The sequence below is a fragment of the Oceanotoga teriensis genome (genome assembly GCF_003148465.1).
GTDB lineage: Bacteria > Thermotogota > Thermotogae > Petrotogales > Petrotogaceae > Oceanotoga > Oceanotoga teriensis.
Map to the genome: position 1 here is coordinate 1 of NZ_QGGI01000017.1, position 57,671 is coordinate 57,671.

The window sequence follows — 57,671 nt, forward strand, 5'->3', positions numbered from 1 at the left end:
ACAATTTAATTATAACCTATGGAGGTAAATATCCCTTTTAACATCGTTTAAAATTACTTTAAATAAACGTTTTTAGAATTTAGAAAGATACTATAAATTTAATATATTGGAGGTTATTATGAAAGAAATTATTTTAGGTTTAGTTCAAGGATTGACTGAGTTTTTACCGGTATCAAGTTCTGGTCATTTAACAATATTTTCTGAATTTATGAATCTTGGTCAAAATGTTTCTTATTTTGCAATTTTACATTTAGCAACTTTCTTTGCGGTTTTACTTTTTGTTTGGAGAGAAGTTTTTGATATTATAAAAGGTATTTTCACTTTAAATAAAAATATGTTAAATTTAGCAGGAAAATTAATAGTATCGACTATACCAGCAATTTTTGCAGCTTTTTTATTAGACGATTTTTTTGAAAATATTTTTTCTTCTATATTTGCAGTCGCAACTTTTTTATTTATAACTGGTATTATGATGTTTTTATCTGATAATTTTGATAAAGATAAAAAAGATATGCAGAATATCTCTTATAAAGATGCTTTAATTATAGGATTAGTACAAGCATTAGCAATTTTACCAGGTATTTCAAGAAGCGGTTCAACTTTATTTGCAGCTTTACTTTTAGGTATGAAAAGAAAAGAAGCAGTCAAATATTCTTTTTTGATGAGTTTACCAGTTACTTTTGGTGCTGGAATTTTGAAACTGGAAGGTTTTAATTTTAATATTTATTATTTCTTAGGAACTATAGTTGCTTTTTTAAGCGGTATTTTAGGTCTCTATATTCTCAAGAAGACTGTTTTAAATGGCAAATTAAAGTTTTTTGCCTATTATTGTTTTTCTATATCCATTTTTACATTTATTTATTTTGGTTTGGTGATCTAATTGATAAAAAATTTTATTTTAGGGTTTTTAATTGGAATTTCTAATTTAGTGCCAGGTGTTAGTGGTGGTACTATTGCTGTTATATCTGGTAAATATGATGAAATAATTTCTTCCGTATCAAATTATTTTTCTTTTAAATTTGATAAAAAATCGAATTCTATATTGATTCCTTTAGCAATAGGGCTTATTTTGGCCGTATTTGGTTTTTCGAAAGTTATAATTATTTTATTCGATAAATTTCAATTTTATATGTTAGCTTTATTTGTTGGTATGATTTTTGGAGGCCTTTTTTTCTTATTAAAAAAAATTAATTATAAAAATATTAAAAATATTTCTTTTATTCTTTTATTTACTTTTATTTTTATTTTATTGTTTAATCTACCAAAATCTTCAACAAATAATATGAACTTTTTTTATTTATTATTTGGAGGTATAATAGGTTCAGCAACAATGGTTTTACCTGGTATAAGTGGTTCTTCTATGTTGTTGATAATGGGTATTTATAAACCCGTTATAGAAGCAATTGGAGATTTTAATTTTAATATTCTTATTCCTGTTGCTTTAGGAATTATAATTGGTATTATCTTTATAATTAAAATATTAGAAATTTTATTGAAAAAATGTCCAGAATTAATGTATTGTTTACTTATTTCATTAACTTTTGCTGGTGGGATTAAAATATTTCCTTTAACTAATAATTTATTTGTATATTTATTTGTTTTTGTAGGTGTTTACTTAGGTTATTTAATGGATAAATATTTTAATAAATAATTTCAAAAAATGCATAACCTTTAATTATAAAAGGTTATGCATTTTTTATTTTTTATTTTCTTTCATTTTTTATATAAATAAACATATCTTTTTGTGTAAATTTATCAAATTTATTATATTTTTTAATATTTAAATTTAATAGTTTGTTTATTACACTTTCTTGCTCAAATTCATTTAAAATAGTATATTTAGTCAAATAGTAATGTATTATTTCATGCGTCAGTGTTATTTCATATATGTTTTTTTCTTTTAAAATTCTAAAAGGTTGAGTTATTATTATATTTTTTTCAGGAATAAAAAAAGCTGAATAATATGAATAAGGTTTATCAGTTATTTTTGTAAATTCATCTAAATTATATGCTTCAACTATCAATATTTTTTCTAAATCATAATTTAATTCTTTTAAAAATAAATTTAATTTATCATATTTAATATTTATATCTTCTCCTAAGACATACGTTTTAGCAGAAAAAATATTTATGTTTAAAATTATAATCATAATTATAGTTATAATCTTTTTTTTATTCATATATATTTAACTCTAAATCCAAAGTAGCCCCATAAGTACCTTGCCAATACATATTATATGAATATGATCCAGGAATTGTTATTTTTCCAGGGTGTGTAAATTTTAAATAATAACTGAAAGTTCCAGAATTATAATAATCTGAAAAAAAGGCTATTTTATCTTTTCTGTATTCAATAGCTGTATACCAATAATTCCACGGCATATACCAATATGAATAAAATTTACTGTTTCCCATATCATTTTTTTCTTGGTAATTTTTTAATATTTGTATATTTCCCGGCAAATAATCTTCTGTAATTAAATAATTTGATATATCACTTTGAATATTTATTTTAATTTTTATTATATCATTTAAATTTATTTTTTTGTCATTTTTATCATATTCGATATAATATTCTCCACGTCCACCTGTATATGTTTCATTTCCTTCAAACTTTATATTTCCAAATAATTCTAATTTAACATTTTTATCATTTTTCAATATTTTTTCTGCACTTATATTTTGTATCAGTACAAGATTAGAATCTTTTAATTGATATAATTTGTTTTTTGTGAATATATAAATATTATTATTTAAAGAATCTATATGAATAGCCTCTTCTTCTGTATTTATTTTTAAATATTTTTCATCAATAATAATAAATTGATCTTTTTCTTTATTTAATAGATAAACTGGTTTTTTATTATTTATTGTAAAATCTAATATATCTTTTTTATAACTTTTTAATGAATCGAAATCCAAATTTACTTCATATATTTTTTCATATGTTTGAATTATTAAAAGTTTATTTTTAATCATAAATTTAATTGGATTTTTAAATTCTAAATTTTTTATTTTTAATTTATTATTATTATAATCATAATATATACTATAATTATCATATTTTATTTCTTCTGATAAATTTGATGGTTCCCAATAAGTATAATCTCCTTTTTCTATTTTATTTTTATAATTATTATATTTAATTATAAAAGGTTTATAATTATCATTTATATTATAAAATGCATCTATAATATTTTTTTTATTATCATATTCTGTAAAAATTTCATTTCTTTTATATATTTGTTTGTTTAAAATAATTCCTTTATTAGAAGTATTTTTATTTATTTTTATTTCTTTTTTTATTTCATAAATACCGTCTTTTAAATATGTTTCTGTATTTGCTTTTTTGAATTCTTCATATTCATTATTAAAATCATATACGTCGATTAGAATTTCTAATAATTTTGCATTTTCTTTTGTAGAAAACCATACTTTACCATATCTATTCATTAATAAATATTTTAAAAGTTTTGTATTATATTTTTCTATTCCATTTTTATTTAAAGTTTTATATAAAATTGCATTATAATCTATATCTGAATAATAAAAATCTTTATCTTCTATTTTTATATAAGCAAGTTCTTCAGTTTCTTTGATTTCATTTAATATATCTTCTATATAACTACCATCATATAATGAAAGATATAATTTATCAAATGTATTTTTAGGATTATAGTTATTATCTATTCCATACAATTTTAAAACATAAGATATATATCCATTTTCTATATTATTTTTTAAATAATTTAATCCATCATTTATCATAGTGTCAGATATATAATAATTATTTTCTTTCATAACTTTTAAACCTTCTAATACATATGCAGAAAGATTTGGATAGGAATTTTGAGATGTCCCCCACCATCCCCAACCGCCATCATCTCTTTGATATTTATAAAGGCGTTGAATTGCTTTTGTAACTTTATTATCTAATTCATTGATTTTTATTCCTTTATTCGAAGCAATTATTAAAGGATATGTTGTCGATATAGTTTGTTCTGAACATGTATATTCATAATTTTCAACATATTTTATTAGATCTTCTATAGTATTATTAATATTTAATTTTCTATAACTTTCGCCATTTTTAACATTATATCCATTTTTAGTGTCTACTATATCTATTACATCATTTTTTAACTCTGTATTTAATATTTCTACAGGTAATTTTACTATATCTCCATCTTTATCATTATACATATATTTAAATACTATGTTTGATTTTCCAATCTTTATAGCTTTAACGTTTAATTCTACATCTAATTGAGAATTTGGCTGTATATTTATTTCACCATCTTTTTTATCTATTATAAAATATTTTTCATCAAATAAATTTTCATATTTTATATTTTTTTCTTCTTTAGTATTATTATATACAATAATATTAATTTTTATATTATCATCATTTATAAAATATTTAGGTAATAAAGGTCTTATATAAAAATCAAGATTAGTTTTATAAGTAGTTTCTAATTTATTAAATTTATTTTCTGAGAATAAATAAGCGTTTATTATCCACTGAGTCAAATTATCAGGATTTTTAAATTCAATTATATTTTCTCCACTATTTAATTTTATAGATGGTATCCATAATGCAGTATCTGGGAAATATTCTCTTGTATTATTTTTCATTTCTGAGCTACCCTTATAAGAAGCAAATTTATGTGTTTGTTCAAGTTTTAATTCGGAATAATAAGGAATATATATATATTCTGTTCTTGAACTTATATTATACGGTGTTGAATATACACTTTTATATATTTGATCAAATATATTTGTATCATTTTTATATATATCTAATAAAGCTTTATCAATTGTATTTAAAGTTAAATAACTTTCCGTTTCACTATTAATATATATTTTTATATTTTCTTTTGGTTTATATTCTGATTTTTCTAATTTTATACTTGATTTTAATTTATAGTCATCAAAATTTTTTATTTGTATCGTATCATTCATTCTATATATTTTTCCATTATAAAAAATATATCCATTAATATATATATTTTTATCTATAATATTTTCATCTATTTTCACTTTTAATTTATTATTTTTTATGTTTATTTCTTCTAATTTTATCAATTTTTGACCAGCTATACTTATTAATCCTTCAGCACCATCTTTTATATTGATATCAAAACTTAAAATATTATTTTTATATGATTTGTTAATTATTTCAAATGGTGAATTATATTTTGAATCGTAAATATAATAATCATATTTTTTTATTTCATTATTTATTTTATATTGCAATTGATAATATCCTTCATCATTAAAAATTAAATTATATGAAAATAGTCCTTCTGATGTATTTATTTCTTTTTCTTCAAGAATTTTTTTATCTTTTATAATTTTTATTTTAATTTTTTCGTCTATAAGATTATTATTTTTATCTTTTAATATACCATTTATTTGATATTCTGTATTTGGTATAAATGTTCTATTATTACTTTTAAATTCTAATCTATATATACCATTAAATACTGTCACTTCATATTCTTTTTCCATTTGTCTTTGATTTTGATCCATAGTTATTATTTGTATTCTGTAATATGAATCTTGTTCATCGTCTTTAATTTTAACTGGGATTTTTAATATTCCTTTTTCATTTGTATAATTTACTCCATTATATACAAGTCTTTCAGAATAATTATATTTATTTGTAGCATATATATAATAAGCAATTTGAGTATTTTTTACAGGTGTTCCATTATAATATTTCATTCTAACTAAATAATTTATCATATCACCAGAGTAATACTCATTCTTTTCACTTTCTAAATTTATTTCAAATTCTGGTTTTATATATTCTTGTACATAAAAGCCTTTATATTGTTTTAATTTAGATTTTTTATCTGTTATTTCAATGGTATAATATCCTATTGGTGCAGATTCTGATATATAATATGTGTCATTTATTCCATTATAATCATCTATATTTAAATCTTTATCATAAATTTTATTATTCGCCGGATCTATTATTTTTATATTAAATTCAGAATTATTATTTAAATGATAACTTCCATCAATCGATTGAAATGAATATATATTAAAATTAATATAATTATCTGGTTTATATAAATTTTTATCTAAAATTAAAATAAAAGGATCATTTATTATTTTTTCTTCATAAGTATAAACATTATTATAAGAGTATTGATTTCCTTTTTTTATGATAATTTTTTTTAAATTTTTATAATTTATATTTAATTTTTCATTATTTTTATATTCTCTGCTAATCCCATTTTTATCGATAAGTATTATATCTGTAATTTCTTTGCTTGAAGTTTTTTGATTATAATTATATATTATAAGATTATTTTTTACATATGTGTATAAAAAATTTATATCCGATACTTGTATTATTGAATTGGATATTGTTTTATTATTTGAATTTTTAAATTCAATTACAAATAATCCATAATCATTAAATTTTTCTTTATCTTCTATATTTCCACTTTGATCTAATTTTATATATCTTGAATATTTAAATTCTTTTTTCAATTCAATTAATGATTTATTTTCCACATAAAATTCTTCAGGATTTGTTATTTGATATACATTCATCATTACATTTTTTTCATCATATCCATAAATACTTATAGAATCTCCTTTGGAAATAACATTATTTCCAGAAGTATAAACATAAGAAAATGATATCAATGATAATAATATTAATAATATTGATAATATCTTTTTTTTCATAAGCCACCTACCTAATATAAATTTTATTTTTAAAATTACATAAAAATAAATAATGTTGTATTTTTTTTATCATTTCTTCTTTATCTTTTTTATCATATGTTTTTTCATTTTTTTCATTTATATACGGATAATATATTATATCTGAATCTGAAAATTTTCTGATTTTTTTTAAAAAATCTTTTGGCATTCTAAATACTCCTAAACTTATATCAGATATTTTATTCAAGTCTAAATTTTCAGAAACTTGTTTTATAAAATTTTTATATATTTCTTCGAAATTATCGACTTTTAAAATAGGATCTATTGATATTCTTATATCATATCCTTTTGTTTGAAGTGTTTTTATAGCATTTAATCTATTTTGTAAATTAGGAGTCTTTTTTTCATATTTTTTTATAATTTCTTCTGGTGAAAGTGTCCAGCCTATTATTATTCTATTATTTGGAATTATATTTATTAAATTTTTTATATTTATGCTTTTAGTTCTTATTTCTATTTTGATTTTATCATTATCTTGTACATATTTTATCCATTTATCTACAAATGGATAAATGTTTTCAAAACTCATTAAATCTGTATCATAAGAAATTGATAAATATATTTTTTTATCTTTTGTTATTTCATCTAATTTTTTAAAATAATCTTCTAAATTAACAAACATAACTATATTTGCTGAATCATACATTCCTTGAAGATAACAGTATTTACAATCAAATAAGCAATTATATATTGAATTCGTATAATAAAAATTTTCATTATCAAAATTTTGACAATAATCAGAGCCTTTATATATTAAATTTTCATTTTTAACTGCTAAAATTAAATTTTGAGATAGTTTTTGTTTGTTAAAACTTTGATTTTTTAAAGAAAATATTTCTTTATAATTATTTATTCTTATTATTTTAGATTGTTTGAATTTTTTTAATATTTCATTTGTTGATTTATAATTAAAAGCCTTTTCTTCAATATATATATGTGAAAATGTATTTTTATATAATTTCTTTTTTGATTTCATAAAAAAGTTTATTCCTTTCTCTTTTTTCAGATATTTCTGAAGATTTCAATTGTGGTATATTTTTATATTTTAAATAATGATATGTTAAAAGATTTTTTAATTCTAATTTTTGATATTTTGTAAATGATGTTTTTTCTACTATTTGTTTTATTTTATCTTTTATATTCTCTATATCTTCTATTTTTTCATCATTTTTTATAAGAATTTCTATAATTTTTATTATTTTTTCAAAATTATTTATATAATTTTTTTTGATTACTTCATAATCAATTGTTTCTTCAAGTATGTCAGATATATATTTTATAATAAAAATATTTTCACTTTTATAAAACTTTTTCGCCGATTGATAAAATCCTGAACTTTCCATATCTATCATAATAGGATATTTTATTTTTTCTTTCTGAATTCTAGATTTTGTAACTATTTTTCCTTCTAATTCATTTATTTCATAAAATATTTCTGGATAATAATTTTTTTGAATTTCTTCATCGTATATTTCATTTATTAAATATATTTCATCTTTTTTATATATTTTTGAATTTGAAGTAGCCGCAATTCCAATATTTAATATTTTGTCATTTTTATTGTTCTTTAAATAAGCTACTGAAATAGCAGAGTTGATTTTACCAATTCCAGATATTATTAGAGTTATATTTTCATTTTTATATATTTTCATTTTATCTTCTGTTTTTTTTAAATTATATTTTTTTATTATCGGTAAAGCTTCAAATTTTAAAGCTGTAACTATATATAACATTTATTTTCCCTACTTAAAATAATGAATTTTTTATATCTTCTTCACTTTTTTCTATTTTATTTAAATATTGTATATCAATTTCTAAATTATTTTTTGTTATAGAACTAATATTTATTTTTAAATCTTGTAAATATTTTTTTATAAATTGATATTCTAAATTTTGTGTCTCATTAAATTTAAATATTATTTTATTATTTTGTATTATTTTTTCAGAATTTTTTATACTATAATATAAAGCCAAATTAGTTTTCTTATTGTTTTCCGTATAAAAATCCATAATATTTTTTATTATGTCTTCTTCGTCTGTTTCCGATTGACCATAAAAATCTTTCTCAAGATTTTCTAAAATTTTTTTATCTTGTGTATCTTTTGAATTTATATAAGATAGTATCGTTGTTTTGATATTAAATACCATTTTTTTATCTTCATTATTTTTTAGTTCTTTTAATATTTCATTCAATTCATTTAATGTAAATATGTATTTATTTTGAAATCCTTCTTTTTTTATTTTATCAAATAAACTTTCTATTCCTTCTTCTATAAGAATTTCAGGTTCTTTTCCCATATCATATATTTCTTTATTATATTTTAATATTTTTTCTGTATTCCCATTTATTAAATCATAAATATAAGTCTCTATATATTTTTCATCATATATTCCAAGTACATCATATAATTCTTCTTTTTTTAATATATTATCTGATGAAAACTTTATAACTTGTTCTAAAAGAGATATAGCATCTCTCATTCCACCTTTAGCTTTTTTTGCAATTATTTGTAAAACTGAATCTTCTGTTTCTATATTTTCCATTTTACATATATATTTTAATCTTTCTTCTATATCTATATTTGAAATATTTTTAAAATTTATGACTTGTGATCTGGATATTATTGTTTCAGGGACTTTTTCCATATTAGTAGTCGCAAGTATAAATATAACATGTTTTGGTGGTTCTTCTAAAGTTTTTAAAAGTGCATTAAATGCTTCTCTCGTTAACATATGAAATTCATCTATTATATATATTTTATATTTGCCAGCTACAGGTCTATAATTTGCAGAATCTCTTATCTGTCTTATTTCATCAATTCCTCTATTTGATGCAGCATCTAATTCCATAACATCCATAAAAGCATTTTGATTTATAGATTTACAATTTTCACAAGTATTACAAGGATTATTATTTATTGGATTTTTACAATTCATTAGTTTAGATATTATTCTTGCTATAGTTGTTTTTCCAGTACCTCTCGGTCCATTAAATATATATGCATGAGATATATTATTTTTCTTAGATGCATTTTTAAAATATTTTTTTATATGATTTTGACCTGCAATATCTTCAAAAGTCATAGGCCTATATTTTCTATACAAACTCTCATTCATTTTTATCCCCCATTTTTAAAGCTATTTCAACAAATCCATTTTCATGAATTTTATTTGTTTTTTCTTTTAATATATTAATTATTTCTTCTGATTTATTTTCTATTATATTTATTTGAAATTCTACTTTATCTGTAAAATTTTTTTCTGTTATTTTCCATCCTTTTTCTCTTTTTAAGAGTTTTTCTATTTCATTAAATTTTGAATAGTCAGTTTCACAAATTAGCTTAATAGAATTATTCATTTCAACTATATCACAATTTTTTATTGAATTTTCCGCAGAATTTGAATAAGCATCTATTAATCCTCTTACTCCTAATTTTATTCCACCATAATATCTAGTAACAACTATTGCAACATTTTTTAGATTATATTTTTCTATTTGACCAAATATTGGTTTTCCAGCAGTACCAGAAGGTTCTCCATTATCTGAATAATTATACTTTTCTATTTCTTCTATAACATAATATGCCCAACAATTATGAGTCGCATTTTTATATTTTTCAGAAATTTTTTTTATATAATTTTTTGCCGCTTCTTCATTTTTTACTTTTTTTATATTAGTTATAAATTCAGATCTTTTTATATTTAATTTTGTTTCTTTTTCATTTATTATCGAATAATATGACACATTTCACACCTCTTACTTTTTTTGATTTATAGTTGTCAATATAATACTTCCAACTGAAAATATTATTATAAATGAAATTAGAATTAGTAAATTCCAAGGTATTTGATTTAAATGATATCCTAATATCGAAATTTTTCTCCACGATTCAACGGCATATTTAACCGGAAATATATAAGATATGAATTTTATTTTTGAATCTGAAGGTATTGGAATTATGATATCTCCAAATAATATCATAGTACCCGTTATAGCTGTAAGCATGAATGATGCTGATTTTGTAGTTTTAGTAAATGATGATATAAATATCCCCATAGTTGTAAAAGATAAAACACTTAATATTATTATTATAATTACTTCTAATTCATTTCCAATAGATTTTGTACCAAACAATCTATATAAATACCAAGTCATTAGACTTGATATTAAACCTATAAAAAAATAGGCTATAAATTTAAAAGAAATAAATTGTTTTATTTCTAATCCATTAGCTCTATATATATCTAATAGACCACTTTCTTTAGTGTGAGCTATAGAATTTCCTACTCCAATCATAGAAAATAATATTATCATTATTACAGCTATACTTGGTGTAAATATATCTTTAAATCCAAGATTATTTTGATTTGTTGTTTTTATATTCCCAGTATTCAAATCCGGAACCATTAATTCTAAATTAGGAGCTTTTCTATTTTCATCTACTCCAATTCCACCTTTTAATAAAAATTCAGTTGTAGAACCATTTTTTATATCAGGTATACCCGATAATTCTTTAAAAAGAGTTTTTAAAAGTGTATATACTGTCATTGATTCTTGTATTCTATCTGGATTTGGTATTAAAAATAATTTAGTTTCTTCATAATCCTTTAAATTTTGTAAAAATCCTTTTGGAATTATTAATACAGAATCAAAATCTTTTGATTTTAAATAGTCTTGAAGTTCTTCTTGACTTTTTAATTCTACTGCATTATCCCATTTTAAAAATTGTCTTAAAAAAACAAATCCAAATCTTCCAAGAAATGAATTGTCTTCATTATAAACCCCTATTTTATAATTGCCTAATAAATTTTCTGGATAAAATGATGTTCCTAAATAGGCTATTATAACAGGTAAAATTATCATCAAAAGAAATAAACCTGGGTTTCTAAATATTTTTTTTAATTCAAAAAAACTTATTTTAAATGATTTCAAGGTAATCCCTCCAGCTATCTATGTATACACCTTTATTTTTTATATGATTTATTAAATTATTATATATTTCATCATTTTTTAATGTACTTGTATCTCCGATTATTATTAATTTCTTTCTCGATCTTGTTAATGATACATTTAATCTTCTATGATCTTTTAAAAATCCTATTTGATTATCTTTATTACTTCTAACCATAGATATTATTATTATATTTTTTTCTCTACCTTGAAAACCATCTACCGTATTTATTTCTAAATTTGAATTTTCATATTTTTCACTTAAAATATCAACTTGATCATAATAAGGAGTTATTATTCCTATTTCTTTTTCATCATGATATTTTAATAATTCATTTATTATTTCATTTATAATATTTATTTCATAAATATTATATTTTGAATTAGATCCAAATTTTTGTTTTTCTGTTTCTTCATTTTCTGAATTTATAAAAATTAAAACATTTTCAGGCATCGATATTATATTGTTAGAATTATTTTTCACCTTTATATTTTTTATAAGTTCAGAAGTTTTTAATTTTCCATTATAAAAATTTTCATTTGAAAATTCTATTATTTTTTTATTCATTCTATACTGTATTCTTAATATAGATGAATAATCTGGATACTTTTTTATAAGTCTTTCAAAAAGTGTCTTTTCAAGTATATCTTTTGCCTCTTTTGATATTATTGTAGGTGGAAGTTGTTTATGATCACCAGTAAGTATTACTTTTTCTGATTTTATAAGAGGTATTAAACATGAAGGTTCTTTTGCTTGAGAAGCTTCATCTATTACATTAACATCAAATTTTATTTTTTCAAGATATTCACTTCCAGCTCCAGAATTTGTTGTTACAATTATATCTGCTTCTTCTATAATATTTTTCATAGCAAATTCTTCCATATATTTAATATTTTTATATAAATCTTCAATTAACTCATTTTCTTTTATCCAATTTGACATAGATTTTAAAACTTTAGAAGATATTCCCCTAAAATTTTTATTATTTTTTGCATGTTTTATTATATCCTCATCATGCATTCCTCTTCTTAAAGAAGGAGTTGGTTTTTTATATTTATTTCTTATTTGTATATAATATTCCATTTCTTCTCTCATTTTTTTTGCATTTTTATAAGTTTCCGACATTTCTAATTGATTATATATTGTTTTTTCTTTAATTTTTTTACTGGTTCTGGCTGGATGTCCTAATCTTGTTATTTTAAATTGATCATTCAATCTTTCAGCTATATTATCAGCAGCAATATTTGATTCAGCTGTTGCTAATACTTTTTTACCTTTTTTTGCTTCTTGTTTTATTATTTCTATAATAGTTCTTGTTTTACCAGTACCAGGTGGTCCATGTAATATATATAAGGTTTCATGAGATAAAGCTTTTTCCACACATAATTTTTGATATTCATTCAATTGTTTATCAAAAAAATCTATTTGATTTATGTTTATTTTTTGTTCAATTTTTTCGTTTAACATTTTTGTAATTTTTTTATCAGAAAGTTTTTTTAATTTTTCAAGAGCCTTATTCATTCTCTTATATATCACATCATTAAAATATAAATCTATTCTAACTTTTCTAAAAATCCAATCTGGTACGTTTGTTCCAAATGCTATTGTTATATATTTTTTCCCTATTTCTACAACAGTTCCTTGATGATTTTTTTTCAATGGGTTATTTGTACTCACAATTATTTCATCACCTACAGAAATATTTGTTTTTATTTCTTTTTTTCTACCATATTTTATTAATGTAAATCCACCTACTTCATAACCATCTATTTTCCCATCTAAATTTAAAATAGTCTTACCAATTAATTCTCTTTTTTCTGGGCTTAATTGTTTTATTTCTTCTAGTGTTCTTTCTATTTCGGCTTTTCTTTCGAGTTCTATAGATTTTTTATAAATTTTTATATAATCTTCTAAATTCAATTTTTATCATCCAATTCCTTCGTTATTTTATATAATATTTTTGGCTCTTCATAAAAAGTTATTCTTTCGTCTTTTAATTGTATAGCTAATATAAATGTCTCTAAATAAGGTTTATGTAATGTTCTAAGTCTTGGAGAAGGCCATACCATTTCCCAAAGTTTTGGATAATAGGGTTCTTGAGATTTTTTTACCCTTATTAAACCATAATCTTCTATTTCTTTTTTTGATATGATTCTACTATATTCTCCAGTTATTAATTTAACATTATAAGCAATTTTGTCTTTATTATAAGCCAATACAGCTTGAGAAAGATTTTTCATATTTTCAAGATTGTCTATTTCTCCCATTCCAAAAAAACATAAATCATATTTAAATTTTTTTGGATCTTCAGAATTTTCTTTTAAATATTTTTTTAAAATATCTACTTTCTTTTCATCTGATGCAGCAACAAAAAATATTAAAGCCGATATTATTATAAAAATAAATTCTAATAAACTCGAAGTTTTTAATATATACATTATCACTTGATTTATAAGTATAAGAGCAGAAAACAAAGTAAAATATATGGAACCTTTTTTCTTATTTAAATTATAAAATATTATCATAGATAAAATACTTATGCCTATAAAAGGCCATCCACGTATTAAAAATTGTAAGTATATGATTAAAGAAAATATTATACTTATTAAATAATTTTTCATTATGTCCTCCTTATTTTCCAACACAAAAATTTGAAAACATTTTTTCTAAAAGTTCATCCGTATAATTCTCACCAGTTAATTTATATATGTTTTCTAATGAATTTCTTAAATCATACATTATAAAGTCATTAGTTAAATTATTTTTTGAAGCTTCTAAAGCTGATTTTACATCTTTTAAAACTTTTTCAAGTATATTTTTATGAGATTCATTCGTCAAGGTTGGTTCTTTTATATATAATTTTTCAGAATATCTTTCATATATTTCTTTTTCAAGATCTTCTATTTGTTTGTTTTTTGCTGATATTTTTATAATTTTTTCTTTTTCTATTTTAATATCTTTATATTCTTTATCTATTTTGTTTAATGCTATAATTTTTTCTTTTTTCTTTTCATTTAAAAATTGCAATATATCTGTATCTTCTGAATCAAATTTTTTATTTCCATCTATTATAAATATTACTAAATCTGATTCTTCAATTGCTTTTTTTGATCTTTCTATACCAATTTTTTCTATTTGATCTTCTGTATTTCTTATTCCAGCTGTATCTATCAATTTTATTAATATTCCTTTTATATTTAACATTTCTTCTATAGTATCTCTCGTTGTTCCAGGCACATCTGTAACTATAGCTCTTTCTTTTCTTAAAAGTGCATTTAATAGAGTACTTTTACCAGAATTAGGTTTCCCAACTATAGTTGTTTTTATTCCATTAAATGCAATTATCCCATTTTCAGAGTTTTTTAATATATTTTCTATTTTACTTTTTATATTTTCTATTTCTTTTCTTATTTCAAATGTGTCTTCCTCTATATCTTCTGGATAATCCATTTCTACTTCAAGTCTTGCTGAAATATTTAATATATCTTCTTTTATTTCAATTATTTTTTTTGATATACCACCTGTAAACATTTTTTGTGAAGCATTTAAAGAGTATTCTGTTTTAGAGTTTATTATATCATTTATAGCTTGAGCCTTTATAAGATTCATTTTTTTATTCAATACTGCTCTTTTAGAAAATTCTCCTGGTAATGCTTCTCTTATATTTTCTTTTAGAATTCTTCTAAATACACTTTTAGTTATTAAATCTCCACCATGTCCAAATATTTCTATCATATCTTCTCCAGTATATGAATTGGGATTTTCATGATATACAAAAGTTATTTCATCTATTTTTTCTTGTTCTTCATATATCCATCCATAATACATATATTTTGGTTTTATCTTTTCTTTTTTTGTCAATTTTTTTAATATTTCTAATAAATTATAACCACTTATTCTTATAACAGATATAGCTCCAATTCCTCTTGGAGAAGATATTGCTGCTATATTATCATATATCATATCTTTCACTCTCCAATTTCTAATATTTTATATAAATATTTTATAGGATCTTTTATTCCATAACTTATTAATTCATTTACATTATTTTCATATATAACTTTTTTTGAATATTTTTTATATATATTTAAATTTGGAGTAATTTCTTCTGAAAACTTAAATCTTATATATTTTTCATCTATTTCAATTTCTTTTATATTTTGATTACTTGCTTTTACTCTTATCTTAGCATATTCAAATAGTTCTTTTACTTCTATTGGGATTTTACCATATCTATCATTTATTTCGTTTTTTAATTCTTCAACTTCATCAATATTCTTACTAACAGAAATTCTCCTATATATTCTCATTCTATCTATAGAATTTGATATATATTTTTCTGGTATCAATAAATTTCCCCTTATTCCTATAATTTCTGTATATTCAATATTTTTTATAATTTCTTTTTCTTTTTCATTTAATAATTCATTCGTAACTTTTTCAAGTATATTTTTATATAAATGTAGCCCTACTGAATTAATATGACCTTTTTGATCTAACCCTAATAAATCTCCATAGCCTCTTATTTCTAAGTCTCTAAGCGCTAATTTTAATCCTGAACCAGGTTCATTAAATTTTTTAATGGCTTCAAGTCTTTTTTGACTTTCTTCTTTTAATTTTTCATCTTTGTATAAAAAATATGCGAATGCTCTTTTATTAGATCTACCAACTCTACCTTTTATTTGATATAATTGAGAAATTCCATATCTTTGAGAATCGTCTATTATTAAAGTGTTAACATTAGGAATATCTATTCCATTTTCAACTATTGATGTTGATATCAATAAATCTATTTCACCTTCATAATATTGTTTTATTTTTTTGTTTATTTCACTTTTATTCATTCTTCCATGTATATATTCTATTTTTAATTCTGGAATTACATCTTTTAATTTTTTATATACTTTTTCTATAGTATTTATTCTATTGTGCACATAAAGTATTTGACCACCTCTTCCTTTTTCTCTAAGAGCAGCAGTTCTAACAATTCTTTCAGAGTATTTACCTATAAATGATTGTATAGGTATTCTTCCAATGGGTGGAGTTGATATAGTTGATATTTCTCTTAATCCACTTATTGACATATATAATGTTCTTGGAATTGGAGTTGCACTCATCATTAAAAAATTTACACCTTTTGAAAGATTTTTAAATTTTTCTTTTTGTAATACTCCAAACCTTTGTTCTTCATCTATTATTACAAGTCCTAACTTTTTCGGATTTATTTTTTCACTTAAAAGAGAATGTGTTCCTATTAATATATCTATAATTCCATTTTTTAAATTATTTATTATTTTTTCTCTATTTTTAGGTGTTGTATTTCTATTTAAAAGCTCTATATTTATTCCAAAAGGTTCATACCTTTCTTTTAAAGTTTCATAATGTTGAGAAGATAATATTGTAGTAGGAGCTAAAAATAACACTTGATAATTCGAAATTATTGTTTTGAAAGCTGCTCTTATAGCGACTTCAGTTTTGCCAAATCCAGCATCTCCTACCAATAATCTATCCATAGGTTTTAAATTTTCTAAATCTGAATTTATTTCTTCAATACATTTAATTTGATCTAATGTTTCTATATATGGAAATGTCTTTTTTAACTGATCTTCAAGTTCTTCATCACCTTTTATTATTATTCCTTTTTGATTTTCTCTTAAAGCATATATTTTTATTAATTGTTTTACTTTTTGCTTTATTTTTTCTTCTACCTTTTTTTTGGTATTTTTCCATTTCTTTCCATTTAAATTAGATATATTTATAGTATCTTTATCTCCAAGGTACTTTGAAAGTTTATCTAATCTTTCTACTGGCACAAAAACTCTTGATTTAGAAGCATATTCTAATGTTATATATTCTCTTTCGCCTAAAGCATTTTTCATTTTTCTTATGCCTTTATATAAAGCTATTCCATAATCTTCATGCACAACTAAATCATCTTCTTTTAGATCTTCCCAATCTATCAATGGCAATGATTCTAAAGTATTATTTTCTTTTTTTAATTTATAAGTATTATTTTTTAAGTTTAAGGTATATTCTTTATATTTTATAGTATTTATTATTTCTAAAGGTAATCCAGAAAATTCTTTGTATATAAGTTTTTTATTTTCATCATCACACATCTCAAAATTTTCTTTTTCTTTTTCTGAAAATGTTTTTATTATTTCATCTTTATTTATAAAAATTATTTCATAATCATTTTTTATATAACTAAACAATGTTTTTTTATTTTTATAAAACAGTGCCGGAAAAGTATTTAATTGATTTATATCAATGGTATCTCTTATTCTTTCTTTCATTTTATTTATATTTTCTTTAAATTTTAATATTTCAGATCCAGGGATTATTTCTATACTCTCAATATTTTTTATAGATTTCTGATTATTATAATCAAAATAAGTTATTCTATCTATTTCTTTATCAAATAATTCTATTCTATTTGGTAAAACCTCTCCTGGTATATATAAATCTCTTATGAATCCTCTTTTGGAATATTCAGAGTTATTTCGTACTTCTGAAACATTTTGATATCCCATTTCAAATAAATTTTCATCATAATTTTCATTTATTTTATATTTTATATTTTTAAAGTCTTCTGGAGGTATTGTATATCTCGTTAAAGAATGAAATGTAGTTATAATATTTATATTCTGATTTTTTTTGATTTTATTTAATACATTTATTCTTTGATTTTTTATATTTGAGGAAACATCTATATTTTCAAATGGAAATATATCAAAGTCAGGATAATAATAAGTATTCTTTATATCTATATTTATATTAAAGTATTCAGGTAATACATATATTTTTATTTTGTCTTCTTTGTTTTCTTCTATAAATTTTTTTAAACTCATCGGTTCATCCTCCGATTAATTTTAAATATTTTTCATTATTTTTAGAGTCGTAAAATCCAATTGCTTCTGAATAATATTTAACTTTAGAATCTATTAAAACAGCTAATTGATTTTTTATCCAATAGTATTTTATATTTGTTCCTACGGGCACATCTATATAAAATCCTATAAATTTTAAATTTTTTGGATTTAAATTTTCTTCTTTTATTAATTCTAATAATGTTTTTTTTATTATTTCTTTATTAAATTTATTTTCTATATTTTTTAAAGGATTTTTTATTATTTGATTATTTATTTTTCCAGTTTTTATTTTAACGTTTATATTCATATTTATGGTTTTAGAATGTTTTTTTATGGTTTCCATTTTTTTTATATTTAGTTTTTCTTTTAATTTTATTTTTTTCATTTCAAAATTTAAAATTAAATTTGTTTTTATTAATTTTGCTTCTTTTATTGCATCATCAAAAAGTTTAGTATTTTTGTAATTTTCCATGCTTTTTAAATTTAAATCAATATTTTCATCAATTTTTTTAATATTATAGTAATTTTTTATATCTATATTATTAAAAATAATTTGCGGACTTTTATTTTGTATGTCCGCAAATTTTATTTTATTTTTATTTATATTTTTTATTTTTATATCATATTCCAAATCTCTTTCTATTATGTCTAATCTTCTGAATAACATATATGATTTAATGCCTCACTTAATCTTTGAAATGGTTCATATATATCAAAAATTTCCGAAATTTTTATAATTTCCTGAAATAAATCGGAACCTATTTCTTTTATGAATTGTAGTTTTAAAGATTTATTATCTGAAATCGATACATAGGCTTCTTTTTGATTTAATTTTGTTTCATTATTTGAAAAAACTTCATTAATAAAACATATATTTTTTTCAGTATCAATCATATCTTTTATTTCAGGATCATTTATAAATATTATTTCTAAATTTTCAACATTTTCTAATACTTTTTGTCCTATAATCTCATTTGCAAGATAAGATTTTAAGTTTTTACCATATATTATTTTTTGTATTTTTCCGGGTTTTATAGGTTCTGTATATTTAAAAGATACTGGTAATCCTTTATTATTCAATATCAATATTCCACCCGTAAATTTCTCATCTTCGGATTTGTATATCTTAAAATATCCAATCATAAATATTCCACCTTTATAATCTTATATCTAAATTTTTTCCTCTATATTCATCAAAAAGATATTTTTTGTTTTTTATTTTGTTTTTTATGTTTTTATTTTCTTTTTCTATATTTTGTTCTTTTTCATCTATATTTATATTCTTTTTTTCAATATTTTCATTTTTCTTTATTTTTTGTTTTTCTCTTTGATATTCTTGTATTTGATTTATTAAATTAATATTTTTTGATGCACTAAAACTCGTATCTATTGCAGATACATTTTTTGCAACATCTGTATTATTATTCATTATTATTTGTAAATTATGAAGTTCATTCATATTAATCACCCTCTTTTTATTGAGGTTTTTAATTTAATTATTATAGATGAATGTATTTGTGATATTCTTGATTCGCTAACTCCAATTATTTCACCAATTTCTTTAAAAGTAAGCCCTTTTTCGTAGTATAATGACAAAATTAATTGTTCTTTTTCTTTTAATTTTTTTATATTTTCTTCTAATTCATCTTTAAGTATTTCTTTATAAGCTATTATTTCCGGATCATTTTCATCATTCTTTTCTAAGTCTATAGATTCTTCTCCATGATTTAATATATACATATCAAGATCTAATATTTGGCTTTTTTTTATTGAAAATTTTATTTTATTCAATTCTTCTTTGCTTATATTAAGTTTTTCTTGTATTTCTTCATCACTATAAAAAGAATCAGAATTATTAACTAAAAATTCTTCATATTTTTTTACTAAATGCCTTACTTCTTTTGGTAGCCAATCTATTTTTCTCAGATAATCCAACATAGCCCCTCTAATTCTTGTCATAGCATAAGTATAAAAAGTTGCACCATGTTTAGGGTCATATCTTTCATATGATTGCAATAAACCAATTACTCCTTCTTGAATTAAATCATCTAATTCAACACTTTTTGGAAGATTTGTCATTAAATTTAAGGCTATAACTTTTATTTTCGGTAAGAAATTTTTTACAACTTGGTCTTTATCCAATCTATAATTCATAATATCACCCTTTAAATTGTAAATATTTCAACCTTTTCTCCTCCACCAACTTTCTTAATTTGTAAATCACCATTTTCAATATTATATTCTATACTTCTTGCTCTACTACCACCTGTATCTTCTGCAATTATTTTAATACCATTATTTTTTAGAATTTTTTTTATCGCCTCTACATTTCTATTTCCTATATCCATTGCTTTTGAAGAATTTCCAAACATAGCAGCTCCTCCAGCAATTTTTGCTTCCATCGAAGTAGAACTGCTACCATTTTTTTTCATTTCATTTATTATTATATCTAATCCAGTATCGGCATACTTACCTGGTTTTTTAATATCTTTACCATTACTCTCTGGTAACATTATATGTATCATAGAACCAATTTTTTTTCTTTTATCTCTTATACATACACCAACACAAGAACCAAGACCTAATGTTACTAAGAGATCTTCATTTTGAGAAGTTACATATTCTCCTATACCGATTATCTTCTTACCCATCAATCCCCAACCCCATTGTTTTTAAGATTTTTGCAAGGCTTTCTTGATCAGGTATATATATTATGTATCCTGATATCTTTTTATTATAATTTTCTACTTTCATATTCGTCTCTATTTGAATTATATAATCATCACCATCTGTTGTTATCAGAGATACTTCAGAAACAATGGCTGCAAGCATATCAACTACGACTTTTGGAGGCAATGAATGTATATTTAATCCCGTAAAATTAGATAATGACACAACATAAGAACTACACATTATATTTCCGAGTTCTCCTATAGCCGAAGTTGTTATTTCATCCATATTAGTTAAATCTTCAGGTTTAGGTAACATCATCATTTCCAATAAATTTTTTATATCTTCAGTTCCCATCAAAAATAATATTGCACCATCAAGATCTCCACCAACACCTATCATTGCACCAGCAGTTATTTCTTCTGGATTATCGAATATTTTCCATAAATCAGATAAAGATATTATTTTTACATCGGGAACATTTATGTCTACTTTTCTATCTAACATCATAGAAACTGATGTTGCAGAATTTCCAGCACCTATATTACCAAGTTCTTTCAATGCATCAAGTCTTATCTTATCTATATGATCATATAAAGACATTTAAACTCCTCCATTCATATTCTTTTATTTTTTTTCATAGAATTGATTTGATATCTGAATACAAATTTTACATATTCCGATTCTGTTTTATTGTCTAAATTCATAAACTCAACGCCATATATATATTCATTTAAGTCCGTTTTACCTATTAATCTTATTACTTGAGATAATTGATTTTCTATCTTTAAATCGTCTTTTAAATCAATATTTATATATAATCTATCTTTTTCATTTAAGGTTTGTGAGCTTATCATAGATATTCCACCTGCGGAAAAATCTTTTGTGAGAAATCTATTTTTTTTAGGTTTTTTTTCTTTTTCATATTCTTCGAATAAATAATAATAACCAGATTCTACCAATGGAACTCTAACATATTTTCTTCTTTGAATTTTAAATATTATATCTGGAACAAATATCGTTAAGTATCTAATATTACCTTCTTTTCCCATTTTAAAAATTTTACTTTTAAATAGAAAAACAGATGTATTTGAGTAAACTCTAACTTTTATATTAATACCTATTGGTAATTTTATTAAACCGCCTTTATATATTGGAATTCCTATATTTGCAAGATTTTTTTCTGTTGAATAATCATGTAATATACTTTTATAAGTACCTTTATAATACTCTTCATCTACTTCTATTTCAATTGCAAGATTGGGTTCTAAGGATTTTTTGGCAAAGACTTTTTCAATAAATTCAGACATTTTGTCCTCCTCTTTAAATATAATTACTTATAATTTTATTGAAAAAATTAATAGCATCTGTATTTTCAGAATCTTCAAATTTTATTATATATCTTTTAAAATTAAAAATTTCGTCTCTTATTTTTTCAATTTTCCCTTTTATAATTATATCATTAACAGATATAAGTTTTATTTTAATTTCATCTTCTATATTAAAATTATTTTCCGTAGATGTAATTGCTATATAATTATTTTTGTTGAAATCTAATATTATTCCTTTATATTCATCATTTATTATAATAGGATAAAATAGAGGAAGCCTAAAACTCTGTCTTTTTGTTATATATTGAAAATCTTTTTTTAATTCTATTGTTATATTAGTTTCTTTTATTTCTGTAACTTTTCCCAACATTTTAAATGTTCCATTATATTCTATCTCTATGTTTATTATATCATTAATTTGCATATCAGATTCTGGATTTATTATAAGTATTTTATTGTTTATATACTTTATTATTTTTGTAGAATATCTTTTCATTTTATGTTGTATACTTAAAGAATTCCCTTTACTTAAAGCTAATTTTAATATTATATATATGAATTCTTTTTTCATATCATACACCCAAACCAAATAATTTTTTAAATTTATTTATAAAAGGTTCTTTTTGTTGATAATCTTCTTCCATTATATCCATAGATATTTCTTTTATAATCTTCGAAAATCTTATATTTTCTTTAAATTCTACAATAGGAATTTGTCTTTTTATTGAGTCATGTACTAATTTTTCATAGTATACATCATAAAATTTTTCGATTTTTTTATTTAGAAATTTGCTAACAGTTCTATTCAACACTTCTTTGACAGGTTCTATTTCATTTTTATCTCTTATCATATTTAAAATTATATTTAATTCTGCATTAACTCCTATCATTGATAATGCCTTTATAAGAGTATATGCATTAACAATAGCAGTAGGTTCGGGTATTGTTACCAAAAGTATTTTATCAGCTGATATATAAAATGAGTTTAACTTTTCAGAATATCCAGCGCCTATATCTACTATTAGATAATCATGTTTTGAAGCCACTTTTAAAAATTCATCTGCCATTTTATTTGTAAAATTATTTTGAAATATTTTCCAATCTTTAAAATCAAAGCCTGTACTTATTACATTTACACCATATTTTGTTTTTTGAACACATTTTTCTATATTAGCTTTTCCATCTATATAGTCACTAAGTGTAAAATTCACATTCTTTCCTAATAATATTGAAGCATTTGCAAATCCTGCATCAGAATCAAACAAAAGAACTGATTTTCCAGTTTTAGCAATTTCTGTACCAAGATTAACTGAAAATACAGATTTACCTACTCCACCTTTTCCACCAGAAATACATATTATTTTAGTTTCAACATTGTTGAATTGTTCTCTTAAACTCTGAGCCTGATCTTGATATTGGGGGGTCATTTTTTTACCTCCTCTAAAACTTCTTGAATTAATTCACTTATATTAGGTTTTTTTATATCATCTGGAACTTTTTGTCCATTTGTTATATACAATAAAGGTAATTTAGAATAATTTATCAATGAAAAATATTGGCCAATAGTTGATGTTTCATCTTTTTTAGTAAAAATTAATGCATTTGGAGATGCTATACTAAATTTTTCATATATATTTATTGCATCTATAGTTTTTATATTAGATGAAATAGCCAAAATTTTAAAATCTGGTTTTACTGTATCTATAAATACTTTTAATTCTCCTAATTGAATATCATTTTTATGAGATCTTCCAGCTGTATCTATTAAAATTGTATCATAGTCTACTAAACTTTCTAAAGTAGTTTTTAAATCCATTGGTGTATAACATACATGAGCCGGTATACCCATTATATCAGCATAAATTTTTAATTGATCTGCTGCAGCTATTCTATATGTATCAATAGTAACTATTGCAACTTTTTTATTATTTTTTTTAGCAATAGCAGCTAATTTAGCCAATGTTGTAGTTTTTCCTATACCTGTAGGACCTATAAGCATTACTTTTCCTTCTAAATCTTTTTCAGATATTATTATATTTTTCATAAGAATATTTTTAATTTTTAAAATAAAATTATTATCTTCACGCCAATTTTCATTTATTTCTAAATCTTGTATTTCATCATATATCATTTCTACAATTTTATCAGAAAAATCATTTTTTATAAGTATATCTCTTACTTCTTGAAAAAAATTATTATTTTTATTCATATTTTTATTTAATTGTGATATCATTTTTTTTATTTCTTCTAAATCATTATCTTTTGAATTTATATGTAAATCATTATTTGGATTATTATTTTCTGATTTTAATATTTTTTCTTGTTTTTTTAGTTGATCATCAAAATTATTGTTTTGTTTATTTTTGTAAAATAATTCAGCATCTTTATCTATTGTTCTTGATACTTCTCTCTGTGAATCTATTAATTCAAGTAATTCTTGAGCTAATGTTGGTTCTTCAGTATCTTGAACTTGTTTATTTTTTTCTTTTTCTATTCTTTGATTTAATCTTTTATTTCTTTCAACCATATTATTTAAAGAATAAATTTCATTTGCATTATTTGTAATATATTCATTTTGAAAGTTTTTATTTTTTTCTTCTGCTTTTTCGCTTAATACGGTAACTTCAACATATTTTTTGCTTCCTATACCTAAAAAACCACCTTTTTTTATTTTTTTAGTATCCAATATATATGCATCATCACCAAAATCTCCTCTTATTTGCTCCATAGCTTCAGATATATTTTTTACCATATATTTTTTTACTTTCATAAATGAGCCCCCTTAAATAGCTATTACCTGATCAACATTAAGTGAGGTGTCAGCAGGTACTTCTTCATAAGCTATTATATTTATATTTTGTACAAAATTTAATAATACAGTTGATAATGGATATCTTATACTTTTAGAACATATTAATACTGGATTAAAACCTTTCATCATTAAATTTTCTAAATTTTTTGATAGTCTTTCTATTAGTATGTTTGTATATTCAGGTTCTATAGCTAAATATCTTCCTTCTTCTCCTTCAGCAATAGAATCTAATATCTTTTTTTCTACCATTGAATCTAAAGCAACTACATGTAATTGACCATCTGAAGATTTTAGTTGTTCACAAATTTGTCTACCAAGACCTATTCTTACATGTTCTAATAATTTTTCATGATCATTTCCATATTTATCAGATGATTCTATTAAATATTCAAAAATTAAAGGTAAATTTCTTATAGATAATTTTTCATATAATAGTCCCTGTATTATATTTTTTAGCTCATGCATTTTTAGCATCGAAGGGATTAATGTATCTACTAATGTAGAATTTTTTACTCTTAACCCTTCTACAAGAATTTCTAATTCTTTTATACCAACAATTTCATGAGAATATTTTTTTATTAATTCTGATAAATGTGTAGCAAAAACACTTGGAGCATCAACCACAGTATATCCATTACTTATAGCATTATCTTTTTCACTTTCATCTATCCAATAAGCAGATAATCCAAAAGATGGTTCTTGAGATTGAATTCCAGCTAATTCTTCAGATGCCATTCCAGAATTTATTGCTAAAAGTCTGTCAGGTAATAGTTCATATCTTCCTATTTCTACACCTTTTAATTTTATTATATATTCATTTGAACTCAATAAAACAGAATCTCTTATTCTCACAGGCGATATAACTATTCCAAGTTCATATGCAATTTGTTTTCTTACTATTGTTATTCTATCTAAAAGATCTCCCCCTTGGCTTGGGTCTGCAAGAGGTATTAAACCATAACCTATGTCTACTTCAATAGTATCATTTTGTATTACTTCAGATACTTCATCCGGACTTGTTAATGGAGGAGAAATATTTCTTGGCATTTGATTTTCTGATTGATTTAAAGAATTTTGTGGTGTAAAAGAGTCTACTTTTCCAGCACTCTCTAATAAATACTCTTCTGAATTTTTATTATTCATAATTGCAATTAATATTAGGAAAAAACCTAAAATTATTGCTGGTAATGCCGGTAATGGAGAAAATAAACCTATACTTATTATCATTATCCCTGTTATATATAACACTTTTTTTTCTGATGCTAATTCTTTTATAACATCTGTACCAAAATTTTCTTTTGAAGCGGCTCTTGAAACTATCATACCAGAAGCTGTTGATATTAATAATGCTGGAATTTGTGCAACCAATCCATCTCCAACAGTGAATAAAGTATATAATTCTGCTGCTTCTCCTATACTCAAACCCTGCTGTAAAACTCCTATTAATAATCCTCCAAGAATATTTATAAGAGTTATTATTAATCCAGCAATTGCATCTCCCCTCACAAATTTACTGGCTCCATCCATGGCGCCATAAAAATCTGCTTCTCTTCTTATTTCTTCTCTTCTGTTTCTTGCTTGTTCCTCAGTTATCAATCCAGAAGATAAATCAGCATCTATTGACATTTGTTTTCCCGGCATAGCATCAAGTGTAAATCTTGCAGTAACTTCAGATATACGTTCAGAACCTTTTGTTATTACTAAAAATTGAATTATTATTAAAATTAAAAATATTACTATACCTACTATAAAATTACCTCCAACTACAAAATCTCCAAACGCTCTTATTACTTTTCCTTCAAAAGCTTGACCTTGAAGTAATATTAATCTTGTAGATGAAACATTTAATGATAATCTTAATAGAGTTGTTATAAGTAATAATGAAGGAAAAGAAGATATATCCAACGCTTTTTTTACATATAATGAAGATAATAATATTATTATAGATAATCCTATATTAAATAACTGTAAAAAGTCTAGTAAGAATGGCGGTATTGGCAAAACCATCAATAGTACCATTCCAACTATTAAAACAGCTACTATTACATCCATACCCTTAAATTTCATTCTACACCCCTCATTTTTTATTAGATAATTTATAAATATAAGCTAAAACTTCTGCAACAGGTTTATAAAGTTCTTCTGTAACTTCTTCATTTATATCAACTTCTTTATATAAAGCTCTTGCCAAAGGTGGTTTTTCTATTATGGGAACATTATTTTTTCTTGCTACTTCTTTTATCTTATTTGCAATTTCATTTGCACCTTTAGCAATAACTTTTGGAGCATTCATCGTATTTGATTCATACTTTATTGCAACAGCATAATGTGTTGGGTTAGTAACAATTACATCTGCTGTTGGAACCTGTTGTATCATTCGGCTAAAAACAATTTTTTGCATAAATTCTCTCTGTTTTCTTTTTATTTGCGGATTTCCTTCTGTATCTTTCATTTCTTCTTTAATTTCATGTTTACTCATTCTTAAATTCTTTTTATATTCATATCTTTGATACCAATAATCTATTAAACTGAGAACTAAAAGTGCTAATCCAAGTTTAAACATTATTTCAACTGATATTGAACCTATAAAGTATAATGAATAAATTAACTCTTCAGAAGATAATTTTTGAACTTCTGATATTCTTTTTGCAATTATAGAATATGAAATATAACCTATAACAGCTAATTTTACTATATTCTTAATGAGTTCAACTAATTTTTTTAAAGAAAATAAGTTTTTTAATCCTTTTACTGGATTGATTTTACTGAAATCAAGTTTTATGGCATTTTTTGCAACTAAAAACCTTGTTTGTAATAATCCAAAAAGTAAAGACATTAAAGCACCAGCAATAAATAATATCATTATTTTAATATAAATTCCAGAATGATATTTATATCCATATTGAAAAACATTTACTCCAACTATATCAGTATCAAGTAAAAAATAATCTTGAAAAATTTTATTTAAGTCCTCAATTATTCCTCCAGCAAAAAAATACAATAATCCTGAAAGAGTTAAAAAAGACATTGCCATGTTAAATTCTTTTGATTGAGCTACATTACCTTCTTCTCTTGCTTTTTCGATTCTTCTTTGTGTTGGTTCTTCAGTTTTATCTGGATCGGCAAAAAGTAGTATATCTATTTCGATAATAGAATCATCGTATTTTCTATCCAATGATATATTTCGAAAAAAAGTTTTGTGAATTGTTCGTTCCATGAAACTATCACCACCATATAAATTATAAATCCTACAAGCACATTTAAAGGTAATCCAACCATAAAAACATTCATCTGAGGCATTAATCTTGATATTATACCTAAAGCTATTTTAATAAATATCATAAATGCTATTATTGGCATAGAAAATTGTAACCCTATTAAAAGTATATCTGATATTTTACTTGCTATTATCAAATAATTTTCTCCATTTAATTTAAATAAAACTGGAACTTTATTAAAACTTTCTATAAACAAATTATAAATCAATATGTGACCTTTAAATATGAAAAAAGAAAAGGTTACAAAAATATAAGAAAATTGAGATAATATAGAGACTTCTTCATTAAGTGTTGGATCAAGAACATTTGCCATTGCAAAACCCAATTGAACTCCTATAAATTCTCCAGCAAATTGAACCGCATAAAATATAAGATTTGTAACTATTCCTATAGTTATTCCAATAATAAAGTTTACTATTAGATAATAGACTATCAACATCGCACTTGAATCAATTGGAAAGTTTGAATTGTCATTTAATAATATTAAATAAGATAAAAAAATAGCTATAAAAATTTTTACATTCCTTGGTACCATATTAGAGTTTATAAATGGAATATAAAAAAAAGTTCCTATTAATCTTGTTAATATAAAAAAATAAATCCAAAGTTTATAGCTTAAAAGCTCCAATTTAAATCATTCCCATATAAGTTGTTAATATTATATTTGTATAATCTGCTATTTCTTGTATCATCCAACCAAATAAAAAAGCTAATGCTAAAAAAGTTATTATTATTTTTGGAGCAAATGTAAGTGTTTGTTCTTGAATTTGAGTTACCGCTTGAAATATACTAATTATTAAACCAACAGCTATACTTATCAATAATATAGGAGTTATAGTAGTCAAAAAAACATTTATACCATTAACAAAAACTTCTATCATGACTTCTTCTGTCATATGATCAGCCCCCTCCGAAACTTCTTACTAAACTTCCTATTACTAAATCCCAACCATTTACTATAATAAATAGCATTATTTTAAAAGGTAGAGAAATCAGTACAGGAGGAATCATTATCATTCCCATAGATAATAATATACTTGCTACAACCATATCTACCAGAATAAATGGAATATATAATAACAAACCCATTTTAAATGATATTTCTAATTCACTTAAAGCAAATGCAGGTATTAATATTTGAAAAGGGGTGTCTTCAATATTTTGTATTTGTGTATTTGTAGAATTAGCAAGAAGTATTATATTATCTTGATTTTTATGATCTATTATTTCTCTAAGCATAAAATCTTTAAAAGGATTATAAGCTTTTTCAATAACTTCTTCATATCCAATTTCTTGATTATTATAAGGTATAATAGCTTCATTATAAACCCTATCAAAGGTTGGATACATTATCATTATAGTTAAAAAGAGTGCCAATGCAACAAGAACTTGATTTGGTGGTGCTTGTCTTGTTCCTAATGCTTGCCTTAAGAAACCCATAGTAACTACCAATCTGGTAAACGAAGTTAATAGCATCAATAAACCAGGAGCAATCGAAATTACTGTTATTATTAATACTATTTCTAAAACTGGATTTAAAGTATTAGGTTGTGTTTGTTGTATATCGATACTTATATCTGGTAAACCTATATTTTCTGAAAAACTCAAAATATTAATAAAAATAATAAACAATATAATAAAAATTTTTTTGTTTAAAATAGATTTCATTTATAGAACCCCTCTAATTTCATTTTTCATTTTTTTTCATGAAGCCTCTTAAAGTATCTTTAAAATTTATGTTATTTATTTGAATATTTTCAATTTCTGATTGAGTTAATTTTCTTATAATTTCTGTTGAATTATTTCCTATTAAAGTATAATAATAATCTTCATTTAATTTTAAAACTCCTATATATATATTTTTTTCTATATAGTACTTTTTTAAAATTTTTATTTCGGAATTTATTACACCATTTTTACTATATTTTATAATTATTCTATATAGTATATACATTATTATTATTAATGCAATCATACTTAAAAACCATAAAAATATAGAAAGTCCTCCACTGCTTTTTAGCAATGTGGAGGAAGCATTTATTGTTTCATATTCTAAGTTCATCAACCTTGCTCCAATTTTTGTATAGCCTCAATTACTCTATTTGATTGGAAAGGTTTAACTATAAAGTCTTTTGCACCAGCCTGTATAGCTTCAATTACCATTGCCTGTTGTCCCATAGCCGAACATACAATTATTTTAGCCTCACTATCTCCAGCTTTTATTTCTTTTATGGCTTGAATACCATCCATTACCGGCATAGTTATATCCATAGTTACAAAATCTGGTTGAAGTTCCTTATATTTGTCTACAGCTTCTTGACCGTTAGCAGCTTCTCCAACTACTTCATAACCGGCTTTTGTAACTATATCTTTTAATATCATTCTCATAAAAGCGGCATCATCAGTTATCAATATTTTTTTGCCCATTAAGAAGTGCACCTCCCAAATATTCCTTAATTATTTTTATTAAAATTTAAGACTTCTTTTATATCAAGGTATACTATAAGACGATTATTAACCTTTATAATCCCCTTAACTTTTCCTGCATAAATTTCATTGTTTGATTGAAAATTTTCCAATTTTTCTGGATCAATATTCAATACATTTTTAACTTCATCTACAAAAACCCCTATTTCTTCTTCATCAATCTTTAAAATTAATATATTTTCGAATTTATAATCTTCTGGAAGACTCAAATTTAAAATTGCTGTTAAGTCTATTACTGGAACTATTCTACCCCTTAAATTAATAACACCATTGATGAATTTTTTAGAGTTAGGTACAGGAGTTATTTCTTGCATATCTACAACACTTTCAATGTTATCAACTTCTAAAGCAAATTCTTGATTATATATTTGAAATGATAAGACATCTCTCATTTATTTTATCCCTCCTTTTTAAATTAAGGAACCTACATCTAATATCAATGCTATGCTACCATCTCCAAGAATAGCTCCACCAGAAAACTCTTTAACATCATTTAATAAGGATCCAAGAGATTTTATTACTATATCATCTTGACCTAATAATTTGTCTACTATTATACCATATTTTTTATTACCTATCTTTATTATAACTATGTTTTCTTGTGTATTTTTCTTTTCCTCAATTTCAAACATTTCTCTTAATCTTACTATTGGGATGACTTCTCCTCTTAATAAGAACACTTCTCTATCTTGTACTTCTTTTATTTCCCCATCACTCAATTTTTGAGTTGTATCAATATTTGCTATAGGTATAGCATAAACATGTTCATTAACAGTTATTAATAATGCTTCTATTATAGCTAATGTTAAAGGCAATCTTATTGTTACAACAGTACCTTTTCCTGGTTCAGAGTCCACAGAAACATTACCTTTTAAAGATTCAACAGCAGATTTTACAACGTCCATTCCAACTCCTCTACCAGAAAGTTCTGTTGCTTTTTCTTTAGTAGAAAGACCTGGCAAAAATATCAAATTATATATTTCATCATCAGCCATAGATTGAGCTTTTACTGAATCTACAACTCCATTATTAACAGCTTTTTTTAATATTTTATCTCTATCTAAACCTTTACCATCATCTGATATTTCTATAACAACTTCATTTCCTTCATGTCTTGCACTTAATTTTATAGTTCCTATTTTCGGTTTTCCTCTAGAAATCCTCACTTCTGGTGATTCTATTCCATGATCTAAAGAATTTCTAATTAAGTGAACCAAAGGATCTCCTATTTCATCTATAACAGTTCTATCAAGCTCTGTTTCTTCTCCTTCGATAATAAGATTTATATCTTTTCCAAGATCTTTAGCTATATCTCTTACTAATCTAGGAAATCTATTAAATACAAATGATACAGGAACCATTCTAACTTTCATTACAATTTCTTGAAGATCTAAAGTAATTCTTGATAATTGAGATAAACTTTCATCAACTTCTTTTATATTATATTTTCTCAAAGTTTCAACAATTCTACTCCTTGAAATAACTAATTCAGCCATCAAATTCATAAGTTCATCAAGTTTTTTAATATCTACTCTTATAGATTGTGATGTTTTAATTTTTTTCTTTGTATTATTGTTTTTATCTTCTTTTTCTTTTTTTATCTCTGATTCAGATTCTATTTCTTCTGTTTTATTCTCAATTAAATCTTTATTAAAAACATCTATATAAACATTTTCAATTTCTGATACACTTTTTATAGCTTCAACAATTTTTCTTTTATCAGCTTTTGTGACAATACCAAATAAAAGTTCATTATCAAATTTTTCTTCTTCTATATCTTCTGTAGAAGGATTTGAATAAACTATTTCTGATTTATATTCTTCAAATTTATGATATATCATATAAGCCCTTGCAAGTTTTAATTGTATATCACTTTTTAATATTATTTTGACAAAATAGAAATTTAATTCCTCTTCATCAGCTTTTTCTTTTATTTTCGAAAGTGTTGATTTTGTAATATCATCTATTTCAAAATTTATTTTAATATTATTTGAAATATCTTCCAAATCAACTTCATTTTTATTTTCTACAGTTTTAACAGATTTAGTAATTTCTTTTTTCTCTAATTTAATAGGTTTTTCATCGCTTTCTTTTTTTCCGCCAGAAAGCAATTCATTGAATTTTTTTGTTAAACTTTCAACATTTGTAGTATGTCCATTACCACCTTCAGATATATCATTCAAAGATTCATCAAGTGTATCTAATCCTTTAAACAATAAATCTATGAGTGTTTCATCTGCATTTATTATATTATTTCTAACTTTATCCAATGTATTTTCCATAGTATGACAAAGCTTAGCAAGTTCATCAAAACCTAATGTACCTGCCATTCCTTTAAGTGTATGCATAATTCTAAAAATTTCATTTATTAAGTCTTTGTTTTCATTGTCGTTTTCTAAATTGAGAAGTGCGTCATTTAAATTTTGTACATTTTCTCTTGCTTCTTCAAGGAAAACACTCAAGTATACATCCATTTCTCCCATATTATCCCTCCTCAATGGACATTAGATGTTGGGTCAAAAAATATATTGCATAGTTTTTAGATTTTTCTCTAATTTCTTCTCTATTTCCTGAAAATAGTTTATTTTTAACAATAATTTGTTTTTTTATTTTAAATGCAAAGTAAACAGTTCCAACTGGTTTTAGAAATGTTCCACCACCAGGACCAGCTATTCCACTAACTGATATACATACATCTGTATGCATTATTTTATATAAACCATCAACCATTTCTTTTACACATTCAGAGCTAACAGCGCCATATTTTTCTAAAGTAATCTTTTTTACTCCAAGTACTTGTTTTTTTATTTTATTAGAATAACTTATAATACTTCCTAAAAAAATATCTGATACGCCTGGATAATCAACTAATTGAGAAGATATCATTCCACCAGTACATGATTCTGCAGTAGATATAGTATAATTTACTTGTTTTAATTTATTTATCAATATTTGAGTCATAGTATTCTCATAAAAAATTATATTATGGTACTTGTAATATAAATCAAAAATAAATTGAATATTTAAATTTGTTTTTAATTTTATATTTAGTTGATTGTTTTTGAATTTTAAATCTATTAATTCTACAATTTCATTTTTCAATATAAAATCTTCAATTAAAATATTATCTTCACAGTATCCAAAAATAGTATATTCTTTATATTGTTTACAATTTATTTTATCATATATAATTAAAAAATTATCTAATTTAAAATTTAAATATCCGAAATTGTCTAAAATTTTACATTTATCAGGAATCATTATATTTTCAATATCTATTTTATCATATATTTTATTTATTGGTATCATTTTTTCGTTATAATTAGATGATATATGTAAAAAAAATTCTTTTAATATTTCTATTGAATCAATATATAGTATTTGATTTTGATTAAATTTAATATTATCAATTTGTTTTTTATTAACAATATTTATTATTTTCAAAATATCACCTCTATTATTTAATTTTACCATATATTTACTTTAATAATTATTTACTAGTGTTTATTTTTAAATTAATTTTTAAATTAATTTTTATAAAAAAGGAGGATATAATGAGAAATTTTAATAAAGAAGCAAAGATAATAATAGAAAATTATCCTTATTATCACGAAAATACCGATCCTTATGTAGTTTTAGTATCTACAGTTCTATCTCAAAGAACTAAGGATGAAAATACTGATAAAGCAACTAAACAATTATTTTCAGTTTTTAAGGATGTCTTTGAAATATCAAAAGTAAATCCCGAAAGTTTATATGATTTAATAAAACCAGCTGGAATGTTTAAACAAAAATCTGAAAGAATTGTTAAATTATCTAAAATTCTTGTTAATAAGTATAATGGAAATGTCCCTAATGATCTAGAAAAATTATTAGAATTACCGGGTGTTGGAAGAAAAACAGCGAATATAGTTTTGTATGTAAGCTTTGGTTTAAATGCAATGGCTGTAGATACACATGTACATAGAATTTCTAATAGATTGGGTTGGATAAGTACAAAAAAGCCTGAAGATTCCGAATTTGCTCTGATGAAAATTATTAATAAAGATTTATGGGGACCATTAAATGGATCTATGGTTGCATTTGGTCAAAAAACTTGTAGACCTAAAAAACCCCTTTGTAGTAAATGTCCTTTGAATTTTATATGCCCTTTTTTAAAATTAAATAAAAATCCGGAATAATCCGGATTTTTATTAAGGCATTATTATATTGCCACTTTTACCTTTTTTATTATTATTATTCATACTATCTAATCTATTTAATAAATCTGCTGGTGCAACACTTATATTATTTTTTTCTTCTTCATCCATCATTTTTTTCATCTTATCTTGATAATCTTTTATTTTATTCTTCATTTCTTCTAAATCATTGTCTACCCAATTTAGTATTCCTTTTGATATCTCTTCAATTTTTTCTTCTTCTATTTCTTGATCATTGTCTTCAAGTATATTATTAGCTTCAAATTCATCTTTTATAGCTTTATTTATTCTATCTTGAGTTAATAGTCCTTCTTCCCTTAATATTCTTAATGCTACATTTGTTCTAAATTTCATATCTTCCATTGATAATTCAATATTATCTAATTTTGCCATTATTATTTGAATTATTTGTTCTAAACTTATTTGCATATTTTTCCTCCTATTATTCTGATTTTAATTCTCTATTCATCAATTCATTAATAGCTAATTTTGGATCTGTATTATTATAAAGCACATCATATATTTTTGAGGCTATTGGCATATCTAATTTATTATTTTCTATAATTAAATTTAATGCTTGAATTGTGTATATCCCTTCAGCTACCATATGCATTGATGAAAGAATTGATTTTAAATTTTTTCCTTTTCCAATTAATTCTCCAACATGTCTATTTCTTGAATGTAATGAATTGCAAGTTACCATTAAATCACCTATACCAGCTAATCCATATATTGTGTCTTCTTTTGCATTATTTAAGCTCATATATCTTTTCATTTCTACCATAGCTCTGGTGATTAAAGCTGCTTTAGTATTATCCCAACCACCTATTCCGTCTATTACTCCCGCAGCTATTGCATAAACATTTTTTAATGCCCCAGATATTTCTACACCTTTTACATCAATATTTGTATATATTCTAAGTGATATATTTGAAAAATTTTGTTGAACTATTTCTGCAATTTTTAAATCTTTACTTGCAGCTACTATACCAGTTGGGACATCTTTTGCCACTTCTTCTGCATGAGAAGGTCCACTTAAACAAACATATTTATTAGTATTTAGAATTTCATAAACTATTTCTGATATTCTTTTTCCAGTTTTTATTTCTATACCCTTTGATAAATTAACTATTATTTGATTATTATAATTTTGTTTTATATTTTCTAATACTTCTCTAACAGCTTGTGAGGGTATAGCTATTACTATTATTTCAGATTGTTTTATACATTTATTTATTTCACTAAAAGTTTTTATATTTCTTGGAATATTTATACCTGGTAAATAATAAGGGTTTTGACCATTGTTTATATATTGCAAAACTTCTTTTTCCCTATTCCAAATACTTATTTCATGACCATTGATGGATAACAGTCTTGCCATTGCAGTACCCCAACTTCCAGCACCGATGACAGCTATTTTCATTTAGATCACTCTCCTAAATATTTTGCTATTGTTTCAATAGCATATTTTACAGATGGTGTTCTATATGGTGATGTCATACTATCTAATTTTATCAGCCATTCATCTTCTCTTTTTGTAACAGTTACAAAAAATTCTTGAGTATAATTATTATCTGAAGCTAATGTTTTTATTAAATATTTATTATTTTTATTATCGTAATAACTTTCCCTTATTATAACTTTTTTCATATCTTCTTCAAAAATATTATCCGATATTTCTTCTATTTTTTTTATATTTATTTTTTTTATTTTTTTATGTGGCATATTATCCTCTCCAATAAAATATCTTTCAATTGGTGAATAATTTACTTTTTTTATTTTAAGTAAATATTTATTTCTACCTTCATCATCCCATTTTTTTTCATATCTAGTTTTAAATTCTCTATCAAAATTTTTTATTATTTCTTCAACTTCAAATCTCTCATCTTTTTTAAAATTTTCATAAACTTCTTCAGCATACCAATCAACATCTGTTGCTAAATGCATTTCAGAATTATCTTTTAAAATAGCTGATAACGTATCTCTAAAATTTTTTACAAATATTCTTCTATTTTCATGTCTCTTTTTAGGCCATGGACAAGGGAAATTAACATAAACCCTACTTACAGATTTATCTTTAAATAATTCTGGTATTAAAACTCTTGCATCACCTCTTATAATTCTAACATTAATTAAGTTTTTTTCAAAAAATTTTTTTTGGGCTCTTTCACATGATAATAAAGAAGTTTCAAAGCCAATATAATTTTCTTCTGGATTTTTAGAGGCTAAATAAGCTAAGAATTCGCCACCACCAAACCCAATTTCTATATTTAACTTTCTTTTATTTCCAAATTCTTTTTCCCAATTAAAAGGATAAGTAATTATATTTTGTGAAAAAATTTCATATTTCAAACTTGCTACGTTCATTTTTAACCTCCTGTTCTCAAAAAAAATCCCCGGTTTTACCGGGGTAATTTTTATTATTCAGGAGCAACTTCTCCTAAAAATTTCTTTACTTTAATATGTAATCTTGATTTTTTTCTTGCTGCAGTATTTTTATGAATAACTCCTTTTGATTCAGCTTTGTCAATAGCTTTAAAAGCAACTGATAAAGATTCAAGAAGTTCTTCTCTGTTCTTATTTAACTTTATATTAGTGAGAACAGTTTTTGTTGTATTCTTTATCCTTGTTTTGTAAGATTTGTTAATAACTCTTCTTTTTTCACTCTGTAATACTCTTTTTTTTGCTGACTTGATGTTAGGCATCAATAAACCTCCTTAAATTTTATATTCCTAAGGCAGTTTTTATTTCAGAAACTTTGTCTAACTTCTCCCATGGGAACTCTATATCTGTTCTACCAAAGTGCCCATAAGCTGCTGTTTGCCTATATATAGGTTGAAGAAGATTTAAATTTTTTATTATTTGACCTGGTCTAAAATCAAATAATTCTTTAACAGTTTTTAATATTTTTTCTTCATCAACTTTAGCAGTTCCCTTCGTATCAATGAGTAATGAAACTGGTTCAGCAACGCCAATCGCATAACCTAGCTGAATCATTACTTCATCTGCTACTCCAGCAGCAACTAAGTTTTTTGCAACATATCTTGCCATATAATGTGCAGATCTGTCAACTTTTGTAGGATCTTTTCCTGAAAAAGCACCACCACCATGTGCTATCCAACCGCCATATGTATCAACTATTATTTTTCTTCCTGTTAATCCTGTATCTGCTTGAGGGCCTCCTAAAACAAATCTACCAGTTGGATTTACCAAAATTTTAGTTTCATCATTTATTAAACTCTCAGGTACTATAGGATTTATAACATATTTTATTAAATCTTTTTCTATTTGATCTCTTGTAACATCCGCACTATGTTGTGTAGATATTAAAACTGTATTAACAGCTATTGGTTTATTATTTTCATCATATTCTACTGTAACTTGGGTTTTTCCATCTGGTCTTAAATATTTTAAAGTTCCATCTTTTCTTACTTTTGCCAATTGATACGCCAATTGATGAGATAAAACTATTGGTGTTGGCATATATTCAGGTGTTTCATTAGTTGCATATCCAAACATTATTCCCTGATCTCCTGCACCTATTTTAGCATATGGATCAAAATCTTCTTTTCCAGATTTTGTTTCTAAATTTTTATCTACACCCATTGCTATATCTGCAGATTGTTCATCTATACTAACCATAACTGCACATGTTTCACCATCAAATCCATATTTTGCTCTATCATATCCAATTTCAACTATAGTTTCTCTAACTATTTTTGCAATATCTACATAAGATGTTGTTCTTATTTCACCTGCAACTACAGCAACACCAGTTGTAACAAGTGTTTCTACAGCCGCTCTCGCATTTATTCTATTTTCTTCTGGTTCCTTTTCTAATATTGCATCGAGAATTGCGTCTGATATTTGATCAGCGACTTTATCAGGATGACCTTCAGTTACACTTTCACTTGTAAATAACCTTTTATTCATGAATTGTCCTCCCCGTTTGTTATTTTTTCCTTAATTATTATAACATTTTTTATAATATGTAATTATTAATTATAATTGATTTGTGTAAAATTTATGTATCTCTTTTATTTAATATAATTTATTAAACCTTATATTATAAATTTCTTTATTTCCCCAAAAATCTTCTAATTCTATTTTACCAACAGAATTATTTAAATTTTTACCAATAAATTGACCCCAATTATCTATTTCAATAGGAGTTAAGGCTTCTTTAGAATAAAGTTTTAACCAATACACAGTAGCAGTAGATCCATAACCAAAAACGCTTGGATTATATGCCTCTTCTTCTTTTATTTGTGCAAAATTCAATTTATAAACAATCCTATTATCTATGTATAAAGACATTTTTTTAGGTAATATAGTTGTATTATTACCAATTTTTTCTCTAACTCTTATTTCTAAGTTTGGGTAATCTCCACTATATTCAATAGTTGATATTTCATCTTTTTTTATATCAAAATATTTATTATTAGATCTTATACTTAAAAGTTCCAGATTCTTTTCTCTTGTTTCTTTGTATTCAATATATTCCAAAGCATCTCTTATTATATTACCATTTTCTTTCATTTCCCAAACTTCAAAATGTAAATGTGGAGCCATAGCTTCTCCTGTAGAACCCGAATAAGCAATAACTTCGCCTTTATTAATTTTTAATTCTTCTTCTGGAAATATTATTTCTATTCTTTTTGTAGAAAATTCTTCATTTATCTGTTCTGTAAATCCTGTTATTTTCTTTGAAAAAGAATTCAAATGTGCATATACAGTAGTTAACCCAAGATCTGGATGTTTTATGAATATAGTATTTCCATAAACTGGATCATTTATCCAAACTTTTTCTAAATAACCTTCTGCTGCTGTAAGTACATCTATATTTTCTCTATTAAAAGTAGAAAAGTCAATACCCATATGAAAATGAGGATTATTTCCAGTATTTCTATACTCTCCAAATGATGAAGTTATATAGGAATCTTTTATAGGCAAATTAAATACAGATGCAAAAATATTTATAAGAAATAAAAAATTTATTATTAAAATAAATATCTTTCTCATAAAGCTCACCTCCAAAAATTAAAACTCTTTTATAGATTGATTTTTTATAATTTCCATTTCATATCCTTTTTCATTTTCAGATTTAGAAAGAATTCCTATAATTCCATTCATTTTTTCAATTTTCCAATATTCATTATAATTTATTTGTATTTTTTTAAATTCATATTCATTTAATAATTTAAGTTCTAAAATTAATTTATTCAAAAAATTGTTTATAGAATTAATATCTAAACAATTTATAAAATAAGACTCTGGATATAAAATTTTTAAATCTTCATACTTTTCATCATTTAATAAATCTATTTTTGTAAATACTTTTATAATCAATTTCCTTTTAAACTCTATTTGTTCTATCATAGAATTTACAACAGATATTTTTTTACTCAAATTTTTATCTGTACTATCTATTAAATGAAGTATTATGTCAGAATTATTTATTTCTTCTAATGTAGATTTAAAAGATTCAACTAATTCAATTGGAAGATTTTCAATAAACCCTACTGTATCAGAAAAAAAACTATTTAATCCACAAGGAAATTGAATTTTTCTATTAGTTGGACTTAATGTCGAAAAATATTTTTCTGAAACTATTAAATTTTTATCTTCAGTTAAAGTTTTTAATAAAGTAGATTTTCCAGCACTAGTATACCCAACTAAAGAAAATTTTGGATATGGAAGTTTATCTCTATTTTTAGAGGTCAAATCTCTTTTTTGAGTAGCTTCTTTTAATTTTTCTTTTAATTGATTTATTCTTTTATTTATAGTTCTTCTATCATACTCTAACTGTGTTTCTCCAGGTCCAATTGTTCCAATTCCACCACCAGTTCTTGACATCTCATTTCCTTGACCTTTTAATGAAGAATATTCAAACTTCAAACTGGCCAACTCAACTTGTATTTTACTTATTTTAGTTTTAGCATTTTTCCTAAAGATTTCTAATATTACTTGTGTTCTATCTATTATTTCAAAATTATTTGTAATTATTTTTTGAATATTTTTTCTCTGTATATTAGTTATTCTATCATTTACTATTAAATACTTTATATTTGTATCTTTTAAAGCTTTCATATATTCTTTTATTTCTAATAATTTACCTTTTCCACAATAATATTTTAAATCATATTTATTTCTTTTTTGCTGAAAAACTTTTTCAACATTTATATCAATATTAGAACAAAGAGAGATAAGTTCTTCTATTTGTGAAGACTTATCTTCTCTTTGTTGTACTGATAATAATACACCATTATTTATTTCTATCACCTTCACTGATTTTCATTAGGTTGAAATAGTTTTATAAACTTTGAAGGAACCATCATTTTAACTGCATGTTTATAAACTAATGATTGTTCACCATTTTTTTCTAAAAGTATAGTATAATTATCAAATGATTTAACTATGCCACTTGTTTGAAAATCACCTTCAAAATATATCTTTACTTCTACCTTACTAATTCTTAAAATATTCAAAAATCTGTCCTGTAAGTTAAATTTCTCTGACATCAAAAACCCCCCTTAATAATTTGGATTAATTTATTTTTATTTTCTTCATTATTTGAACTTAATTCTACCCATATAGCTTCTTTTATATGTCTAAAATATATAATTTGTCTTCTTGCATATCTTCTTGTATTAGTTTTTATATTTTCTACCGTATCTTTTAAATCACAATTATAATCCAAATACTTAAAAACTTCTTTATAGCCTATTGTATTTAAAGCATTTAAATTTGGATCATACCCTTTTTCTTTTAAAGATTTAACCTCTTCAATTAAACCATTTTCTATCATTTTGTCAACTCTTTTATTGATTCTATCATGTAAATTTTTTCTATCTCTATTTAAAACTATAATTTGAAAATCGTAATTAGATTTATTTAAAATACTTTTTTTCATATGATATGTCATTGTTTTTCCAGTGTTTAAAAATATTTCTAAAGCCCTTATTATTCTTTTTTTGTCGTTTTTATGTATTCTATTATATGAATCAATATCAATTTGTTTTAAAATTTGATATAAATTTTTTTCTAAAGAAATATTTTCAAGATATTTTCTTATAGAATAATTATTTTCCACATTAAAAAAGCCTTTTGTTAAAGCATCAATATAAAAACCTGTTCCTCCTGTCAATATAGGAATTTTATTTCTCAAAATAATATTTTTTATAGTTTTATCGACAAGTTTAACATATTCATATGCATTGAAGCTTTCTTTTAAATCAATTATATCAAATAAATGATGTTTTATTTTTTGCATTTCATAAATATTTGGTTTTGCAGTTCCAATATTTATTTCTTTGTATATTTGTCTTGAATCCATACATATTATTTCAGCATTTAAATCTTCTGCCAATTTTAAAACTATATCACTTTTTCCGCTAGCTGTTGGTCCAGTTATTATCGGAATTTTCATTTTTTATTTATCACTCCATAATATACTCCACTATGACTACTACCCATTTTTTCATCTACTTTCAACCAATTCCATATACTATCTTTGTCTCTAGCTTTTATAACAACTTTCTTTTTGCATATTTTATACATTTGTTCTATATCCTTTTCATCTAATTGATCATAAACAGCAAATCTTCTCAAAGGATTTAAACTGGCAGATTTCATTTGTGGGTTTTCAAACATTGGATCACAATAGACAAGATCAAAGGAATTTTCTTTTTGTTTATAAATATATTTTTTATAATTAAAATTTTTAATTTTTATGTTTTTAGAGGCTTTTCTCATCCAATTATCTGGGAAATTATAATTTTTTAAACCTTCTTTTACAATTATATATATTGGATATGATCCTTCAAGTCCTATCACATTATCAGAAAAAGCTGCCAATAATAATGCTTCACTACCAAGACCATATGTTAAATCCAAAATAGAATCTTCTTTACAAGGAGTTAATGATTTTATTAAATAATCATCTTTAGTATGCTCATAATTATTATACCTAATCTTAGCAATGGAAGGATGGTAAAAAAACTTACCATTCTTCCAGATTATCTCTAAATTATTATTTTTATCAATTGAAAAATAAAAATCTTCATCATTTATATATTTATATATATGTCTTCTATTTTTATAGACACCATCATAAGCTTTAGCATATTCGTAAGCTTTTTCAATTTGTTCTTTCTTTGGTTTGTGGGATGTTGTAAATATCATTTTGGAGTATTGTTCCATTATTTAATAAAACTCCTCTCTCTTCCAATTTTATTTTTAAAAGACTATATTTTTCATATTTGTTTTTATATATTTCTTCTAACTTTATTTGTTCTGCTTTTATGCCATTGTATTGATTTTCAAGATCTTTATAATAAAACACTATTCTAAAAATTTGAAATCCAAAAAAAGTCATTAGTACAAATAAAAATACTATTGAAACTTTTTTGCTTTTTTTTACTTTTTTATGATTTTTTTTATTGACCTCTTTTATCGTTACAAATGGCATAAAATTCCTCCTTAACCTTTTAAACCACTTTTTGCTATACCTTCAACAAAGTAGTTTTGTAGAAGTATAAATAATAATATTACCGGAATTAATGAGAATGTAGATGCTGACATCAATAAATTGTATATTTCTCCAGATTCACTTCTAAATGTTTGCAATCCAACAGCTAATGTTCTCATTTCTGGACTCTTTGTAACTATAAGAACCCATAAAAATGCATTCCAACTTCCTACAAACTTTAATAAAGCTCCAGTTAATATTGAAGGTTTGCTTAATGGAACCATAACAGTCCACAAGAACCTCCAACTTGAAGAACCATCTATTTTTGCTGCATCCCATAATTCATTAGGTACAGTAAGGAATTGTTGTCTTAACAAGAAAATAGCAAAAACACTTACAACCCAAGGTACAATTAATGCATAATATGAGTCTATCCATTGAAATCTACTTATTGTAATATAATTTGGTACAAGCATAACTTCTCCAGGTACCATCATAGTAGCCAAAAATAAAGTAAAAATAAAATTTTTACCAAAAAAATTCAATTTTGCAAAAGCAAAAGCTGCCATTGATCCAATTATTATTTCTAAAACAGTTGTTGCTGTAGCCATTAAAACGGTGTTCATATAATATTTAGAAAATGGCGCAGCATTCCATGCATCTACATAATTTTGAAATATGTTTTTAAATTTTTCACCAAATGTAAAATTTGCTTTTGCGATAGGCATTTCATCTATTAACCAACTCGAATATATTTTTTTTGTATATATTTCTATATTTGAATTCTCTTTATAAAGTATTTTATCTATAATTTCTGAAGTTTCTAATAATTCTACTCTTGATATACTATTTGAATAAAATTTTGTAAATTTATTCAATTCATTATCTGTAGAAATCCTTAAATTTAACAGTGACTCAAATTCATTTTGTTTATCTGATATCTTTGAATTTATAAATTCAAACTCACTATTAGTTATATATTCTGCATAATTATTTATATTAGCATTATTTTTTGAAAGAGTTCTTAATACACTTATAAATCTTGATAAATCTTTTGGTTCATTTATAAAATCAGATTTTATATTTTCAATTATTTTTGTTTCAAAATGTTGTATAACTAATTCTTTTAATTCTAAAATATTTTTTTTATTTGATAATTTTAAAACTTCTGTTTTGAATTCTTCTGAAAAATCAGATTTTTTTATATCTTCTACAAAATTATTATACATATCTTCCTTTAAAGGAACTTTAAAAGTTATTTTTAAATTATCAAGTTTTTTATTTTGAATATTTTCATAATTACTAATAAAATAAGAGTACATATTCAATGTATTTATATTTTGTATATTAGGTTCATATATATTTTTAGATATTAACATATTAGATTTCGATAGTATTGAATCTTGAAAAGTTTTTATATTTGTGTTAAAGTCCATCAATAAATTCAATATTTTTTCATTTTCTTCAATAGATATCAAACCTAAACCTTTTGAATATATTTCAATTTCATTTATAGTTTTATTTATTTCTGTTCTAAGAACTTTTAAATAATTTTCAAATTCTTGTTTTTTATCATTTATTTCATTTATTCTATTTTGATCATAAGAATCATTTATTCTAAAGTACGGCAAACGATTTATATTTTTTTCTAAAGTAAGATCTATAAATTTTGACATTTTATTCAGATCTAATATTATATTTTTTACCATATTAGTTTTTTTATAGTAGCCCGTTTCTGGAGAAAATAATCCAAAATATAATTTTTCAAAATTTTCTGGCGTAGCCTCCCTATCTATAAAAAATAAATTAATATCTTTTCTTACATCACTATTATCAAAATATTTATAAAATTCTTCTAATAAAACATTTAAATCTTCAGAATCAGCAAAATTTATTTTATCATAATTTAAAGTTATTTCACCTCTTCTAACCTTATCATCATTAACATAATAAACAAGTTTATTAGGATTATAAATACTATTTGAAGTTAACGATTTAAATTCGGTTAATGATAAAACAGATTTATTTGAAATAGTAGAAGATCCTTTTGCCAAATTAATATCTCTAGTTGAACCAAAATTTTTAGATGTCCATGTAGGTGGCCAATTATTAACTTCTCCATCTGTTTTTAATGATGTCATTATCATCCAAGCAAAAGGAAGAATCATAACAACAGCTCCACCTGCGACCAATAAATATATTATTACATTTATAAGCGTTTTCCAAAACTTAGTATAATTCATCTTCATTCCTCCTTAAGAATCATAATGAACTCTTTTTTTACCGGCTTTTATTTGTATGAAAGTGAACAAAAGAATAATTCCAAAAAGCACATAAGCTGCAGCACTTGCTTCTCCCATTCTTTGTTGTGTATAGAACTTATCATATATAAAATATACAACCGTTAAACCAGAGTTATTGTATGGTCCAGGCATACCTGAATAAAGAACGAAAATTTCCGAAAACACCTTAAATGCACCTATCATAGAAACAATCAAAATAAAAAATGTTGTAGGAGATAATAATGGCCAAGTAATAAATTTAAATTTTTGCCATGGATTAGCTCCATCTACTTCTGCTGCTTCATAATATGTTCTACTTATATTTTGTAATCCTGAAAGGAATATTACAGAATAATAACCTATCAATTTCCAAATAGATATTATAGCAACCGTTGGTATTGTAAACTTTTCATCTTTAAGCCACAAAACCTTTTCAAATCCCATTTGTTGTAAAAAATAGTTCAAAAGACCATTATCATTAAAAATCCATTGCCATACCAATGAAACCGCAACTACACTGGTTACAAAAGGTATAAAATAAATAGTTCTAAAAAAAGTTTTTCCAAATAATTTTCTATTCATTAAAAGTGCTATTAAAAGCGCCAAAAATATTGTTATAGGCGTTGATAATAATACATAATATGTAGTATTCCAAATAGCTTTTATAAAATCTGCTTCTTGCTTCGCTATAGAAACATATTTTATTATATCTAAAATCCCTATCTTAGAAGTTAAAAATATGAAGACAAAAAATAATATAAGTCTTCCCATTAATTTATCATTTGTATTATAAGCAAATTTTTTAGCAGCCAATATTGTATAAGCAATAACCAAAATTAAAGAACTAATTATTCCAATAACATTGAAAAAAACAGTCAAAATTATACCAGCAATCCCCAAAATACTCATTATTTTAACTATATTTTTATGTTTTTTATTTTGAATTTTTTTAATATCAAAAATCCAATGCATTAAAAATATAAATGTCAAAAGAATTAATAGAGAATTAAAAAAGGCTTGATTAAAACTGACATCTATAGGATTTTTTAATTGAAATAATTTTTTATAGTTTTCTAAACCTATAAATGCTGGATTTGCCTGATTCTGGAAATCCCATTTAAAAAAACTTAAAATAAAAGAGTATATTACAGGCCAAAAAACAAATATTGAAAGTACCACAAAAGATGGTAGTAAGTACAAATAAGCTGTTATACTTTCATTTGCTTTCCTGTAATTTACAGGAGTTAAAGTTTTTTTAAAAAGAAATTTTAAAAGCAATAAGAATAATACTATTGCAAAAGAAATGACTAAAATCAAATACTCTGCAGGAATACCCATTTAAAATACCTCCATTTAATTATTGGCCATATTCGATATTTCTAACATTTTTTGAACTATATCCTCAATAAGAAAACTTTCTGAAACATCTTGTGTTAGAAATAAATTAATATCATTTATTAACTCTATGGATTTGTCTATCTTTTGATTCATTCCTTTTTTATAAGCCCCTACTTCAATTAAATCTTTTGCATCTTTATAAGTAGAATATAAATCTTTAATAAGTCTAGAAGAAATTAAATGTTCTTTACTGATGACATTATTCATAACCCTTGAAACACTTGATAATATATCAATTGCAGGATAATGTCCTGAATCAGCTAATTTTCTGGATAATACTATATGACCATCAACAATACCTCTAACTGTATCACCAATTGGATCATTCATATCATCTGCTTCAACAAGAACTGTATAAACTCCTGTCATAGTACCTTTATCTGAATTACCAGCCCTTTCTAATATTTTTGGGAGATCTGAAAAAACACTTGGAGTATATCCTCTAGTTGCCGGTGGTTCACCTGTTGAAAGACCTATTTCTCTTTTAGCCATAGCCCATCTTGTTAGCGAATCAACCATTAAAAGAACATTTTTCCCCTTATCTCTAAAGTATTCAGCTATAGAAGTTGCTGTATATAAAGCTTTTACCCTCATAAGAGCTGGTTGATCAGAGGTAGAAACAATTACTACTGATTTTTTTAATCCCTTTTCACCAAGATCCCTTTCTAAAAATTCTCTTACTTCTCTTCCTCTTTCACCAATTAAGGCTATTATATTTATATCAGCTTCTGTGTTTCTCGCAATCATTCCTAATAATGTACTTTTTCCAACTCCACTACCAGCCATTATACTTATACGTTGTCCTCTTCCAATAGTTAACATTCCATCAATAGCTTTAATTCCAACAGAAAGAGGATTTTCAATATTTTTTCTTTTTAAAGGGTTTGGAGGAGAATTATATATACTTATACTATCTTTAAGTTTTAAATCTTTTTCATCTATTGGTCTACAAAGCCCATCAACTACTCTTCCTAAAAGTTCATCTCCAACATTTATTGAAACTTTTTTATTTAATTTTTTTACAGAAGCCCCAACATATAACCCTTCTACATCTTCATAAGGCATGAGTAATAAATTATTATCTTTGAATCCTACTGTTTCAGCAAGAGAAGTGTTTTTATTTTTTAATTTTATTTTACATAAATCGCCTATAGCAGCATCTGGTCCTGTTGATTCTATAGTAACTCCAACAATTCTGTTAACTTTTCCTTCTAATATTAAATTGGATTTGCTTTTTAAATTATTTTTAAAATTATAGAGTATATTTTCAAAATCAATTTTCCTCATTTATGGATTCCTCCAAAGAGTTCATTATTTCTTCTATATACATTTCAGGATTTATATCAAAAATGCCTGATTCAGTGTCTGCAATTATTTGATTATCTTCTAATGAGTTATCTTCTTTTATAGTGAATGAATCAGATAAAAGTTCTTTAAAAATTTCATAATATTTTTCATTCATATTAGAATTCATTCTTATCTTTACTTTACTATAAGTTGTAAGACGATTTTTTAATCTTGATATTGCCTCATTTAACCATATTGGTTTATTAAAAATTTCTTCATTTAAATATTTTTTTGTAACCGTTTTTATGACTTCAAAAATAAAGTAATTAGATGATGAAATTAGATCATCATAATAATGATCTAATTCATCTAAATTTTTTTGAAGTTTTTCTTTAAAATTATCAACTTCTTTTAACTTAAGATTTTCTATTTCTTTTAATGATTCTTCATGAATTTTTTTGGATTCATTTTCAGCTTTTATTCTTGCTTCTTCTAATATTTTTTTAGATTTTGAAATTGCTTCTTCTATTAATGTCTCAGATTTTTTTTCAGCATCTTTCAATTTGATTTCTATTTCTTTCTCTAAAATCAAACTTTTATTATTTTCGTTTATTTTATTAATTTTATCTTTATCTTCTATATTTATTGGGGTATCAAGAACTACGTACTTATTATCTATTATTTTTTTATTATACAATTAGTTCTTCACCTCCACCACCACCAATTATTATTTCACCTGATTCTTCTAACTTTCTTATTATATTGACTATTCTTTGTTGAGCCTCATCAACATCTTTAACTCTAACAGGACCCATAAATTCTAATTCTTCTTTTATTATCTGACCAGCTCTTTTTGAAATATTTGAAAACATTTTTTCTTTTACTTCTTCAGAAGCTCCTTTTAAAGACAAAGTAAGATCTTTTGTTTCGATTTCTCTTGCAATTCTTTGAACTGCTCTATCATCAAGTTTAACAATATCTTCAAAAACAAACATTCTTTTTCTAATTTCTTCTGAAAGTTTAGGATCTCTTTCAGAAAGTCTGTCAAAAATATTTTTACTTACAACTCTATCTATACTATTCATTATTTCAGCTGAAACTTCTATTCCTCCAACCTGAGAAAAAGTTTGAACCGTAAATGTTGAAAGTCTATCTTTCATCTTTGACTCTATTTCTTTTACCACATCAGGAGTTGCTGAATTCATTACAGATATTCTCTTTATTACATCTACTTGCAATGATTCTGGCAAATTTGCAATTACTTGAGATGAAGTAACAGGAGGTAAATAACATAAAACCAAAGCTACTGTTTGAGGATGTTCATTTTGTAAAACATTTACCATTTGTGCAACATCTATTTTTCTCAGAAAATCAAAAGGTTTAACCTGTAAATTAGATACCAATTTTTCTATTATTTCTATTGCTTTATCAGGACCAAATGCATTTTCAAGAAGTTGTTTTGCATATTCTACTCCACCTTTATTGATAAACTCTTTAACCTTAGCAAATTCAAAAAATTCAGCTAAAATATTTTCTTTTATAGGTTCCTCTATTTTTTCTAAATTAGCTATTTCAAGCGTTAATTGCTCTACATCCGTATCATTTAATTTTTTCAAAACTTTCCCCGCTCTATCAGAACCCATAAGAACTAATAAAATTGCTGATTTTTTAATTCCATTCAATTCATTTTTTTCCATATAAATCCCTCCCTTATTGCGAATTTATCCAGATTTTTATGATTTCGGCAACATCTTCTGGTCTCGCATCAACAATTTCTTCTAATTTCTTTTGAGCTTCTTGAGCAGGTGTATATTCTTCTATAGTTTCTTCTTCTAATTCACTAACAACTTCTTTAACTCTACTTTCAAGTTTTCTTTTTCTTTCTTCAATTATTTTTCTTGTTTTTCTTCTCTTCATCAATTTCATAACTACAAACATTAATAATGTTAATAAACTAACACTTATTATCAATGTAAGAATTAAAATAATTTTATCATTTTTTTCTTTAATATTTTGTTCAAGTTCAGCTCTAATAGTTTCATATTCTCTATTAAATGCCATAGACATAACAGTTATATTTTCTTGTGAAGTACCTACCGCATTAGAAATTGCTTGTGTAAATTGTTGTTTGATTTCATCATTTTCAGGTATATTAGCTTTTTGAAAATCAACAAAAACTGTGAATGATTTTGAAGATATTTCTCCATTTTTATCTTCAACAGTTTTTTTATAAATTTCCCCAACATCATAATTAGTAATTGTTTTTGAATTCTTATAAAGTATTCCATCTGCATTCTCAGGAGATTGATATGTAAAAGGCGGAACATTCGAATCAGTTCCAACTACTCCTTGAGTAGAATTGTTATCATACGACTCTTGACTTTCATTTTGTTGGCTTAATATTATTCCTTTATCTTTAGTGGAAGGTTTTAACTCTCTTTCTTCACTTTCTATTTTTTCCCAGTTTAAATTTATTTCTGGTATAACAACGACATTCCCCAAACCAAATATAGTTTGAAGATTTTGTTCAACTTTTTCAGAATAATAGTCTTCAAGTTGTTTTTTTAATTGAAATTTAGTATTTGCATTTCCAACTCCATAATCAGTTACACTAGCTGTTAAGTCATTAGAATAATTATCAACTACTTTAACATTTTCTCTTTCAAGTCCCTGTACAGAACCAGTTATGAAATTTACTATTCCCATAACTTGATCATTTTTCAAAGTATAACCTGCATCTAATATTAAAAGGACTGATGCTCTCGGTTTAGCAGTTTCACCGACTTGATAATATGTTCTTGGCGGAATAACTAAATGTACTCTTGAATACTTAACGCCTTGTATTGTAGATATACTCTTAGATAATTCTCCTTCTAAAGCTATTTGATAATTAACTTGTTTATCATATGATGTAGCTCCAAAACCTTGATTACTAAGCAAATCATATCCTCTATTAGTTCCTCCAAGAGTTCCTTGCGCAGCCATTTTCATTCTTAATTCATTTACATTAACATCAGCAACATATATAGATCCACCTGGTGTAACTTTATACTTTATGTTCATCTCTTCAAGCTTAGAAATTATATTTCCAGCTTCTGATTGTTCAACACCAGAAAGAAAAAAACTATAAGTAACTTTGTTTAAAAGAATAACAGACACTATAACCACGAGTATTAACCCTGCAAGTAAAGAGGAATAAATAACTTTTTGTCTTTTTTCAAGACTTAACCACCATTCACGAATTTTCGCTAAGTATTTACCCATTTACAAACCCCTCTCAAAATAGTTTAATTTCAAAAATAAATGAATTTGAAAATATCTCATAATATAAATCACTTTGTATATTTTTATATTTAAAACCAAAACCTAATTTGGAGTAATTGTTTCTCAAAATTGCTTTAAAATCAACTATATCATTGATTTTTTTAAAATAAGAAAATTCAGGATCATTATAAAATTTTAATATAAAATGTTCCCAGGGTAACCCTATTCTTATTACTCCAGATAAATTTTCTATTCCAAAAGCAAATACCGTCGAAGGATAATATAAAACAGAAATTTCAAAATTAAAATCACTTTTTATTATATCACTTTTCTTAGATAAATTGATATATAAATCTGAATAAAACTCGATTTTTCTGTAAGCCGCAGACAAATATATCGATGTATTTATTTTTTCAACATCGAGATTTAAGCCATCATATCCAAAACTTAAGCCATAAATAAAAGGTGAATATATTTTTCTATTCTGATATTTTTTTTGTTGCTCTTTAACTTTTAAATAATATAATTCGCCTGATGATGTCATTCCATTCTTTAGTATTTTTGAAGGACCATCATGATAAGCTGCTATTTGCTTTTTTTCATCATCAAATAATAATCTAAGATAACCATGATATTCCAAAGCTCCTTTTAAATTATCATAAGGATCGAATAAATTATATACATATAAATCTTGTCCAGTTAAATATTTCATTTGTAAAAGTCCCATTGCATTTGATGAAGATATTGCATGTGTATAATTTGAAGATTCTACCATAATTTGTCCACCAATCAAACTTCTTTGTTGAGACCAAGCTTTAGAAAGGATTTCATTACTATCCAATACAGGGAATTTTGAAATATTGAACAAATTAAAATTGACCTGTTTATTATTGCTAATATTATATTCAAAATAATATCCAGGTTTTAGAAATAACCTTTCATATTTATTAAAAAAAGAAAATAAATGTATAAAAATAAAAGTTACATATACAAATAAAATAATATTTTTTTTCATTAAAATGCCCCCAAGATAGTAAAAAAAGTATCCGGATTGGGAAAATCCGGATCACATATTGTTTATTAAATCCATAATTATTTTAGAGATTTTTCTACCAGCATTCTTAGCAACTTCTAAAACATCATCAGATGTAACTTTTTCAAGTCCTTCAGCAATTGCCATATCAGTTATAGCTGAGATACCTAAAACTTCCATTCCTGCATGATTCGCAACTATTACTTCTGGAACTGTAGACATTCCAACTAAATCTGCTCCAAAATTTCTCATCATTCTCAATTCAGCAGGTGTTTCAAAAGTTGGACCTGTAATTCCAAGATATACTCCCGTAAATACTTTTTCTTCTACATTCTTAGCAGATTTTAAAGCAGCTTCAATCATTTTTTTTGAAAAAGGTTCTGACATATCTGGGAATCTTGGACCCCAATTGTCATTATTCTCTCCAAGTAATGGATTATCTCCAAAGAAATTTATGAAGTCTGTTAATATACAAGGTATACCCTTTTCAAAATTTGGATTCATTCCACCAGCTGCATTGGTAACTATTAGTTTATTTATTCCAATTTCATTCATAACTCTAATAGGAAAAGTTACTTCTTTCATAGTATATCCCTCATAATAATGGAACCTACCATTCATGAGCAATACTTTTTTAGAACCTATATTTCCAATTATTAATTCCCCTTTATGACCAGGGGCTGTAGACTTAGGAAAATTTGGTATATTTTCATAAGATATATTGATAGGACTTTCTACACTTTCTAAAACTGTTTCGAGTCCAGAACCTAAAACAATAGCTAAATCAATATTATCTTTTATTTGTTCCTTTATATATTTTGATGCTTCTTCTACTTTTTTAACATATTCATCGATATTTTTAATCATAAAAACCCTCCTTATTTATTCAACATAACCAATATATGGCAAATTTCTATACTTTTGATCATAATCAAGGCCATAGCCAAGAATAAAATAGTCTCCAAGATCAAATCCAGGAAATTTAACATTAACTCCATGTTGATAGACATTCTTAACAACTGCTGATGCTATCTCTATAGAAGCTGGTTTTTGTCTTTCTAAATATTTTATAATATATTTTAATGTATTACCAGTATCTACAACATCTTCAACTATTAAAACATGTTTTCCTTCTAAAGACTCTTCAACCCAACTCTTAACTTTAATTCTACCAGTAGTATTTTTACCAGAATAACTTGACACTTGAATGAAGTTATATAAAACATTCATATCTATTCTTTTAACCAGATCACTATAAAAATTTATTGACCCTTTTAATACACAGACAGCAACTAATTCATCTGTTTTCTCTTTATAATAATCTGTGATTTCTTTTCCCATTTCTTTCACTCTTTCTTCTATTTGTTCCTCACTTATTAATTCTTTGATATTCATCATTTACCTCCCGATTTTCGAACGCTTATTTCACCTGCATATATTTTTTTTATATTGCCATCTATATCAATAACCTCCAAATAATCTGGTGTTATTTTTTCAATAAAAACATTTTCTTTTTTTTCATTCAAATTGATCAAAGTAACTTCATCATTAATCTTTATATTTAAAACTTTGAGCCATTTTTTTGTAATAACAGAAACAGATTTTTCCTTTAAATACCTTAAATAATAAGAATTATAAGCTTTATGATTTATTTCATTCATAATCTTTTCAACACTTACTTCTTTATCTATCAAAGATTTTAAATTTACAGCATAATTTTTCAAATGATACGGAATATCATTATTTACATTTATACCAATTCCAACAATTATGGCATTGGGAACTTTTCCAGTTATTATGCTTTCACCGACAATACCACAAATTTTTTTATCATTAACTAATAAATCATTAGGCCATTTTATTTTTGCATTTATACTATATTTAGCTAAAGTGTCGTATATAGCCAAAGAAAAAACTCTAACATAATGCCAAGGATTCAAAGGTCTACTCTTAGGTTTAAACAAAACAGAATACCATAAACCACCCAACTCAGATGACCAATGATTTCCTTTTCTACCATAACCAGAATTTTGTACACTGGCCCTCACAACTGTCTCCGATGGCAAATTTCTCCAATTATTTTTTAAATAGTTATTAGTAGAATCTATATCATAAAAATGTATATAATTTTCTCCTATCATCTCAAACCACCATTCAATATTTTATTATATATTTATTATAACATAAGTAATACACCGTGTCATCTTTTAAATGGTCTTTTTTAACTCTTTTTTAAACTTTTAAATGTTATAATTACTTTATAAAATAATAATGAGGTGAAATGATGAACTTGTTAAAAAAATTCAATGATAAAAATGAAAGATTTGTAAGATTTGAATATATTTTATTTTTTTCTTATATTATTTTGGCTATAATAGGTTATTTCGCAATAAAAAGTTCTGTATTAAATACCTATAGAGAATCTGTATCAGAAAAACAAATTTTATTTATAATAGTTGGATTTATAATTTATAATTTTATTTTAATAATTCCAGACAGAACCTTTAAGAAATCTATTCCAATTTTTTTCATACTTTCATTTTTATCATTAATAGCTGTTTTATTTTTAGGAACAACTACTTATGGGGCAAAGAGATGGATAAGACTTGGACCTCTCGGAGGATTTCAACCTTCTGAATTTTTTAAATTATTTTTAATTCTTTACCTAAGTTATATATTGTCTTATAAATCAAAAAAACATTTTTATTTTTCATCTATATTGGTTATATTTTCCGCAATTTTAATATATAAAGAACCAGATTTAGGAACTACTTTTATAGTATTATTAATATGGTTTATTTTTATATTTTTATCTGGAAAATTTGAATTCTTGTGGAAATTTTTATTTTTTTCTGGAATGGCTGCTGCACCAGTTTTATTTTTCTTTATGAAAGATTATCAAAAAGCAAGAATAATAGGATTTTTATCTCCAGAAGCTTATTCTTCAGGAATAAGTTATAATGTAATACAATCTACAAGAGCTATAGGTTCTGGCGGAATATTGGGAAGAGGTTATATGAATGGATATATGAATTTGGGAAATTTTGTACCTGAAAATCATAGTGATTTTATCATTTCGGTAATAGGGGAAGAATTTGGATTTATTGGTATTTCTTTAGTACTATTTCTCTATCTTTTAATCTTATTAAGATTGTATAAACTTTATAAAATAAGTTATGATATATTTTGGAAGTACTTTTATATCGTTTCTGCATTTTTATTATTCTTTCATATTTTTGAAAATATTGGTATGAATATGGGAATAATGCCTGTTACTGGAATTGCATTACCTTTTTTGTCTGCTGGAGGAACTTCTACAATATCATTTTCAATACTTTTAGGAATAGCCACTAAGGGAGCTATGACTAATAAAAATATAAAGAGGTGAATTTAATTATGAAATTATTGGGGGCTGTCCCAAATATTAGCGAAGGAAAAGATGAAAAATTAATAAAAAAAATAATTGACATGGCAAATGAATATGAAAAAATGTGGGTTATATCCTATAAAATGGATGAATATTATAATAGAACATTATTAACTGTTATAGGTAAACCAGAATGTGTTATGAATTATTTATTTAAAATGACAGAGATATGCATAAATGAAATTGATATGAAAAATCACTCTGGTGCACATCCAGCAATAGGTTCTGTGGATGTTATACCTATAATTCCCATAACAGAAATAACAAATGATGAAGCTCAAAAAATGGCTCTCGATCTTTCTGAAAAAATTTCTTCTAAATTTAATATTCCAATTTTCTCATATGAAAATTCTACTGATATTTCAAACAAAAAACATATAAATTATATAAGAAAAGATGGTTTTGAATCATTGAAATGGAGAATGAAAACAGGAAAGCTTACATCTGATTTTGGACCAAATGAGCCAAATGAAAATGCTGGAGGATGTATAATTGGAGTTAGGAGTTATTTAATAACATTAGATTTTTATATAAATTCAAAAAACAGATGGCTTGCTGAACAAATAAAAAGAGAATTATTAGTTGAAATCCCAGGAAGTATATTTATAGATAAAAAAAGTGATAATAATTTCATTTTAACTTTAAACGCAAAAGTATCAGATATTTCTTTATTAGATATATATTATACATCGAGAAAAGTAATTGAACATTTTGACTGTGAAATAGAAAAAATAAATATTCCAACACCATTAACTTCTTCAATATTAATAGATTCATTTAAAAAAATTGCTGATAATAATATTGAAGGAAATTTACAAACAATAGAAGAATTTATTCTCTCTAAACTTTCATGAAATATAGAATAATATTAATTGGACCAATAAAAACTTCTTATATAAAAAAGGGAATTTCACAGTATTTAAAATGGATATCAAAATTTCAAAAAATAGAATTTATAGAAATCCCATTATCGGGAGATTTAAATAAAATATCTCCTGAACAATATAAATTAAACGATTATAATAAAATAGAAAAATATATGGAAAACTCAATAAATATAGTTTTAGATGAAAGAGGTGAAAACTTTAATTCTATAGAATTTGCTAAAAAATTAGACAAATTTCAATGTTACGGAAAAAAATATATAACTTTTTTTATAGGA

Annotated in this window: 58 protein-coding genes (1 of these 58 running past the window's edge); 6 read left to right on the forward strand and 52 right to left on the reverse strand. The window is 24.0% G+C overall.

From position 1 onward, the window contains the following. The first annotated feature begins 118 nt into the window (after window positions 1–118). Together C7380_RS10535 and C7380_RS10540 are read left to right on the forward strand one after the other, a co-directional pair. Window positions 119–880, forward strand: coding sequence for an undecaprenyl-diphosphate phosphatase (locus C7380_RS10535; protein ID WP_109605700.1), 762 nt, complete (start codon window positions 119–121; stop codon window positions 878–880). Next, on the forward strand, window positions 881–1,651 hold the full coding sequence (locus tag C7380_RS10540; RefSeq protein ID WP_109605702.1) for a DUF368 domain-containing protein: 771 nt from the start codon (window positions 881–883) through the stop codon (window positions 1,649–1,651). A gap of 52 nt (window positions 1,652–1,703) precedes the next feature. Here the strand turns inward: C7380_RS10540 and C7380_RS10545 are convergent, their stop codons facing one another. From C7380_RS10545 to C7380_RS10695, 31 genes are read right to left on the reverse strand one after another with little or no spacing between them, the layout of a single operon-like run. Continuing rightward, the gene (locus C7380_RS10545; protein WP_109605704.1) at window positions 1,704–2,180 is read right to left on the reverse strand and encodes a hypothetical protein; all 477 of its coding nucleotides are present in this window, start codon (window positions 2,178–2,180) and stop codon (window positions 1,704–1,706) included. Beyond that, on the reverse strand, window positions 2,173–6,708 hold the full coding sequence (locus C7380_RS10550) for an MG2 domain-containing protein (RefSeq protein WP_109605706.1): 4,536 nt from the start codon (window positions 6,706–6,708) through the stop codon (window positions 2,173–2,175). The genes C7380_RS10545 and C7380_RS10550 overlap by 8 nt, the downstream gene beginning before the upstream one ends. Before the next feature lie 7 nt (window positions 6,709–6,715). Beyond that, a complete protein-coding gene (locus C7380_RS10555; RefSeq protein ID WP_109605708.1) occupies window positions 6,716–7,723 on the reverse strand; it encodes an SPL family radical SAM protein in 1,008 nt (335 codons plus the stop codon). Further along, on the reverse strand, window positions 7,698–8,480 hold the full coding sequence (locus C7380_RS10560) for a 5'-methylthioadenosine/S-adenosylhomocysteine nucleosidase family protein (RefSeq protein ID WP_109605710.1): 783 nt from the start codon (window positions 8,478–8,480) through the stop codon (window positions 7,698–7,700). The genes C7380_RS10555 and C7380_RS10560 overlap by 26 nt, the downstream gene beginning before the upstream one ends. Before the next feature lie 13 nt (window positions 8,481–8,493). Then, window positions 8,494–9,864: a DNA polymerase III subunit gamma/tau gene (gene dnaX / locus C7380_RS10565; protein ID WP_109605712.1), complete on the reverse strand. Its 1,371-nt coding sequence runs from the start codon at window positions 9,862–9,864 to the stop codon at window positions 8,494–8,496. Then, window positions 9,857–10,492, reverse strand: coding sequence for a YigZ family protein (locus C7380_RS10570; RefSeq protein WP_109605714.1), 636 nt, complete (start codon window positions 10,490–10,492; stop codon window positions 9,857–9,859). Before C7380_RS10570 ends, dnaX begins: the two co-directional genes overlap by 8 nt. A 12-nt stretch (window positions 10,493–10,504) precedes the next feature. Then, window positions 10,505–11,680, reverse strand: coding sequence for an ABC transporter permease (locus tag C7380_RS10575; protein WP_109605716.1), 1,176 nt, complete (start codon window positions 11,678–11,680; stop codon window positions 10,505–10,507). Then, window positions 11,667–13,619, reverse strand: a complete 1,953-nt coding sequence (locus C7380_RS10580; protein WP_109605718.1) for an IGHMBP2 family helicase — start codon at window positions 13,617–13,619, stop codon at window positions 11,667–11,669. Before C7380_RS10580 ends, C7380_RS10575 begins: the two co-directional genes overlap by 14 nt. Further along, window positions 13,616–14,320: a hypothetical protein gene (locus C7380_RS10585; RefSeq protein ID WP_109605720.1), complete on the reverse strand. Its 705-nt coding sequence runs from the start codon at window positions 14,318–14,320 to the stop codon at window positions 13,616–13,618. The genes C7380_RS10580 and C7380_RS10585 overlap by 4 nt, the downstream gene beginning before the upstream one ends. Before the next feature lie 10 nt (window positions 14,321–14,330). Further along, window positions 14,331–15,662 carry a tRNA uridine-5-carboxymethylaminomethyl(34) synthesis GTPase MnmE gene (mnmE, locus tag C7380_RS10590; protein WP_109605722.1) on the reverse strand — a complete coding sequence of 444 codons (1,332 nt, stop codon included), beginning with the start codon at window positions 15,660–15,662 and terminating at the stop codon, window positions 14,331–14,333. 5 nt (window positions 15,663–15,667) lie between these two features. Further along, entirely contained in the window at window positions 15,668–18,550 is a 2,883-nt protein-coding gene (mfd, locus tag C7380_RS10595; RefSeq protein ID WP_109605724.1) for a transcription-repair coupling factor, read from the reverse strand. Window positions 18,551–18,554: 4 nt separating this feature from the next. Continuing rightward, window positions 18,555–19,238, reverse strand: a complete 684-nt coding sequence (locus C7380_RS10600) for a hypothetical protein (protein WP_109605726.1) — start codon at window positions 19,236–19,238, stop codon at window positions 18,555–18,557. Further along, window positions 19,220–19,714: a hypothetical protein gene (locus C7380_RS10605; protein WP_109605728.1), complete on the reverse strand. Its 495-nt coding sequence runs from the start codon at window positions 19,712–19,714 to the stop codon at window positions 19,220–19,222. Before C7380_RS10605 ends, C7380_RS10600 begins: the two co-directional genes overlap by 19 nt. A gap of 13 nt (window positions 19,715–19,727) precedes the next feature. Next, a complete protein-coding gene (locus tag C7380_RS10610; protein WP_109605730.1) occupies window positions 19,728–20,030 on the reverse strand; it encodes a hypothetical protein in 303 nt (100 codons plus the stop codon). Between the two features lie 5 nt (window positions 20,031–20,035). Further along, window positions 20,036–20,725, reverse strand: a complete 690-nt coding sequence (locus C7380_RS10615; RefSeq protein ID WP_109605732.1) for a sigma-70 family RNA polymerase sigma factor — start codon at window positions 20,723–20,725, stop codon at window positions 20,036–20,038. Between the two features lie 11 nt (window positions 20,726–20,736). Next, window positions 20,737–21,222: a chemoreceptor glutamine deamidase/glutamate methylesterase CheD gene (gene cheD, locus C7380_RS10620; protein WP_109605734.1), complete on the reverse strand. Its 486-nt coding sequence runs from the start codon at window positions 21,220–21,222 to the stop codon at window positions 20,737–20,739. Next, window positions 21,215–21,844 (reverse strand): CheY-P phosphatase CheC, encoded by a 630-nt coding sequence (gene cheC, locus C7380_RS10625; RefSeq protein ID WP_109605735.1) that lies wholly within the window; start codon window positions 21,842–21,844, stop codon window positions 21,215–21,217. Before cheC ends, cheD begins: the two co-directional genes overlap by 8 nt. A 14-nt stretch (window positions 21,845–21,858) precedes the next feature. Next, window positions 21,859–22,551: a flagellar brake protein gene (locus tag C7380_RS10630; protein WP_109605737.1), complete on the reverse strand. Its 693-nt coding sequence runs from the start codon at window positions 22,549–22,551 to the stop codon at window positions 21,859–21,861. Window positions 22,552–22,564: 13 nt separating this feature from the next. Further along, window positions 22,565–23,143 (reverse strand): hypothetical protein, encoded by a 579-nt coding sequence (locus C7380_RS10635; RefSeq protein ID WP_109605739.1) that lies wholly within the window; start codon window positions 23,141–23,143, stop codon window positions 22,565–22,567. A 1-nt stretch (window position 23,144) separates the two neighbouring features. Next, on the reverse strand, window positions 23,145–23,999 hold the full coding sequence (locus C7380_RS10640) for a MinD/ParA family ATP-binding protein (protein WP_109605740.1): 855 nt from the start codon (window positions 23,997–23,999) through the stop codon (window positions 23,145–23,147). Further along, entirely contained in the window at window positions 23,996–25,342 is a 1,347-nt protein-coding gene (gene flhF, locus C7380_RS10645; protein WP_109605742.1) for a flagellar biosynthesis GTPase FlhF, read from the reverse strand. The genes C7380_RS10640 and flhF overlap by 4 nt, the downstream gene beginning before the upstream one ends. 12 nt (window positions 25,343–25,354) lie before the next feature. Beyond that, window positions 25,355–27,451 (reverse strand): flagellar biosynthesis protein FlhA, encoded by a 2,097-nt coding sequence (gene flhA, locus C7380_RS10650; protein WP_109605744.1) that lies wholly within the window; start codon window positions 27,449–27,451, stop codon window positions 25,355–25,357. Between the two features lie 10 nt (window positions 27,452–27,461). Then, complete coding sequence (gene flhB, locus C7380_RS10655) at window positions 27,462–28,559, reverse strand: flagellar biosynthesis protein FlhB (protein ID WP_109605825.1); 1,098 nt, start codon at window positions 28,557–28,559, stop codon at window positions 27,462–27,464. Continuing rightward, window positions 28,523–29,290, reverse strand: coding sequence for a flagellar biosynthetic protein FliR (fliR, locus tag C7380_RS10660; protein WP_109605746.1), 768 nt, complete (start codon window positions 29,288–29,290; stop codon window positions 28,523–28,525). Before fliR ends, flhB begins: the two co-directional genes overlap by 37 nt. Window position 29,291: 1 nt before the next feature. Then, the gene (gene fliQ, locus C7380_RS10665) at window positions 29,292–29,558 is read right to left on the reverse strand and encodes a flagellar biosynthesis protein FliQ (protein ID WP_109605749.1); all 267 of its coding nucleotides are present in this window, start codon (window positions 29,556–29,558) and stop codon (window positions 29,292–29,294) included. A gap of 4 nt (window positions 29,559–29,562) precedes the next feature. Continuing rightward, window positions 29,563–30,330 (reverse strand): flagellar type III secretion system pore protein FliP, encoded by a 768-nt coding sequence (gene fliP / locus C7380_RS10670; protein WP_109605751.1) that lies wholly within the window; start codon window positions 30,328–30,330, stop codon window positions 29,563–29,565. A gap of 19 nt (window positions 30,331–30,349) precedes the next feature. Beyond that, a complete protein-coding gene (locus C7380_RS10675; RefSeq protein WP_109605752.1) occupies window positions 30,350–30,724 on the reverse strand; it encodes a hypothetical protein in 375 nt (124 codons plus the stop codon). Beyond that, window positions 30,724–31,089: a response regulator gene (locus C7380_RS10680; RefSeq protein ID WP_109605754.1), complete on the reverse strand. Its 366-nt coding sequence runs from the start codon at window positions 31,087–31,089 to the stop codon at window positions 30,724–30,726. The genes C7380_RS10675 and C7380_RS10680 overlap by 1 nt, the downstream gene beginning before the upstream one ends. 26 nt (window positions 31,090–31,115) lie before the next feature. Further along, window positions 31,116–31,541 (reverse strand): chemotaxis protein CheW, encoded by a 426-nt coding sequence (locus tag C7380_RS10685; RefSeq protein ID WP_109605756.1) that lies wholly within the window; start codon window positions 31,539–31,541, stop codon window positions 31,116–31,118. Between the two features lie 18 nt (window positions 31,542–31,559). Continuing rightward, entirely contained in the window at window positions 31,560–33,632 is a 2,073-nt protein-coding gene (locus C7380_RS10690) for a chemotaxis protein CheA (protein ID WP_109605758.1), read from the reverse strand. Between the two features lies 1 nt (window position 33,633). Further along, window positions 33,634–34,593 (reverse strand): CinA family protein, encoded by a 960-nt coding sequence (locus tag C7380_RS10695; protein ID WP_158274878.1) that lies wholly within the window; start codon window positions 34,591–34,593, stop codon window positions 33,634–33,636. A gap of 110 nt (window positions 34,594–34,703) precedes the next feature. On the opposite strand from C7380_RS10695, the gene C7380_RS10700 reads away from it, so the two are divergent. Then, window positions 34,704–35,330: an endonuclease III domain-containing protein gene (locus C7380_RS10700; RefSeq protein WP_109605762.1), complete on the forward strand. Its 627-nt coding sequence runs from the start codon at window positions 34,704–34,706 to the stop codon at window positions 35,328–35,330. A gap of 12 nt (window positions 35,331–35,342) precedes the next feature. On the opposite strand, the gene C7380_RS10705 is transcribed toward C7380_RS10700, so the two are convergent. From C7380_RS10705 to C7380_RS10805, 21 genes are all read right to left on the reverse strand, one after another. After that, window positions 35,343–35,777, reverse strand: coding sequence for a hypothetical protein (locus C7380_RS10705; RefSeq protein ID WP_109605763.1), 435 nt, complete (start codon window positions 35,775–35,777; stop codon window positions 35,343–35,345). Between the two features lie 13 nt (window positions 35,778–35,790). After that, window positions 35,791–36,771: an NAD(P)H-dependent glycerol-3-phosphate dehydrogenase gene (locus C7380_RS10710; protein ID WP_109605765.1), complete on the reverse strand. Its 981-nt coding sequence runs from the start codon at window positions 36,769–36,771 to the stop codon at window positions 35,791–35,793. 5 nt (window positions 36,772–36,776) lie between these two features. Further along, a complete protein-coding gene (gene trmB / locus C7380_RS10715; RefSeq protein ID WP_109605767.1) occupies window positions 36,777–37,715 on the reverse strand; it encodes a tRNA (guanosine(46)-N7)-methyltransferase TrmB in 939 nt (312 codons plus the stop codon). 53 nt (window positions 37,716–37,768) lie between these two features. Continuing rightward, window positions 37,769–38,053 carry a 30S ribosomal protein S20 gene (rpsT, locus tag C7380_RS10720; protein WP_109605768.1) on the reverse strand — a complete coding sequence of 95 codons (285 nt, stop codon included), beginning with the start codon at window positions 38,051–38,053 and terminating at the stop codon, window positions 37,769–37,771. 19 nt (window positions 38,054–38,072) lie between these two features. Next, a complete protein-coding gene (gene metK / locus C7380_RS10725; protein WP_109605770.1) occupies window positions 38,073–39,281 on the reverse strand; it encodes a methionine adenosyltransferase in 1,209 nt (402 codons plus the stop codon). A 108-nt stretch (window positions 39,282–39,389) separates the two neighbouring features. Beyond that, window positions 39,390–40,370: a M23 family metallopeptidase gene (locus C7380_RS10730; protein WP_109605772.1), complete on the reverse strand. Its 981-nt coding sequence runs from the start codon at window positions 40,368–40,370 to the stop codon at window positions 39,390–39,392. Window positions 40,371–40,388: 18 nt separating this feature from the next. Beyond that, window positions 40,389–41,630: a GTPase HflX gene (gene hflX, locus C7380_RS10735; protein WP_158274879.1), complete on the reverse strand. Its 1,242-nt coding sequence runs from the start codon at window positions 41,628–41,630 to the stop codon at window positions 40,389–40,391. Window positions 41,631–41,632: 2 nt separating this feature from the next. Continuing rightward, entirely contained in the window at window positions 41,633–41,869 is a 237-nt protein-coding gene (gene hfq / locus C7380_RS10740; RefSeq protein ID WP_109605776.1) for an RNA chaperone Hfq, read from the reverse strand. Next, window positions 41,869–42,777, reverse strand: a complete 909-nt coding sequence (gene miaA, locus C7380_RS10745) for a tRNA (adenosine(37)-N6)-dimethylallyltransferase MiaA (RefSeq protein ID WP_109605778.1) — start codon at window positions 42,775–42,777, stop codon at window positions 41,869–41,871. The genes hfq and miaA overlap by 1 nt, the downstream gene beginning before the upstream one ends. Continuing rightward, on the reverse strand, window positions 42,774–43,550 hold the full coding sequence (locus C7380_RS10750) for a class I SAM-dependent methyltransferase (protein ID WP_109605780.1): 777 nt from the start codon (window positions 43,548–43,550) through the stop codon (window positions 42,774–42,776). Before C7380_RS10750 ends, miaA begins: the two co-directional genes overlap by 4 nt. Further along, entirely contained in the window at window positions 43,489–43,818 is a 330-nt protein-coding gene (locus tag C7380_RS10755; protein ID WP_109605782.1) for a hypothetical protein, read from the reverse strand. The genes C7380_RS10750 and C7380_RS10755 overlap by 62 nt, the downstream gene beginning before the upstream one ends. A gap of 11 nt (window positions 43,819–43,829) precedes the next feature. After that, window positions 43,830–46,061 carry a carbohydrate ABC transporter permease gene (locus C7380_RS13685; protein WP_206050585.1) on the reverse strand — a complete coding sequence of 744 codons (2,232 nt, stop codon included), beginning with the start codon at window positions 46,059–46,061 and terminating at the stop codon, window positions 43,830–43,832. Window positions 46,062–46,073: 12 nt separating this feature from the next. Continuing rightward, window positions 46,074–47,438: a carbohydrate ABC transporter permease gene (locus tag C7380_RS10765; RefSeq protein ID WP_109605784.1), complete on the reverse strand. Its 1,365-nt coding sequence runs from the start codon at window positions 47,436–47,438 to the stop codon at window positions 46,074–46,076. Between the two features lie 15 nt (window positions 47,439–47,453). Then, window positions 47,454–48,785, reverse strand: coding sequence for a flagellar protein export ATPase FliI (fliI, locus tag C7380_RS10770; protein WP_109605786.1), 1,332 nt, complete (start codon window positions 48,783–48,785; stop codon window positions 47,454–47,456). Next, entirely contained in the window at window positions 48,772–49,482 is a 711-nt protein-coding gene (locus tag C7380_RS10775) for a hypothetical protein (RefSeq protein WP_109605788.1), read from the reverse strand. The genes fliI and C7380_RS10775 overlap by 14 nt, the downstream gene beginning before the upstream one ends. Beyond that, the gene (gene fliG, locus C7380_RS10780) at window positions 49,475–50,482 is read right to left on the reverse strand and encodes a flagellar motor switch protein FliG (RefSeq protein WP_109605789.1); all 1,008 of its coding nucleotides are present in this window, start codon (window positions 50,480–50,482) and stop codon (window positions 49,475–49,477) included. Before fliG ends, C7380_RS10775 begins: the two co-directional genes overlap by 8 nt. Before the next feature lie 13 nt (window positions 50,483–50,495). Continuing rightward, on the reverse strand, window positions 50,496–52,049 hold the full coding sequence (gene fliF, locus C7380_RS10785; protein WP_109605791.1) for a flagellar basal-body MS-ring/collar protein FliF: 1,554 nt from the start codon (window positions 52,047–52,049) through the stop codon (window positions 50,496–50,498). Between the two features lie 13 nt (window positions 52,050–52,062). Beyond that, a complete protein-coding gene (locus C7380_RS10790) occupies window positions 52,063–53,064 on the reverse strand; it encodes a lytic transglycosylase domain-containing protein (RefSeq protein ID WP_109605793.1) in 1,002 nt (333 codons plus the stop codon). Window positions 53,065–53,115: 51 nt separating this feature from the next. After that, window positions 53,116–53,949, reverse strand: a complete 834-nt coding sequence (locus C7380_RS10795) for a purine-nucleoside phosphorylase (RefSeq protein ID WP_109605795.1) — start codon at window positions 53,947–53,949, stop codon at window positions 53,116–53,118. Between the two features lie 15 nt (window positions 53,950–53,964). After that, complete coding sequence (gene hpt, locus C7380_RS10800; protein ID WP_109605797.1) at window positions 53,965–54,477, reverse strand: hypoxanthine phosphoribosyltransferase; 513 nt, start codon at window positions 54,475–54,477, stop codon at window positions 53,965–53,967. Further along, window positions 54,477–55,223, reverse strand: coding sequence for a biotin--[acetyl-CoA-carboxylase] ligase (locus C7380_RS10805; RefSeq protein WP_109605799.1), 747 nt, complete (start codon window positions 55,221–55,223; stop codon window positions 54,477–54,479). Before C7380_RS10805 ends, hpt begins: the two co-directional genes overlap by 1 nt. Before the next feature lie 143 nt (window positions 55,224–55,366). Between C7380_RS10805 and C7380_RS10810 the strand changes: the two genes are divergently transcribed. The 3 genes in view from C7380_RS10810 to C7380_RS10820 are tightly spaced (at most 8 nt apart) and all read left to right on the forward strand, a layout consistent with a single transcriptional unit that may run on beyond the window. Beyond that, window positions 55,367–56,470, forward strand: a complete 1,104-nt coding sequence (locus C7380_RS10810; RefSeq protein ID WP_158274880.1) for an FtsW/RodA/SpoVE family cell cycle protein — start codon at window positions 55,367–55,369, stop codon at window positions 56,468–56,470. 8 nt (window positions 56,471–56,478) lie between these two features. Continuing rightward, window positions 56,479–57,363: a hypothetical protein gene (locus C7380_RS10815; protein ID WP_109605803.1), complete on the forward strand. Its 885-nt coding sequence runs from the start codon at window positions 56,479–56,481 to the stop codon at window positions 57,361–57,363. Beyond that, window positions 57,360–57,671, forward strand: the 5' portion of a protein-coding gene (locus tag C7380_RS10820; RefSeq protein ID WP_109605805.1) for a 23S rRNA (pseudouridine(1915)-N(3))-methyltransferase RlmH. 156 nt of this gene lie beyond the right edge of the window; the window shows 312 of its 468 coding nt (coding positions 1–312); its start codon is at window positions 57,360–57,362; its stop codon lies beyond the right edge, outside the window. Before C7380_RS10815 ends, C7380_RS10820 begins: the two co-directional genes overlap by 4 nt.

Excerpts from the sequence above, each read along its gene's own strand:
- C7380_RS10550 (WP_109605706.1), bottom strand. The coding sequence starts at position 6,708 with ATGAAAAAAAAGATATTATCAATATTATTAATATTATTATCATTGATA.
- C7380_RS10640 (WP_109605740.1), bottom strand. The coding sequence starts at position 23,999 with ATGACCCCCCAATATCAAGATCAGGCTCAGAGTTTAAGAGAACAATTC.
- C7380_RS10535 (WP_109605700.1), top strand. The coding sequence starts at position 119 with ATGAAAGAAATTATTTTAGGTTTAGTTCAAGGATTGACTGAGTTTTTA.
- C7380_RS10600 (WP_109605726.1), bottom strand. The coding sequence starts at position 19,238 with ATGTTATTCAGAAGATTAGACATAATAGAAAGAGATTTGGAATATGAT.
- metK (WP_109605770.1), bottom strand. The coding sequence starts at position 39,281 with ATGAATAAAAGGTTATTTACAAGTGAAAGTGTAACTGAAGGTCATCCT.
- trmB (WP_109605767.1), bottom strand. The coding sequence starts at position 37,715 with ATGAACGTAGCAAGTTTGAAATATGAAATTTTTTCACAAAATATAATT.
- C7380_RS10805 (WP_109605799.1), bottom strand. The coding sequence starts at position 55,223 with ATGATAGGAGAAAATTATATACATTTTTATGATATAGATTCTACTAAT.
- C7380_RS10545 (WP_109605704.1), bottom strand. The coding sequence starts at position 2,180 with ATGAATAAAAAAAAGATTATAACTATAATTATGATTATAATTTTAAAC.
- C7380_RS10790 (WP_109605793.1), bottom strand. The coding sequence starts at position 53,064 with ATGAAAAAAAATATTATTTTATTTGTATATGTAACTTTTATTTTTATA.
- C7380_RS10765 (WP_109605784.1), bottom strand. The coding sequence starts at position 47,438 with ATGGGTATTCCTGCAGAGTATTTGATTTTAGTCATTTCTTTTGCAATA.
- C7380_RS10685 (WP_109605756.1), bottom strand. The coding sequence starts at position 31,541 with ATGAGAGATGTCTTATCATTTCAAATATATAATCAAGAATTTGCTTTA.
- dnaX (WP_109605712.1), bottom strand. The coding sequence starts at position 9,864 with ATGAATGAGAGTTTGTATAGAAAATATAGGCCTATGACTTTTGAAGAT.
- cheC (WP_109605735.1), bottom strand. The coding sequence starts at position 21,844 with ATGTCTTTATATGATCATATAGATAAGATAAGACTTGATGCATTGAAA.
- fliG (WP_109605789.1), bottom strand. The coding sequence starts at position 50,482 with ATGGAAAAAAATGAATTGAATGGAATTAAAAAATCAGCAATTTTATTA.
- C7380_RS10555 (WP_109605708.1), bottom strand. The coding sequence starts at position 7,723 with ATGAAATCAAAAAAGAAATTATATAAAAATACATTTTCACATATATAT.
- C7380_RS10750 (WP_109605780.1), bottom strand. The coding sequence starts at position 43,550 with ATGGAACAATACTCCAAAATGATATTTACAACATCCCACAAACCAAAG.
- C7380_RS10710 (WP_109605765.1), bottom strand. The coding sequence starts at position 36,771 with ATGAAAATAGCTGTCATCGGTGCTGGAAGTTGGGGTACTGCAATGGCA.
- C7380_RS10730 (WP_109605772.1), bottom strand. The coding sequence starts at position 40,370 with ATGAGAAAGATATTTATTTTAATAATAAATTTTTTATTTCTTATAAAT.
- fliP (WP_109605751.1), bottom strand. The coding sequence starts at position 30,330 with ATGAAATCTATTTTAAACAAAAAAATTTTTATTATATTGTTTATTATT.
- C7380_RS10615 (WP_109605732.1), bottom strand. The coding sequence starts at position 20,725 with ATGAATTATAGATTGGATAAAGACCAAGTTGTAAAAAATTTCTTACCG.
- flhF (WP_109605742.1), bottom strand. The coding sequence starts at position 25,342 with ATGAAAGTAAAAAAATATATGGTAAAAAATATATCTGAAGCTATGGAG.
- C7380_RS10560 (WP_109605710.1), bottom strand. The coding sequence starts at position 8,480 with ATGTTATATATAGTTACAGCTTTAAAATTTGAAGCTTTACCGATAATA.
- fliQ (WP_109605749.1), bottom strand. The coding sequence starts at position 29,558 with ATGACAGAAGAAGTCATGATAGAAGTTTTTGTTAATGGTATAAATGTT.
- C7380_RS10675 (WP_109605752.1), bottom strand. The coding sequence starts at position 30,724 with ATGAACTTAGAATATGAAACAATAAATGCTTCCTCCACATTGCTAAAA.
- cheD (WP_109605734.1), bottom strand. The coding sequence starts at position 21,222 with ATGGGTAAGAAGATAATCGGTATAGGAGAATATGTAACTTCTCAAAAT.
- C7380_RS13685 (WP_206050585.1), bottom strand. The coding sequence starts at position 46,061 with ATGAATTATACTAAGTTTTGGAAAACGCTTATAAATGTAATAATATAT.
- C7380_RS10810 (WP_158274880.1), top strand. The coding sequence starts at position 55,367 with ATGAACTTGTTAAAAAAATTCAATGATAAAAATGAAAGATTTGTAAGA.
- hpt (WP_109605797.1), bottom strand. The coding sequence starts at position 54,477 with ATGAATATCAAAGAATTAATAAGTGAGGAACAAATAGAAGAAAGAGTG.
- rpsT (WP_109605768.1), bottom strand. The coding sequence starts at position 38,053 with ATGCCTAACATCAAGTCAGCAAAAAAAAGAGTATTACAGAGTGAAAAA.
- C7380_RS10680 (WP_109605754.1), bottom strand. The coding sequence starts at position 31,089 with ATGGGCAAAAAAATATTGATAACTGATGATGCCGCTTTTATGAGAATG.
- C7380_RS10815 (WP_109605803.1), top strand. The coding sequence starts at position 56,479 with ATGAAATTATTGGGGGCTGTCCCAAATATTAGCGAAGGAAAAGATGAA.
- miaA (WP_109605778.1), bottom strand. The coding sequence starts at position 42,777 with ATGAAAATTCCGATAATAACTGGACCAACAGCTAGCGGAAAAAGTGAT.
- C7380_RS10705 (WP_109605763.1), bottom strand. The coding sequence starts at position 35,777 with ATGCAAATAAGTTTAGAACAAATAATTCAAATAATAATGGCAAAATTA.
- C7380_RS10700 (WP_109605762.1), top strand. The coding sequence starts at position 34,704 with ATGAGAAATTTTAATAAAGAAGCAAAGATAATAATAGAAAATTATCCT.
- C7380_RS10610 (WP_109605730.1), bottom strand. The coding sequence starts at position 20,030 with ATGAATGAACTTCATAATTTACAAATAATAATGAATAATAATACAGAT.
- fliI (WP_109605786.1), bottom strand. The coding sequence starts at position 48,785 with ATGAGGAAAATTGATTTTGAAAATATACTCTATAATTTTAAAAATAAT.
- C7380_RS10795 (WP_109605795.1), bottom strand. The coding sequence starts at position 53,949 with ATGATTAAAAATATCGATGAATATGTTAAAAAAGTAGAAGAAGCATCA.
- C7380_RS10635 (WP_109605739.1), bottom strand. The coding sequence starts at position 23,143 with ATGAAAAAAGAATTCATATATATAATATTAAAATTAGCTTTAAGTAAA.
- C7380_RS10605 (WP_109605728.1), bottom strand. The coding sequence starts at position 19,714 with ATGATTGGATATTTTAAGATATACAAATCCGAAGATGAGAAATTTACG.
- flhA (WP_109605744.1), bottom strand. The coding sequence starts at position 27,451 with ATGAAATTTAAGGGTATGGATGTAATAGTAGCTGTTTTAATAGTTGGA.
- mnmE (WP_109605722.1), bottom strand. The coding sequence starts at position 15,662 with ATGATATATGATAATATAGCAGCAATATCTTCTCCAAGAGGAATTGGA.
- hfq (WP_109605776.1), bottom strand. The coding sequence starts at position 41,869 with ATGTCAGAGAAATTTAACTTACAGGACAGATTTTTGAATATTTTAAGA.
- C7380_RS10690 (WP_109605758.1), bottom strand. The coding sequence starts at position 33,632 with ATGGGAGAAATGGATGTATACTTGAGTGTTTTCCTTGAAGAAGCAAGA.
- C7380_RS10630 (WP_109605737.1), bottom strand. The coding sequence starts at position 22,551 with ATGTCTGAATTTATTGAAAAAGTCTTTGCCAAAAAATCCTTAGAACCC.
- mfd (WP_109605724.1), bottom strand. The coding sequence starts at position 18,550 with ATGAGTTTAAAAAAATTTATAGAAGAAAACAAAGAAGACAAAATAAAA.
- C7380_RS10755 (WP_109605782.1), bottom strand. The coding sequence starts at position 43,818 with ATGCCATTTGTAACGATAAAAGAGGTCAATAAAAAAAATCATAAAAAA.
- C7380_RS10585 (WP_109605720.1), bottom strand. The coding sequence starts at position 14,320 with ATGAAAAATTATTTAATAAGTATAATATTTTCTTTAATCATATACTTA.
- fliF (WP_109605791.1), bottom strand. The coding sequence starts at position 52,049 with ATGGGTAAATACTTAGCGAAAATTCGTGAATGGTGGTTAAGTCTTGAA.